This is a genomic window from Pelotomaculum isophthalicicum JI, from assembly GCF_029478095.1.
GTDB classification, from domain to species: domain Bacteria; phylum Bacillota; class Desulfotomaculia; order Desulfotomaculales; family Pelotomaculaceae; genus Pelotomaculum_D; species Pelotomaculum_D isophthalicicum.
In genome coordinates, this window is the sequence record NZ_JAKOAV010000001.1 from 173,014 (window position 1) to 230,684 (window position 57,671).

57 protein-coding genes and 1 riboswitch (1 of these 58 running past the window's edge) are annotated in these 57,671 nt (G+C 48.0%); of the genes, 35 read left to right on the top strand and 22 right to left on the bottom strand.

The features are described 5' to 3' along the window. Nucleotides 1-49 precede the first annotated feature (49 nt). Nucleotides 50-200: riboswitch (cyclic di-AMP (ydaO/yuaA leader) on the top strand. From L7E55_RS00810 to L7E55_RS00820, 3 genes are all read left to right on the top strand, one after another. Then, nucleotides 200-1,003 carry a LysM peptidoglycan-binding domain-containing protein gene (locus L7E55_RS00810; RefSeq protein WP_277442053.1) on the top strand — a complete coding sequence of 268 codons (804 nt, stop codon included), beginning with the start codon at nucleotides 200-202 and terminating at the stop codon, nucleotides 1,001-1,003. (Overlaps the previous riboswitch by 1 nt.) A 183-nt stretch (nucleotides 1,004-1,186) precedes the next feature. Continuing rightward, nucleotides 1,187-1,792, top strand: a complete 606-nt coding sequence (locus tag L7E55_RS00815) for a 5' nucleotidase, NT5C type (protein WP_277442054.1) — start codon at nucleotides 1,187-1,189, stop codon at nucleotides 1,790-1,792. 55 nt (nucleotides 1,793-1,847) lie between these two features. Continuing rightward, the gene (locus L7E55_RS00820) at nucleotides 1,848-2,855 is read left to right on the top strand and encodes a tetratricopeptide repeat protein (RefSeq protein ID WP_277442161.1); all 1,008 of its coding nucleotides are present in this window, start codon (nucleotides 1,848-1,850) and stop codon (nucleotides 2,853-2,855) included. Nucleotides 2,856-2,882: 27 nt separating this feature from the next. Here the strand turns inward: L7E55_RS00820 and L7E55_RS00825 are convergent, their stop codons facing one another. Continuing rightward, complete coding sequence (locus tag L7E55_RS00825; protein ID WP_277442055.1) at nucleotides 2,883-3,101, bottom strand: hypothetical protein; 219 nt, start codon at nucleotides 3,099-3,101, stop codon at nucleotides 2,883-2,885. A 94-nt stretch (nucleotides 3,102-3,195) separates the two neighbouring features. On the opposite strand from L7E55_RS00825, the gene L7E55_RS00830 reads away from it, so the two are divergent. The 4 genes from L7E55_RS00830 (at nucleotide 3,196) to L7E55_RS00845 (ending at nucleotide 5,151) form a co-directional block, all read left to right on the top strand. Continuing rightward, complete coding sequence (locus tag L7E55_RS00830) at nucleotides 3,196-3,465, top strand: TIGR04076 family protein (RefSeq protein ID WP_277442056.1); 270 nt, start codon at nucleotides 3,196-3,198, stop codon at nucleotides 3,463-3,465. Between the two features lie 115 nt (nucleotides 3,466-3,580). Next, a complete protein-coding gene (locus L7E55_RS00835; protein WP_277442057.1) occupies nucleotides 3,581-3,832 on the top strand; it encodes an FmdB family zinc ribbon protein in 252 nt (83 codons plus the stop codon). Between the two features lie 209 nt (nucleotides 3,833-4,041). Then, nucleotides 4,042-4,686, top strand: coding sequence for a redox-sensing transcriptional repressor Rex (locus L7E55_RS00840; RefSeq protein ID WP_277442058.1), 645 nt, complete (start codon nucleotides 4,042-4,044; stop codon nucleotides 4,684-4,686). A gap of 69 nt (nucleotides 4,687-4,755) precedes the next feature. Beyond that, the gene (locus tag L7E55_RS00845; protein WP_420851985.1) at nucleotides 4,756-5,151 is read left to right on the top strand and encodes a secondary thiamine-phosphate synthase enzyme YjbQ; all 396 of its coding nucleotides are present in this window, start codon (nucleotides 4,756-4,758) and stop codon (nucleotides 5,149-5,151) included. A 6-nt stretch (nucleotides 5,152-5,157) separates the two neighbouring features. On the opposite strand, the gene L7E55_RS00850 is transcribed toward L7E55_RS00845, so the two are convergent. From L7E55_RS00850 to L7E55_RS00920, 15 genes are all read right to left on the bottom strand, one after another. Continuing rightward, entirely contained in the window at nucleotides 5,158-6,123 is a 966-nt protein-coding gene (locus L7E55_RS00850; protein ID WP_277442062.1) for a patatin-like phospholipase family protein, read from the bottom strand. Nucleotides 6,124-6,259: 136 nt separating this feature from the next. Further along, nucleotides 6,260-7,939, bottom strand: coding sequence for a methyl-accepting chemotaxis protein (locus L7E55_RS00855; protein ID WP_277442063.1), 1,680 nt, complete (start codon nucleotides 7,937-7,939; stop codon nucleotides 6,260-6,262). Beyond that, nucleotides 7,936-8,295, bottom strand: a complete 360-nt coding sequence (locus tag L7E55_RS00860; RefSeq protein WP_277442064.1) for a DUF192 domain-containing protein — start codon at nucleotides 8,293-8,295, stop codon at nucleotides 7,936-7,938. Before L7E55_RS00860 ends, L7E55_RS00855 begins: the two co-directional genes overlap by 4 nt. A 58-nt stretch (nucleotides 8,296-8,353) precedes the next feature. Next, nucleotides 8,354-9,274, bottom strand: a complete 921-nt coding sequence (locus tag L7E55_RS00865; RefSeq protein WP_277442065.1) for a type II secretion system F family protein — start codon at nucleotides 9,272-9,274, stop codon at nucleotides 8,354-8,356. 11 nt (nucleotides 9,275-9,285) lie between these two features. Beyond that, nucleotides 9,286-10,260, bottom strand: a complete 975-nt coding sequence (locus L7E55_RS00870; protein ID WP_277442066.1) for a type II secretion system F family protein — start codon at nucleotides 10,258-10,260, stop codon at nucleotides 9,286-9,288. Nucleotides 10,261-10,360: 100 nt separating this feature from the next. Further along, a complete protein-coding gene (locus L7E55_RS00875; protein ID WP_277442067.1) occupies nucleotides 10,361-11,722 on the bottom strand; it encodes a TadA family conjugal transfer-associated ATPase in 1,362 nt (453 codons plus the stop codon). 62 nt (nucleotides 11,723-11,784) lie between these two features. Beyond that, a complete protein-coding gene (locus tag L7E55_RS00880) occupies nucleotides 11,785-13,011 on the bottom strand; it encodes a CpaE/TadZ family protein (protein ID WP_277442068.1) in 1,227 nt (408 codons plus the stop codon). A gap of 13 nt (nucleotides 13,012-13,024) precedes the next feature. Then, on the bottom strand, nucleotides 13,025-13,753 hold the full coding sequence (gene cpaB / locus L7E55_RS00885; RefSeq protein WP_277442069.1) for a Flp pilus assembly protein CpaB: 729 nt from the start codon (nucleotides 13,751-13,753) through the stop codon (nucleotides 13,025-13,027). A gap of 19 nt (nucleotides 13,754-13,772) precedes the next feature. After that, nucleotides 13,773-14,735 (bottom strand): TadE/TadG family type IV pilus assembly protein, encoded by a 963-nt coding sequence (locus L7E55_RS00890; RefSeq protein WP_277442070.1) that lies wholly within the window; start codon nucleotides 14,733-14,735, stop codon nucleotides 13,773-13,775. A gap of 3 nt (nucleotides 14,736-14,738) precedes the next feature. Next, nucleotides 14,739-15,140: a TadE/TadG family type IV pilus assembly protein gene (locus tag L7E55_RS00895; RefSeq protein WP_277442071.1), complete on the bottom strand. Its 402-nt coding sequence runs from the start codon at nucleotides 15,138-15,140 to the stop codon at nucleotides 14,739-14,741. A 5-nt stretch (nucleotides 15,141-15,145) separates the two neighbouring features. Beyond that, nucleotides 15,146-15,649, bottom strand: coding sequence for an A24 family peptidase (locus L7E55_RS00900; RefSeq protein ID WP_277442072.1), 504 nt, complete (start codon nucleotides 15,647-15,649; stop codon nucleotides 15,146-15,148). Nucleotides 15,650-15,765: 116 nt separating this feature from the next. Then, nucleotides 15,766-15,936: a Flp family type IVb pilin gene (locus L7E55_RS00905; RefSeq protein ID WP_277442073.1), complete on the bottom strand. Its 171-nt coding sequence runs from the start codon at nucleotides 15,934-15,936 to the stop codon at nucleotides 15,766-15,768. Between the two features lie 49 nt (nucleotides 15,937-15,985). Beyond that, nucleotides 15,986-16,153, bottom strand: coding sequence for a Flp family type IVb pilin (locus L7E55_RS00910; protein WP_277442074.1), 168 nt, complete (start codon nucleotides 16,151-16,153; stop codon nucleotides 15,986-15,988). A gap of 339 nt (nucleotides 16,154-16,492) precedes the next feature. Continuing rightward, a complete protein-coding gene (locus L7E55_RS00915) occupies nucleotides 16,493-17,146 on the bottom strand; it encodes a response regulator (RefSeq protein ID WP_277442075.1) in 654 nt (217 codons plus the stop codon). 32 nt (nucleotides 17,147-17,178) lie between these two features. Further along, complete coding sequence (locus L7E55_RS00920) at nucleotides 17,179-18,318, bottom strand: sensor histidine kinase (RefSeq protein ID WP_277442076.1); 1,140 nt, start codon at nucleotides 18,316-18,318, stop codon at nucleotides 17,179-17,181. Between the two features lie 157 nt (nucleotides 18,319-18,475). Between L7E55_RS00920 and L7E55_RS00925 the strand changes: the two genes are divergently transcribed. The 10 genes from L7E55_RS00925 (at nucleotide 18,476) to L7E55_RS00970 (ending at nucleotide 26,898) form a co-directional block, all read left to right on the top strand. Next, the gene (locus tag L7E55_RS00925) at nucleotides 18,476-18,664 is read left to right on the top strand and encodes a ferredoxin (RefSeq protein ID WP_277442077.1); all 189 of its coding nucleotides are present in this window, start codon (nucleotides 18,476-18,478) and stop codon (nucleotides 18,662-18,664) included. A gap of 416 nt (nucleotides 18,665-19,080) precedes the next feature. Beyond that, nucleotides 19,081-19,461, top strand: a complete 381-nt coding sequence (gene speD / locus L7E55_RS00930; protein WP_277442078.1) for an adenosylmethionine decarboxylase — start codon at nucleotides 19,081-19,083, stop codon at nucleotides 19,459-19,461. A gap of 182 nt (nucleotides 19,462-19,643) precedes the next feature. Then, the gene (locus tag L7E55_RS00935) at nucleotides 19,644-20,420 is read left to right on the top strand and encodes a polyprenyl synthetase family protein (RefSeq protein ID WP_277442079.1); all 777 of its coding nucleotides are present in this window, start codon (nucleotides 19,644-19,646) and stop codon (nucleotides 20,418-20,420) included. A 17-nt stretch (nucleotides 20,421-20,437) separates the two neighbouring features. After that, the gene (locus L7E55_RS00940; protein WP_277442080.1) at nucleotides 20,438-21,154 is read left to right on the top strand and encodes a demethylmenaquinone methyltransferase; all 717 of its coding nucleotides are present in this window, start codon (nucleotides 20,438-20,440) and stop codon (nucleotides 21,152-21,154) included. A 1-nt stretch (nucleotide 21,155) separates the two neighbouring features. Beyond that, on the top strand, nucleotides 21,156-22,592 hold the full coding sequence (locus tag L7E55_RS00945) for a menaquinone biosynthesis decarboxylase (protein ID WP_277442081.1): 1,437 nt from the start codon (nucleotides 21,156-21,158) through the stop codon (nucleotides 22,590-22,592). Beyond that, nucleotides 22,582-23,451: a UbiA-like polyprenyltransferase gene (locus L7E55_RS00950; protein ID WP_277442082.1), complete on the top strand. Its 870-nt coding sequence runs from the start codon at nucleotides 22,582-22,584 to the stop codon at nucleotides 23,449-23,451. The genes L7E55_RS00945 and L7E55_RS00950 overlap by 11 nt, the downstream gene beginning before the upstream one ends. A gap of 68 nt (nucleotides 23,452-23,519) precedes the next feature. Continuing rightward, nucleotides 23,520-24,620, top strand: coding sequence for an aminofutalosine synthase MqnE (mqnE, locus tag L7E55_RS00955; protein WP_277442084.1), 1,101 nt, complete (start codon nucleotides 23,520-23,522; stop codon nucleotides 24,618-24,620). Then, complete coding sequence (locus L7E55_RS00960) at nucleotides 24,620-25,468, top strand: menaquinone biosynthetic enzyme MqnA/MqnD family protein (protein WP_277442085.1); 849 nt, start codon at nucleotides 24,620-24,622, stop codon at nucleotides 25,466-25,468. The genes mqnE and L7E55_RS00960 overlap by 1 nt, the downstream gene beginning before the upstream one ends. Then, nucleotides 25,425-26,531 carry a cyclic dehypoxanthinyl futalosine synthase gene (mqnC, locus tag L7E55_RS00965; RefSeq protein WP_277442086.1) on the top strand — a complete coding sequence of 369 codons (1,107 nt, stop codon included), beginning with the start codon at nucleotides 25,425-25,427 and terminating at the stop codon, nucleotides 26,529-26,531. The genes L7E55_RS00960 and mqnC overlap by 44 nt, the downstream gene beginning before the upstream one ends. A 31-nt stretch (nucleotides 26,532-26,562) precedes the next feature. Further along, the gene (locus tag L7E55_RS00970; protein WP_277442087.1) at nucleotides 26,563-26,898 is read left to right on the top strand and encodes a hypothetical protein; all 336 of its coding nucleotides are present in this window, start codon (nucleotides 26,563-26,565) and stop codon (nucleotides 26,896-26,898) included. Nucleotides 26,899-26,999: 101 nt separating this feature from the next. Here the strand turns inward: L7E55_RS00970 and L7E55_RS00975 are convergent, their stop codons facing one another. Further along, nucleotides 27,000-27,575 (bottom strand): L,D-transpeptidase family protein, encoded by a 576-nt coding sequence (locus L7E55_RS00975; protein ID WP_277442088.1) that lies wholly within the window; start codon nucleotides 27,573-27,575, stop codon nucleotides 27,000-27,002. A gap of 401 nt (nucleotides 27,576-27,976) precedes the next feature. Here L7E55_RS00975 and L7E55_RS00980 point away from each other — a divergent pair, with 401 nt between their 5' ends. Next, nucleotides 27,977-29,344: a citrate/2-methylcitrate synthase gene (locus tag L7E55_RS00980; protein WP_277442089.1), complete on the top strand. Its 1,368-nt coding sequence runs from the start codon at nucleotides 27,977-27,979 to the stop codon at nucleotides 29,342-29,344. 108 nt (nucleotides 29,345-29,452) lie between these two features. On the opposite strand, the gene purQ is transcribed toward L7E55_RS00980, so the two are convergent. After that, nucleotides 29,453-30,235: a phosphoribosylformylglycinamidine synthase I gene (purQ, locus tag L7E55_RS00985; RefSeq protein ID WP_277442090.1), complete on the bottom strand. Its 783-nt coding sequence runs from the start codon at nucleotides 30,233-30,235 to the stop codon at nucleotides 29,453-29,455. Continuing rightward, nucleotides 30,232-33,072 carry a phosphoribosylformylglycinamidine synthase subunit PurS gene (locus L7E55_RS00990; RefSeq protein ID WP_277442091.1) on the bottom strand — a complete coding sequence of 947 codons (2,841 nt, stop codon included), beginning with the start codon at nucleotides 33,070-33,072 and terminating at the stop codon, nucleotides 30,232-30,234. Before L7E55_RS00990 ends, purQ begins: the two co-directional genes overlap by 4 nt. Before the next feature lie 524 nt (nucleotides 33,073-33,596). Between L7E55_RS00990 and selA the strand changes: the two genes are divergently transcribed. From selA to L7E55_RS01020, 6 genes are all read left to right on the top strand, one after another. Further along, nucleotides 33,597-35,012 (top strand): L-seryl-tRNA(Sec) selenium transferase, encoded by a 1,416-nt coding sequence (gene selA, locus L7E55_RS00995; RefSeq protein WP_277442092.1) that lies wholly within the window; start codon nucleotides 33,597-33,599, stop codon nucleotides 35,010-35,012. A 2-nt stretch (nucleotides 35,013-35,014) separates the two neighbouring features. Beyond that, nucleotides 35,015-36,931, top strand: a complete 1,917-nt coding sequence (gene selB / locus L7E55_RS01000) for a selenocysteine-specific translation elongation factor (RefSeq protein ID WP_277442093.1) — start codon at nucleotides 35,015-35,017, stop codon at nucleotides 36,929-36,931. A gap of 107 nt (nucleotides 36,932-37,038) precedes the next feature. After that, complete coding sequence (locus L7E55_RS01005; RefSeq protein ID WP_277442094.1) at nucleotides 37,039-37,776, top strand: WecB/TagA/CpsF family glycosyltransferase; 738 nt, start codon at nucleotides 37,039-37,041, stop codon at nucleotides 37,774-37,776. Between the two features lie 61 nt (nucleotides 37,777-37,837). Further along, entirely contained in the window at nucleotides 37,838-38,932 is a 1,095-nt protein-coding gene (csaB, locus tag L7E55_RS01010; RefSeq protein ID WP_277442095.1) for a polysaccharide pyruvyl transferase CsaB, read from the top strand. A gap of 95 nt (nucleotides 38,933-39,027) precedes the next feature. After that, nucleotides 39,028-39,435, top strand: a complete 408-nt coding sequence (locus tag L7E55_RS01015) for a hypothetical protein (RefSeq protein ID WP_277442096.1) — start codon at nucleotides 39,028-39,030, stop codon at nucleotides 39,433-39,435. Between the two features lie 106 nt (nucleotides 39,436-39,541). Further along, on the top strand, nucleotides 39,542-40,864 hold the full coding sequence (locus L7E55_RS01020) for an LCP family glycopolymer transferase (RefSeq protein WP_277442097.1): 1,323 nt from the start codon (nucleotides 39,542-39,544) through the stop codon (nucleotides 40,862-40,864). 124 nt (nucleotides 40,865-40,988) lie between these two features. On the opposite strand, the gene L7E55_RS01025 is transcribed toward L7E55_RS01020, so the two are convergent. The 3 genes from L7E55_RS01025 to L7E55_RS01035 all read right to left on the bottom strand — a co-directional run bounded on the left by L7E55_RS01025 (nucleotide 40,989) and on the right by L7E55_RS01035 (nucleotide 44,370). After that, on the bottom strand, nucleotides 40,989-41,465 hold the full coding sequence (locus tag L7E55_RS01025) for a DUF4330 domain-containing protein (protein WP_277442098.1): 477 nt from the start codon (nucleotides 41,463-41,465) through the stop codon (nucleotides 40,989-40,991). Beyond that, complete coding sequence (locus L7E55_RS01030; protein WP_277442099.1) at nucleotides 41,458-43,050, bottom strand: O-antigen ligase family protein; 1,593 nt, start codon at nucleotides 43,048-43,050, stop codon at nucleotides 41,458-41,460. The genes L7E55_RS01025 and L7E55_RS01030 overlap by 8 nt, the downstream gene beginning before the upstream one ends. 114 nt (nucleotides 43,051-43,164) lie before the next feature. After that, nucleotides 43,165-44,370 carry a glycosyltransferase gene (locus tag L7E55_RS01035; protein ID WP_277442100.1) on the bottom strand — a complete coding sequence of 402 codons (1,206 nt, stop codon included), beginning with the start codon at nucleotides 44,368-44,370 and terminating at the stop codon, nucleotides 43,165-43,167. Between the two features lie 198 nt (nucleotides 44,371-44,568). On the opposite strand from L7E55_RS01035, the gene L7E55_RS01040 reads away from it, so the two are divergent. The 11 genes from L7E55_RS01040 to L7E55_RS01090 form a co-directional block, all read left to right on the top strand. Then, nucleotides 44,569-46,554, top strand: a complete 1,986-nt coding sequence (locus tag L7E55_RS01040; RefSeq protein WP_277442101.1) for a stalk domain-containing protein — start codon at nucleotides 44,569-44,571, stop codon at nucleotides 46,552-46,554. Nucleotides 46,555-46,733: 179 nt separating this feature from the next. Further along, nucleotides 46,734-48,302 carry a murein biosynthesis integral membrane protein MurJ gene (murJ, locus tag L7E55_RS01045; RefSeq protein ID WP_277442103.1) on the top strand — a complete coding sequence of 523 codons (1,569 nt, stop codon included), beginning with the start codon at nucleotides 46,734-46,736 and terminating at the stop codon, nucleotides 48,300-48,302. Nucleotides 48,303-48,306: 4 nt separating this feature from the next. After that, nucleotides 48,307-49,257, top strand: coding sequence for a polysaccharide deacetylase family protein (locus tag L7E55_RS01050; protein ID WP_277442104.1), 951 nt, complete (start codon nucleotides 48,307-48,309; stop codon nucleotides 49,255-49,257). Between the two features lie 210 nt (nucleotides 49,258-49,467). Further along, on the top strand, nucleotides 49,468-51,696 hold the full coding sequence (locus L7E55_RS01055; RefSeq protein ID WP_277442105.1) for an S-layer homology domain-containing protein: 2,229 nt from the start codon (nucleotides 49,468-49,470) through the stop codon (nucleotides 51,694-51,696). A gap of 1 nt (nucleotide 51,697) precedes the next feature. After that, nucleotides 51,698-52,822 carry a glycosyltransferase gene (locus L7E55_RS01060; RefSeq protein ID WP_277442106.1) on the top strand — a complete coding sequence of 375 codons (1,125 nt, stop codon included), beginning with the start codon at nucleotides 51,698-51,700 and terminating at the stop codon, nucleotides 52,820-52,822. 120 nt (nucleotides 52,823-52,942) lie between these two features. Then, nucleotides 52,943-54,067, top strand: a complete 1,125-nt coding sequence (locus L7E55_RS01065; RefSeq protein ID WP_277442107.1) for a glycosyltransferase family 4 protein — start codon at nucleotides 52,943-52,945, stop codon at nucleotides 54,065-54,067. 83 nt (nucleotides 54,068-54,150) lie between these two features. Further along, nucleotides 54,151-54,285, top strand: coding sequence for a hypothetical protein (locus L7E55_RS01070; protein ID WP_277442108.1), 135 nt, complete (start codon nucleotides 54,151-54,153; stop codon nucleotides 54,283-54,285). Between the two features lie 287 nt (nucleotides 54,286-54,572). Continuing rightward, complete coding sequence (gene fabZ / locus L7E55_RS01075; RefSeq protein WP_277442109.1) at nucleotides 54,573-55,007, top strand: 3-hydroxyacyl-ACP dehydratase FabZ; 435 nt, start codon at nucleotides 54,573-54,575, stop codon at nucleotides 55,005-55,007. 193 nt (nucleotides 55,008-55,200) lie between these two features. Next, nucleotides 55,201-56,298 (top strand): MraY family glycosyltransferase, encoded by a 1,098-nt coding sequence (locus tag L7E55_RS01080; RefSeq protein WP_277442110.1) that lies wholly within the window; start codon nucleotides 55,201-55,203, stop codon nucleotides 56,296-56,298. A 32-nt stretch (nucleotides 56,299-56,330) separates the two neighbouring features. Then, on the top strand, nucleotides 56,331-57,200 hold the full coding sequence (galU, locus tag L7E55_RS01085; RefSeq protein WP_277442111.1) for a UTP--glucose-1-phosphate uridylyltransferase GalU: 870 nt from the start codon (nucleotides 56,331-56,333) through the stop codon (nucleotides 57,198-57,200). Between the two features lie 339 nt (nucleotides 57,201-57,539). Continuing rightward, nucleotides 57,540-57,671, top strand: partial view of a YetF domain-containing protein gene (locus L7E55_RS01090; protein ID WP_277442112.1) — the 5' portion only. The gene runs 606 nt beyond the window's last position; 132 of the gene's 738 nt are visible here — the first part of the coding sequence; it begins with the start codon at nucleotides 57,540-57,542; its stop codon lies beyond the right edge, outside the window.

Consider the following 57,671-nt stretch of genomic DNA (forward strand, 5'->3'; position numbering starts at 1 on the left):
GAATGTCAATATTTGTGATATGGCCAGGCATTCTAATGACTGATATAATTGTTAAATAAAGCCGAATCCCCGATATATTACGGGGTACGGGGGACAAAATTTTTTGGGGTGAATCCGGATTAACCGCGAGCGGTTATAAAGGTAGGGTGCCCTCTACCCGAACCCTTCAGCTAACCCCGAAGGCGGAGGAGGGATTTTATTGATTTTTGTTTTTCGTCTCTTGGTAGGTTTTTTATTATTGTTGGGGGTGTATGCAGTACCGGCTATCGCTGATGCCGCTGTTCACGATGTTTTGCCCGGGGAAAGTCTTTATTCTATCAGTTTGGATTACGGTATCTCGTTAGATTCCCTGAAGGAAGCCAATGGAATCCAGGACTCTCTTATTTACCCGGGGCAGCAGCTTAATATCCCGGAAAGCAACTATAGTGGTGAAGGCTCTTATTACACCGTCAGGGAGGGAGACAGCCTTTATTCGATTAGCCAGATGTTTGGTGTGGGCTATCAGAATATTATGCAGGCCAATGGCCTGAGAGACACCATGATCTACGCGGGCATGGTTCTGGCAATTCCCGGGGCTGGCGCTACTGTGAAAAAATCTGTTTCCGGGGTGAGCCGGGGAAGCAATTTCCGGAGGCCGTCACTCGCTGATGTTGACCTTTTGGCCCGTTTAATTACGGCTGAGGCGGACGGTGAACCGTATGCGGGGAAGGTGGCGGTTGGCGCTGTTGTTTTGAACCGGTTAAACAGCGATTGTTTTCCAAAATCTATTGAAGATGTTATCTATCAATACAATGATGGTACCTACCAGTTCGAGCCGGTCATGAACGGATGGATCGACAACCCCGCAAGTTTTCAATCCATCCAGGCGGCAAAGGATGCGTTGAGCGGGGTGGACCCGACCAACGGGGCGCTTTATTTCTTTGCCGGAAATAAGGTCAATAATAACTGGCTGTGGTCCAGACCTGTGAGCACGGTTATTGGAAATGTTGTTTTTACTTATTAATAGCTGTTTTTTAACTGCTTAGTACAATTACAGCGAACACCCATACCAACTAAAGTCCGGTTAGCCGGGCTTTATTTTTACTAAGGAATTGTGGATGGTGACACAATTGACAATCTGCGATAATTTGACATATACTGATCCCACCACTGATAAAATAAGCCCACAATTGAACGGGGGATATTAATGCGAGTCGGGGTAGATATTGACGGCGTTTTGGCAGACAGCCTGCCTTTATGGGTTCGGGAACTTAATCGTTATTTTAATAAAAACAAGCAGGTTGAAGAGATTCATCTGTATAATATTATTCAGACTTTTGAGATCACAGCAACTGAATTAAAAGCGTTTATTGAACAAAAGGGCCGGTTTTTAATGTCCGCCGCCTGCCCTGTAAAAGGCGCCGCGCATTATCTGAGTATGATCAAAAAATATCATCATATTTGTATCGTTACGGCTCGAAGAGAAGCGTATAAACAGGAAACACAGGCTTGGCTGCGGCGGCATGGTATGCTTTACGATGAGTTAGTGCTCCTCGGAAGTTACAAGAAAGATGAAACTTGCCTGGAAAAAGGGCTGGATGTAATGGTAGAGGACACGCTTGAGGTTGGCCTGGAGTTAAGCGCGGCGGGAATACCGGTCATATTGATGGACGCTCCATACAACCGGGGGAATTTACCGGGACTAATTTACCGCAAACACTCATGGTTTGAAATATACAGGGCTCTGGTGATAGAATCACAGCAGTTGATGACTTCGTGTAATAATAAATTTGATCTGACAGATTGCAAGTGATTTGATATTTTAACGTTGTAAGTACAAGTGACGGGAGGTTTTTCCGTTGAGCGAAATGTCTGACGCAATCAGACTGTATTACCGCGGGGAAATATTTGAGTCTGAAAAAATATTAAAATCAATTATAAAGGAAGATCCTGAAAATATTAACGCCTTAGTCAGGTATGCTACCGTCCTGGAGGAACTTGGGAAGGATGAAAAGGCCGGGGAGATCTACCTGAGGCTTGCCGCCCTCTATCAGAAAGAGACTTGCTATGAGGAATGTCTGGGAGTATTGGAAAAAGCTTCGTCCAAACTCCCGCAGGCTGAACTGGCGCCGTTAAAGGGTACATGCCTTTATCGTTTGGGCCGTTATGAGGATGCCTTAAGTTGTTTTACGGCCTCTACTAAAACAATCCAAAATTTATTTTATACCGGTAAGATTTATTTTGCTTTAAATCAATATGACAACGCATTAAAAATATTCCGTGAAATAATGTCCTTGGCAAACAACAACAACGATACTTTTCAGGCCTTTTATTGGGTGGGAAAATCTTTGTATGCTTCAGGAAACTTCAGTGAAGCGATTTCATGCTTTGAGAGTTATCTTTCCATTTATCAAGGTGAAACGCATGTTTTTCTCGATCTTGCTATTTGCTACCTTAATTCTGATCGTTTGGCAGAGGCTGAAAATAACATCCTTAAATATAAAGAACTAGACGGTAACATTAATTTAGCCAACTTGTATTTAGGTATTGTGAATTACCGCAAGGGGAATCACAAACAAGCAGTTGAATACCTGGGTGAAACATCATTAAGCGAGCAGTCCTTACATTGGAGAGGTCTTGCATATTATGAGCTTGGTATGTATGAAGATGCCCTGGCATGTTTTTCGGAAGCGACAAAAATAGTATCCAAACCACTCTATTTTAAAATGATGGGGAGTTCACACTTAAAACTGGGCAATTATTTTGAAGCGAAAATTTGTTTCGAAAGAGCCTTAAATGATGATCCCTCAGATGAGGAACTAGGTAAGCTGATTGCAATTACCGGGCATTACTTGGCGAAAGGTGAACTTATTTGAATAATTAAAGCTATAAATAATTACCGGTTATGATAGAGGTTTTTTTCTTCCTTTATTTTTATTATGATCATAGATCTCAAATTTCCCCGAAAAGTTTTCTAAATTATATTCAATTAATGGGGCAGCCTTATTTAAACGCTCCATCTGTTTAACGCGCATCTTGCTAACAGCGTTACCGTATTCATTTCTTCTTCTGTCGACGTGACTTTTATGTTTACTCATAAATTTATTATGTTCAACCGGCAAAAGTTCATTCATCCGGTATGTGTCACGGTTCGGAAATGGATTGGCGGGGTAAGAAATATAATTATTGATAGAATACCAATAGGAGGGAGCGGCCATGTACAAATATAAGATAATCGCGACTATTGTTGAAATACGGGGTGACGGTGTGTGCTCATACGGACATAAGGTAGGCGATAGCTTTGAGTTCTCGGCGATATCTCCGGCCGGGCTGTGCCAGTTTGCCTACGATTCGTTGCGTTCCGCTGTTGCCGCGCTGCTTTATGGCGGTCAGTTCCCCTGGGCTGACAACAGTGATGTCACTACCTGGGCATGTCCCGATCCGGAAAGGCCGGTAATTTTTGAACTGAGGAGGGTGCCGGTTTAAGGAAAGAAGCGATAATAACAACCCTGCCATTATCCAATTAACTGAAATGAGACGTAGGATTTTTTGCGGCAATTGTCGAATACTAGTATCTGATTAAAAAAAAGAGGTGGTTAATATGCCGATATTTGAGTACAAGTGCGGTGAATGTGAAAAAGTATTTGAGGTTCTCCAACTGGCCGGTCAGGAAAAGGGAATCAAGTGCCCTGATTGTGGCGGTTCCAATTTAAAGAAGCTCATCTCGGCTCCTTTTCTTCCTAGTTCTGTCGGGAGACCGGCTAATGATGATTTGGGAAGGTGCTGCAACGGCAATCCCGGTGAAAAAGGGTGCGCGGCTGCCGGTTCCTGCTGCGGACAGGAACTTCAATAATGTTTAAAGGGAAACACCCAGGCCGGCATGAACGGCCTGTTTTATTTATTATGAAAGGTTATTGTTTAAGAAAAAGTTGTTTGACAGATTAAGGATTAAGTGATATAAAAATATTAATTGTGAATTAAATAACTACCTAAATAATAGAACAATAGAAAAAGAATGATATTGTTTGGTTGTTGGTGAGGATGGAGGGGAGGAGTAACTGAGTGAAGACACTTAAGGTGCCGGAAGCAACTATAACAAGATTATCTGTATATTCAAGGTTTTTGGAATATTTAGATCAAAGGGGCATAGTAACCGTTTCGTCGGGGGAAATAGCCCAAGGTGTAGGTGTGAGTCCCGCTCAAGTACGGAAGGATCTGGCGTACTTCGGCGAATTCGGGACGCGTGGAGTGGGTTACAACGTCAAAGACCTGATGCGTTACGTTTTAAAGGTTCTCGGTCTTGACGAACTCTGGCCCCTTGTGCTGGTGGGCGCCGGGAATCTTGGTTTTGCCCTTTGTACGTATAAAGGTTTCAATGATCGTGGTTTCTCAATAGTCGGTGTGTTTGACAACAACCCTGACAAGATAGGTAAAAAAATTGCCGATCTTGAAGTCTATCATCTTGACAGAATGGCAGAGATAATCGCCTTGCACAACGTTAAAGTGGGCATTATCACAGTACCGTCCCACGCTGCGCAGGAAGTAACTGATTTAATGGTGAAAAACGGGTTGCAGGCTATATTAAATTATGCGCCGGTTGTGCTTAATGCCCCGGAAAATATTGAGATACGGAATGTCGATATGTCAACAAGGCTTGAGATCCTTACTTTTAATCTAAGTAAAAAAGATTACAACCCGGTTACATAAATTTTGGACTGTGACATAGTTCTTTTTTCTTAGACTTTCATAGCAGGCAGGTGGAAGACGAGTTTGGGAATTCAAAGTATAGAGGTTTATTCCAAAGAGAGAACACAAATGGTAGATATTACTGCAAAAGTTGAACAAATTATTAAGGGCATTGGGATCAAAGAAGGCATCTGCTATCTCTACACGCCGCATACTACCGCCGGACTTACAATAAATGAAAATGCCGACCCTACTGTGACGGCCGACATTCTAGCAGAATTAAATAAATTAATCCCTTTTTCCGATGGTTACAGGCACAGCGAGGGTAATTCGGCGGCGCATATAAAGTCATCTCTAACCGGCGCTTCACTGTTATTGTTCGTAAGCGGGGGGAGGCTGCTTCTGGGTACCTGGCAGGGTGTTTATTTTTGTGAATTTGACGGTCCGAGGCAAAGGAAAGTGTTGGTTAAAGTTGTCGAAGGATAAATTCAATTAGTCTTTTTTAAAGTAAAGCGTCCTGATTGTCTCAAAATCCCAGCCTTCAAAGAAGTTTACAGCGGCTTGAACTCCAACCCGGTAAAGTTTTTCCTTGAGTTGCGAACTCATTTCAAAATCAGTAGTTTTTATCCCAATAGACGGAATAGATATTGTCCGGACACGGCTTCTGGGATCTAGTTCGTGGATTAGATCATGCGCTTCCAGCATGGTCGATACAATAGCTTTGATCAGATCAAATGGGTTGTTCACCCGTGGGAATAAAGGTTCTTCAGACTCAACAATTTTGAAACCGAAAGTAGGCCAGGGAGGAGTCTCGTCGCTGTCAAAAATCCATACCGGAAAGTTGCTCAACACGCCTCCGTCAATAATGAAGCTTGATATGGTTTGTTTGCCGGGGCTGGTGTATGGCAGTGTGTATGGTTTGTAAAAGAAAGGTAAACCGGAACTCATCCTTACTGCCTTGCTGACTTCCAGATTATCAGGATCTATATTATATTCTTTAATGTCATGGGGTAATTTTAACAGCTTGCGCCTGGTGACGTCGGTAGCTATAATTACCAACTTGTAGCGGAATTTGGGATCGTTTTCATACTCCTTTATGACCAAATCTTTAAATGTGCGGACCCCTTTGGCGTCAAGCTTTTTCCTGACCCAATTTTCCAGGTAATTACCTGCGTACAGCCCGTTTTCAAACCACAAACTCAGCGCCGGCCCGATCAAGGGAATGCGGTTCAGCCAGTACTTGTCTTTTAACATGCCGAAATCAAGGCTGTTGATCAATGTTCTTATTTCATTGGCGGAATAACCCGCTGCCACTAAAGAGGCGACAATTGCGCCGGCGGAAGTGCCGGCCACGTTTACCCAGGTATAACCCCTGCGTTCAGCTTCGGTAAGGGCGCCGAGTATGCCGAACGCTTTAATTCCGCCGCCCTCGAAAACAGCGTCAGCGCGCATCGTCATGATTAATCACCTCCTGATAGAATCATTTTATGGAGAAAAGACAATAACTGACACACAAATAAGTTAACGCCAATCCGTCCACTGTACGGACAAAAAAAGGGCTACCCATTATGGGAGCCCTGATAACCACATCCCATTAAATTTTGAACTGCAGGGAAAGAACATTGAGCCGGTCCACCATGCGCATCAGTTTTTTGGCCAAAGAATCTATATCGTGCAGGCTTTCTGTTTGGAGTTTGGCGTCGCTGCCGGCGCCTGAACTTTTATTGATTGATTTAAGAAGTTCGTCTATAATCCCGCTCTGGCCTTGCCTGATGTCCGCTATGCTTGCGGATTGCCTTTGAGCTGCTGCTGCGATCTCTTCAATGATCTCTTTGCTCTGTAATAGTGATTGTAGAACCTGATCCAGCGTTTCACCGGCTTCCTTCACGGATTCTTGCCCGTCCGCCAGCCTTTTTGTATTTTCGCCCAGCGCGCTTTCCGCCGCTAACCAGCTATTCTGCACTTCCGCCAGTTCCCGGGACATTTGTTTAATCTGTTTTAGCGAGTCTTCAGAAATTCCGTGCAATTCCTCCGCGGCCTGGGTTAATTCACTGTTGCCGGAACGCGCGGCCTGAAGAGCCACCTGTAATGTAAAGGCGTTATTTTTATCAAGTAAATTGGAAAAGTAATCTATTGTTTTACTGAATTTGTTGCTTTTAACTTCCAGATGTTTCAACAAATTCCGGGCATCCATCAGTGACCGGCTTGATTCTGTAATGTTTACGGCAATTTTAGAAATTGCGGAAGCTCCATTTTCTCCAAGCCGGGCTGTTTGGTTCACTTCATGAAGGATTTGGAGAATGCTGTCCATAGCTTGTTTGGACTGTCCGGAAAGTTGTTCATAAAGACCAATCGATTGTTTTAGTATAGCTACTTGTTCTTCCGTGTTTTGTTTTAGTAAATCAAAAGTGTGAGACAGCCTGTTATTGGCGCGGTCGGAGGTTTGAAGCCGCCCGAGGATTTGCTCGGCTGAATTGTTGATATCGAAAGCGCTTGACTTAACTGATTGAATCAGATTGGCCAGGTGTATGCTCATGGTGTTAAATGAAGTTGCCAGATCCCCGAGTTCGTCTTGGTAATGGACCGGTACTTTATAAGAAAAATCACCGGTCGCTAATTTTTCAGTCGCCGCAGTCAGGTCTCTCAGCGGCTTTTTCAGGATACGTTTACTAATAAGCCCGGCCAGTGAAATACCTGCTGCAATCGCAGCCAGGCATATCAGGAGAATACTAAGAATTGTGTTATTTACATGCTTGGTTAGACCTGACATATCGATACCCAAGCGGAAATAGCCCACAGTGCCGGTCGATGTGTTAATCGGAGCGTAGAAGTCCATTATCAACGGTTTGCCGTATTCATTTTTACGTATCTCCATGACATTTGTTTTTGCGGCCAAAGCATTCCTGGTTACTTCGTCATTTAACTTGCCGCCGGTTTGTTTATCGTCGGTATGAGCGATAATTTTACCCCCGGTATCCATGACCATCGCATAGCTGATGTCTTGATATGTGCTTACTGTTTTAACCAGGTTATTGAGAGATTCGGTATTGCCGGCCTGTAGATAGCTTCCGGAGAATTGAAGCGCGCTATTAACGATATTCCATCCTTTGTCCTGGAGTTCCTTATTAAACATTGCATAGTCCCGCAAAAAGACTGTAGCTCCTACCGCAGCTATTAAAAACGTAACCAGCAGGCTTAAGGCTATTGCTATTTTAGTCATAACCGACAGTCTTAGCCTATGAATAAGTGATCCGGTTGCTTCTATTAGTTTCATAATACCGCCTCCTTGAATGTTAGTTGCAGTTGGTGTCCCGCTTTGGAGCCAGTGGCTGCAAGGTGCCCCACCGGTAGTTCAATCACCATGTGAGAACGGGTGATTAACGGGGAAAACCTGAACGGGCCAATGTTTTCTATGGTATGCAAAATAGTCATTTCTTTACTTGCAAAAATAACGTCGATGTTAAAAGACATAAAACACGTGTGGATCGATTTGCATGGTGAAAGGATTAAAGCTTCTCCATGTTTTAAACCAGGGTTGCCGATCAGTCCTTTCAAGCGTTTTTTAAAATTGTCCGCCAGCCAAACGCGATCGGCTAGGACAGTTCCATTGCTTAAATTAACCAGTTGCACTTTTTCACCCCAGTCTGTATTTAATAAATGTTGAGTGTTAAATTGGTTCAGTGATTAATTATTTAGTAAAAATATTAGTAATCTGTATCACCGCTGGTCCCAACAGGATAACGAATATTGCCGGGAAGATAAACAATACCATGGGAATTAATATCTTTACCGGGGCTTTCATAGCCATTTCCTCGGCGCGCTGGCGGCGCTTCAAGCGTATTTGCTCGGATTGTAAGCGTAAAATATTGCCTATGCTGATTCCTAACTGGTCCGCCAGGATCACTGAACCGGTAAAGGTCGACAGGTCGTCTACATCCGCACGTCTGGACATATCCCGCAGCGCTTCAATTCTAGGCCTGCCCATTTTAATTTCTTGGAGCATTACGGTAAATTCCCCGGAAAGCACCCCCTTAGTTTTTTCAACCACCTTCATTAGCGCCCCGTCGAAACCGAGACCGGCTTCCACACTGACAGTAAGCAGATCCAGAACGTCAGGAAGGGTTTTTTCTATTTCCTGCTTACGTGCCGCATCCTTTCTGTTTAAATAAAAATCCGGTAAAAGCCACCCAAGCCCAAGACCGGCACATCCCATTAAAATTACTTGAACCGGGTTTTTGCCAATGATTTCGCTGATCGTCCAGAATAATACGGCAGCACCGCCGGCTGCTAAATACTTGATTACCAGAAGCTCACGCGGCGCGATTTTTTCACTGATACCCGCACTTGTTATTTTTTTGACAAGCATAGCTTCTTTTTCGGCAGGCAGCATCTTTGCCACATGAGAGGATAACTTAACCAGTAATGGTTTTATCATCCTTTGATAAAAGGGTGCCTTTAACTCATACTCCCGTACGGTGGGAGTTCGTTGGCCAACTATTTCTGTTACTCTTTTTTCCACCTCCCGGCGTTCTTTTAAAGAGAAGTTATACAAGACCAGTATGAGCAGAAATGCTTCCACAAAAACAATAGCGATAATAAATGCTAGCAATGGCTACCCCCCTAAACCGGAATTTGTATAATTTTTTTGATTAAACTAAGCCCGAGGATTTGTGCCAGAACTGCGAAGGAAACCATCGTCAGGCCGGTTTTGCTGACAAACAGCGGCTTAATATAAGCAGGATTTAAAAAGTAAATTACAACAGTCAAGAGTATTGGGAGAAGCCCGATAATCAGGCCTGAAATCCTGCCCTGGGCGGTAAGGGTTTTAATTTCCCCTTTGATCCGGATTCTCTCCCTGATTGTGTTGGCGATATTGTCAAGCACCTCCGCCAGATTGCCCCCGACCTGGCGCTGAATCAAAACAGCGGTTACAACCAGTTCAAGGTCATCACTGTTAACCCGCGCGGCCATATTGAGAAGGGCTTCTTCGGTGGGAGTGCCCCAGTTCATTTCCTGAAGCGCAATACCGAATTCTTTGGCGATTGGATCGGGTAATTCGTTACGCACCATGTCCATTGCCTGCAGAAAACTAAATCCTGAGCGCAGGGAGTTTGCCATAATGATCAGGGCATCTCCAATCTGGTTGTTGAACTTACTGAACCTTCTTGTCTTTGCCGCGCGCAATACGAAGTGTGGTAAATAACCCCCTAATGATGCCGTTAAAAGCCCAATCATCAGGTTGCCGCCGGTAAGCAGGGTGAATAACAGACCGCCGCCAAGGGACAAGAGCAGCGTCAGGCCTAAAAACTCTTCACCTTTCAAGGGTATATCAGCTTTTGTCAGCTCGGCGTTTACTTTTTCCGTTATTTTGCGGGCGGTAAAGAGCTTGCCTGCCAACTCCAGAACCTTGCGGCCGGACCTGGATTTACCGTTTTTCTTTTTTACCCCGTCTAACACGCTGCGCATCCTGGCGCCAAATACCCGGTTGATTCGTACTGCTACGATTTCCTGCTCCTTTGCTTTTAACTGTTGAACACCGAGGAAAGACAAAAAAACGGCGAGAAAGGTAAGACACGCTATAGTTGAAAGGTTCAATTAAAAAACCTCCCGGTTAATTAATTTAGAGCATTTCGAGACAATAAAAAATCTTTTATTCTGACTACTGACTACTGACTACTGACTACTGACTACTGAATTAAAGTATAGATGGGTTGAATGTTTCAAAAGGCAGGACGATGCCATAAGCCTCCAACTGCTCAAGGAACTTGGGCCTGATCCCGGTTGCGATATACTTGCCCTTGAGCGCGCCGTCGGGGCCAATGCTCTCTTGTTTAAAAACGTAAACGTCCTGAAGGACGATGACATCCCCTTCCATCCCCTGGACTTCGGTAATATGGGTGATTTTCCGTGATCCATCCCGCATGCGGCTTTGTTGAATAATCAGATTTATGGCGGAAGAGATCTGTTCCCGGATGGCTTTAACCGGCAGTTCCATGCCGGCCATTAAAACCATGGTTTCCAGCCGGGAAAGCATATCCCTGGGCGAATTGGCGTGGCCTGTGGTGAGTGAGCCGTCATGGCCGGTATTCATTGCCTGGAGCATGTCCAACGCTTCTCCGCTGCGCACCTCGCCTACCACTATCCGGTCCGGGCGCATCCGCAGGGCGTTCCGCACCAGATCCCGGATGGTGATGGAACCTTTTCCTTCAATATTGGGCGGGCGGCTTTCCAGGGTAATCAAGTGCTCCTGCCTCAACTGAAGTTCTGCCGCGTCTTCAATCGTTACAATTCTTTCACTATCCGGAATGAACGATGAAAGGATGTTGAGAGTAGTGGTTTTGCCGCTGCCTGTCCCCCCCGAAACCACTATATTGAGTCTTGCCTTGACACAAGCTTCCAGGAATTCGGCGATTTGAGGGGTCAGGGTGCCGAATCGGACCAGATCGTCAATAGTAAGAGGATCCTTAAAAAATTTCCGGATGGTAATGGTCGGGCCGTTCAAAGCCAGGGGGGGGATGATCGCGTTAACTCTTGAACCATCCGGCAAGCGGGCGTCAACCATCGGCATGCTTTCATCTATGCGTCTGCCCAGGGGGGTCACAATTCTTTCAATCACATGCATGATGTGATTATTATTGCGGAAGAAAACATCAGTAAGTTCAATCCTTCCTTTTTTTTCAACGTAAACCTTGCTTGGACCGTTGACCATTACCTCGGTTATTTCGGGATCGTTCAAAAGAGGGGTGATTGGCCCGTAAGCAATAGCGTCGTCGGATATTTCTTTGGCGATGCGCATCCGGTCCAGACGGGGGATGCTTTCTTCTTCTTTATCTAAGATGGCCAGAACTGTCTCCTCAATTTTTACCGCCAGCGCGTCCGGGTTATTTCCATTGTCATTATCCTTATCTATTTCTTTTAATTCTTCGATAATCTTTTTATGAATGTTCATTTTAAGCTGCTCATAAGGATCTTTCGGTTTTAAGGGCTGCTGATCTCCTTGTTTTCCACCTTCCGGCTTGGATGTTTTTTGCTTTTCCAATCTGGCCAATAGTGACATTGCACGATCATCTCCATAAACTCTGGATTATCAAGTAAGAGTTTTGTTTTTTGGGGCTTTTCTTAGAAACTAAAGAATTTGCCGATAAATGACTTTTTAGCGGCGGCTTCAGTGTTGACCCCGGCGGCTGGCATTTCAAATTCCCTGGCAAAGGCCTTGATATTTTGAGTAATTTTGCTGTTAGCCTGAGTCAGCACAAACGGGTGTCCTTTATTGATTGATGACAGCACTGTTTTTTCATCATAAGGCAGAATTGCCACAGGGGATGTATTGAGGCTTTTTTCCAGGTCCGAAATTTTAATGCCATAGTCAAGGGTAGACTGGTTTAAAACCAGTTTGACCTTGCCGGACAAATTCAAAGTGTCCAAAACCTCCAGGTCAGTCTTAACATGCTTAATAGATGGAAGGTCCCGGGTAAAAATCAAAAGAATATCGCTGGCAATTTCTAAGACGCTCAGGTTTAGATCGTTAAAGAGCGGGGAAGTATCAACGATAACTATATCGAAATAGGTTTTTAACAAATTCAGTATTTCTTCCACATGGCCTGCTGTGACGACTTCGGCTTGCTCAGGCCGCGTTGGGGCTGGAAGAATCTTTAGCCCGGACATATGTGGCGCCAGATAGGAATTAACCAGGGAGAATTCCAGCCGGTCCTCTTCCTGCGCCAGTTCAGCAATAGTTCCCTTGGGGGAAAGGTTAAGCATTACCGTCACGTCGCCACCTTGCAGGTCGAAGTCCACCAGCGCCACCTTTTTTTGGGTCTCTTGGGCAAGGCATACGGCCAGATTGCAGGCAAGAGTTGTCCTGCCGACTCCTCCCTTGCTGGAAAAGAACACCACAACTTTTTTGGCCGGAGGGTCAGGTTCCGGCAGGGTTACGTTAACAGGCGGGGTGGCAGAGCGGGCCGCCCGCATTTTATAGGTGTTACTGACGCGCCGGATAGTATCGGCCAGATCACTGGAACTGAAGGGTTTTACCAGGTAGTCCCTGGCGCCCGCGGCCATAGCTTTTTTCAGATACTCCGGTTCACCTTGAATGGAAATGATCACAATAGCGGTATCAGGCATTTGGGTCGAAATCGCTTCGGACGCCATGATCCCGTCCATGCCCGGCATATTGATGTCCATTAATACAACGTCGGGGTGGAGAGTTGCGGCCATCTTCAGGGCTTCATCCCCGCTTTCCGCTTCTCCTACCACCGAGATGTCTTCTTCAAAATAAAGCAAGCGTTTAATATCCTCACGGGTGTTGGCAATGTCGTCGACAACTAGCACACTGGTTGTACTCATAATATGACCTCCTTTAATGAACTAGTTGATTCATTCTGAAAGACGGCAGGTTAATTGTTTCCTGGTCTGTCGCCGGGCGCAGGAGTAGCCGGATGGACCCTTTTTCAGAACAGAGAATCAGGGGTTGAGCCTGCTCGGGCGTTACTGAAAGAGTTATGGTGTGGGCTGGAGCGGCTTTTTTGCTGTCCTGGCTGTTCCCTGCCGCCTGGGTTGTCGACTGATCCGTGGACAGGACGCTGGCGTTTTGGATCAACAGGCTTGTCACGCTGGATTTTTCCTGGCCGACCGCGGCCTGCAGGTCGAATGTTCCCATAACGTCCACCCGGTCACCTGGCTTAACTAAACCAGCAATGCCGGACACTTCGTTAACCGCTATAGTTACTGCCCGCTTGCCTGATTGGAGCAGGAAAGGGAGGCCGTCTGACGCGTCTTTGTCGTTGGCCAACTGGTCCCGAAGGATTTGCTCTCCCGGCCAAATATCCGACTTTGCTGTTTTGCCCAGGACTTCCTTTGAATCAAACGCCGCTCGTTCGTTGATATATTTTACGGGCATATCTTTTAGATCGAACATTTGGGATGTTATTTGGGTTTTTGCCGGTATCCGCTGGCTGGCTACGGCGACTCTGGCAAAATCTCCACTTTCCTGGTAAGTTTTTTTCATGTCTGTCAGGTACATATATATTCCACCGGCTGCAATCAGGCCGGTGACCACGGCCAGAATCAAGATTAGTTTGTTTTTCATTTGGATCACCTCTGATTATTTACTCGATTAGTTTAGCTCCCTGAATACCATAATCTGCCTGACTTGATGACGAATCCCCCTCCACCACCATTTTTATAAAATAACCTTCAATATAGTTTTCATTGCCTTGCGCGGTTACTCTGTCCACCAGGAAAGCGGCGAAGCCGATAATCCTGATTTTTGCGACCTGACCATGATCAATAACGATGGGTTCGTAAACCGGAACAATCAAGATTCTGGGACATCCAGGGTCAAAATTGGAGGGAGTGCATGCGGGTGAGTGATTGCACAGGTCCATCCGGTAATCTATTGCCCGTTTGGTGGGGTTGGACATGTTTCCCGTTTCAGTGTCGATCTCTTCACCCACAGTTAATTTTCCATCATAGCCATATTTTAAGTTGTCCTCATAGTTGCTTGCACCGGTTCCGCCCAGGGAAAGGGCGCCGTATGTACCCGGACCGAGAGGGGATGGTTCGGGACTGTTGGATCCTTGCTTCAGTGTGTACCTGGTGTTGAAATCAAAGGTCTGGTTGGGTATCGCCAAGGGGGCTGCGCCTTTGTAGGAGCTTAATCCCGCCACTCTGGCGGATGCCTGCGCGCTTACTATACCGGAATACAGGCCAAGGACCCTGGCAAAAAAATAATTCACCTGTTTTGTGGCCGACACTGTTATCTGTGTGTCCTGACGGCCGTTATATGCTGAAACCGTTGGCTGGTCAGGGATATAACCGTTCGTAAGGACGTAATTTTCCGCGGTGTTTATCGCCTGGACCGGATTTACCGGCAGTTCCTGCGCCCCGGCCAAGACAGCCGCGTCAACAGCGTTGGAGAGTTTTTGTTTGTTGAGCAAAAGCATTCCGATGTCTGTGACCAGTGCCGTAAAACCCAACAAACCCACCATTCCTGCGGTGATTATAACCATGGCGAAGCCTTTTTGATCACATACAAGATCCCTAAGAAATTTAATAATTCTTATTTTCATTATTTATTCCATCCTCATTACGGTAGTTGCGCTCAGCGGAAAGGGGTTGGGGATGATAGTGTCCAGTACCGGTGTAATCAGGTTTACTGAATAGTCAACCTTTACCGTTAATGGGACACCCCTTGTCCGGGCGCTTTGATTTGGTGTGATGGTTATTTGAGCATCTGTTAAATTCAAAGTTGCCGCGACATCCTTCACTTTTGTGATAATTTCAGAATCAGTCTGACTGGTTATCCCGGCGCGCGCGCCCTCCCTGGAAGCATTTGTGATCAATAGATAGGAGTGAAATATTCTGCCAAATTCCATCGTTCCCATAAGTAATATAATCAGAAGCGGCAGTACCAGCGCCAACTCGACCAGCGCCTGTCCCCGCTTATCCCCGATTAACTCGCCTACCTGGCGCATGAAAATCACCTCACAAAATATGCGATGGCGCTACCTAAGGCAATAGCGGCGCCGTAAGGGATTGTGCTGCTTTGATCAACTTCTGAGTCCGTATGGTAGCTTTGAAAAAAACTAAATCCGACAGTAAACGGGAGAAAAAGTTTTTTTATGGTAAAGAGCAGTTTCTTGTTTCGGACCAGATAGAATATAGCCAGAATACCTCCTGCAATAGCGCCTGCCAGGAAAGTGATAAAGATAAAGGAAGGACCTTTCAACGCCCCGATGGCGGCCAGGAATTTTACGTCACCGGCGCCGATACCACCCATCAAGTGAGGGATGAGAAGTAATGCCAACCCTAGGGATAAACCTTCCAGGCTGAGAATAACTTGGGGCAGCCCACCGGTGTATAAATGGTAGCCTAAAGCCACAAGAACTGCCGGGAGCAGCACAAAGTTATAAATTTTTCGTTTGGCAAGGTCTGTACATAGGCAGGTGACCGTGAGCAGAAAGAAGACAGTGTCGATAAACATGATTAATACCTCTTAAAGTCTGACCCTACTCAAGTTGCCTTAAGTAGGGTCCAGGATATTGACGGAAATTAAGATTACATTTTAGTTGTGCTGCAATTATATAGGCGTAAAATAATTTACTGCGGATTTAGTGCGTTATTTACCTCGCCAAATTTTGTATTTATATTAGTACCTATTGCCGTCAGCGCAATGATTACAGCACATGCTACAAGCGCTAAGATCAACCCATATTCCGCCATGCCCTGCCCTGACTCTTCGAACAAGAAGTTTTTAAACATTTGAATCATTGAACTTTTCCACCTTTCATTTTTTATTTTATTAAAAAAAATAGTTGCATTATTCAGGGAATTTACTTGCTGTATTTTGGTATGATTTTATAATCCCATCCCCTAATAGACTTAACGCTACAACTACTGCCATTGCCACAAAAGCGAGAATCAACCCATACTCCGCCATGCCCTGTCCGGATTCTTCCATAAACAATTTTTTTGTTAATACTATCATCTACCAACCACCTTTCGGGTTGATTTTATTTAATTGGTGTTTCGTAGCGTAATTTTATCATTTGCTTACAAATAATGACATGATTCTGTAGTCTCAATTTATATAACGACAGTAGTCTGAAAAAAAATGGGACTTGTCCATATAGTTTCCCGGGATTAAAAAAAGCGCCTGCGAACAGCGCTTGAACGTATATAATAGTCTTTATCCCACAACTGGTAAACACTGGACCTCTCTGGAAGTGAATCATAAGATCAGTATTTTTCGGCGGAAAATGGTCCTGGGCCGGTGGCACTGAAAACTATGCTTGCGTTGTGATATGTTTTTATGAAAGAATTGATTTTATAAGTCCACAATTTTATTTTTTACCGCCAGGAGAGCGGCTTGGGTCCGGTCAATCACACCCAGCTTTTGAAAAATATTTGTCAGGTGATTCTTTACCGTTTTTTCGCTTATGTATAGCTTTTGGGCAATGCTTCGGTTGCTTTCTCCATGGGCAACCAACCGAAGCACGTCAACTTCCCGTCTGGTTAAACCCTGAGGCAGGTTGTCCTGGGCGTGGCGGGAAGACAGGCGGCTGAATTCGGCAAATATTTTAGTTGTCATGGATGGAGGAATAAAAGATTCACCCCGCGCAACCCCCAAAATGGTTTGCACCAGCAAATCTGAACTGATGTCTTTAAGTACATAGCCTGAGGCACCGGCTTTGATCAGTTCAAAGAGGTACTCTTCTTGGTCATGAATGGTTAGGGCGATTATGCCAATCTCGGGGCATTCGTTTTTAATTATCCGGGTAGCTTCGATACCGTTGACCTTTGGCATGGTGATATCCATGAGGATGATATCCGGCTTGATTTTCATAGCCTGTTCGATGGCTTGCTGACCGTCTTCCGCCTCACCTACCACCTCAATGGCCTCTTCAGTGGATAAGATTTTACGCAATCCTTCACGGACGAGTGTATGGTCATCGGTAATTAATATTTTTACTTTTTTCAAATTTCGTTTCCCTCCGTTTATGTTAAAGTTTTTCAATTATAGTCCACGGGAACCGAAATACCTATTGATGTGCCCCTGCCGGGAGCGGTAGTGATGTTAAATTCTCCTTTGAGAAGCTGAACTCTTTCCCGTATTCCGATTAAGCCGTATCCGTCGCGTTCCCCGTCTGCCATGACTTTATTCAGGTCAAAACCAGTACCGTCATCTTTAACGTAAATGTTAATCTTCTCGGGAAGCATTTCCATTTTAACTATTGCGCTTTTGGCTCGGGCATGTTTTCTTATATTGTTTACCGCTTCCTGGATAATTCTAAAAAGAGCAACTTCAACAGAACTCTCCAGCCGCTTTTGGGGCCCAATGAAAAGAAATTCAATTTGAACACCTAATTGATCATTGTAATCGGAAAGGTATCTCTTTATTGCGGGTGCAAGACCAAGGTCGTCCAGCACCATCGGTCTCAAATCAAATATTATTTTGCGGACATCGGTTAAACTCGAACGAACCAATTCCTGTAGCGCAACCAGTTCGCCGCGGACTTTATCGGGATGCAAGTCCAGCAGCTTCTGACAATAATCCGCTCTCATGACGATATTAGCCATGGATTGTGCCGGACCGTCGTGGATTTCCCGGGCGACTCGTTTGCGTTCTTCTTCCTGGGCTTTAATGATGCTCATAGCCATCTGTTGCGCCTGGTGGACCTCGCCGATTTTGGAGCCGAGGTCCTGCAGACCCCCACCCAGATAGTTCAAGACTACACCTACTTGGGAAACCAGTTTTTCAGCCCGATCAACTGTGGCGTTGAGCCTGCGCAGGCTTGTTTCCAGATGATCCCGCCTGAACCGCAGGAGTTTTTCTTTTTCTTGCATTTTGATTAGTTCAACTTGCAAATCATATGCCTGATCGTAAGCATCCTTAATATCCTTTTCGGTATATCTCTGAAAATCTTTACTTACTTCCATCAATCTGGCCCTGGCTCTTTTTTCGATAAGAGCCTTTTTGTCCACTTGCCTAATAATTTCCGACACTTCTTTTTTAACTTCGTTAAGTTCCTGACTCACCCTGATTAATTCCAAACGGGAATTTTCCGCTATGTCGTAGATCTGGTTTTTGCTTCGTTCTATGGCTTCTAGTGTTTCTTTGACAATACGGTCAAGGGCATTTATGTCAAACACAATGTTCACCTCGTTGCCCTTTTTTTTAAATGTTCTTTTTTGTTCCCCATTTTCCTCCCTACTTGAGAAAAATAATGAAAATTGAAAGCTTTTACATAATTTATGTGGTTTGTGCTAAACTATATCTGTTTGAGAAAATAACAAGGAGTGATTATGTTTGCGAGTTGATGTGGACCAGGAATTATGTATCAGCTGCGGTACGTGTATAGATCTCTGCCCGGAAGTCTTTAAATGGAATGATGATAATAAAGCCAGTTGCGCTACAGCAGAGATACCGGTTGATTTGGAGGAACAAGCGCACGAGGCCGCCGAAAGCTGTCCTACCGAAGCAATTACCGACATTTAATCAGTAGTCGGTAGTCAGGAGTCAGTAGTCAGAATGAGAGAACGAGAGAATGATTTATGTCTCGATTATTCTGGATTCTGACTACTGAATTCTGACTACTTGAATCATTTGACACTTTTTTATCACTTGGCCCGTATATTATTAAAGGTTGGGCCAGTAACGATTGGCAATACGGTTGAGGTTGAAATTGATGGAATCGGCAAGTTGATAAATACTGTAATTGGTTAAATATAGCCATATTTTACCTTAAACCGTTAGCGTGGGACATGAAATGTGATTATGATTGTAAAACTTAAAATTTTGTTGACAAGATAAGATATTATGCTAAAATTGAGTTTGATTGGAATTAGCCAATCCTTATGTTTGATAGGGGGTTAGTTAATTCCAAAATTATTGTCCAAAAGGGAGGCAGATAAATGAAACAATTGGGCCGCCATGTATTGGCTGAGATTTGTGGGTGCGATTTTAACATTCTCAATGACATTGACAAGGTTGAAGAAATCTTGGTAAACGCAGCGCTGGAAGCCGGCGCTGAAGTCAGGGAATGTGTGTTCCATAAGTTCAGCCCTCAGGGGGTAAGCGGTGTTGTGGTTATTTCCGAATCGCACCTCGCTATCCATACCTGGCCGGAACTGGGTTACGCGGCAGTGGACGTGTTCACATGCGGTGAAAAAGTAAATCCCTGGGATGCATGCAACTACCTTAATGATCACTTTTGTGCGAAACATATGACGGCAAAAGAAATAAAACGCGGTGTCATTCCGGAAGCTTACTTAAAGGAAGCTGTAAATCTTTAGGAGGGATATTTATTAGTACCCAGAGTAGTAAAAATTAGAAGGCCTTGCAATAAAGGATATTGCAGGGCCTTCTAATTTTTGCGGCGAATTTATGCCAATGAATGTGAATAGTTAACGCAAGGGAGGAAATTGTGAGACTATACCGAATATATACAAGACAAGTAAAGGAGGAGCCTCACTAAATGTTGAGAACCATTTTGGGGCCGATTGCAGCTGACCTGGAAAACGTATATTGCATACTTAGAAAAGAGTTTCCTCTAATTATCGGCCAAGCGGGGGATTTAACCCGCCTTGAGCATTTATCTGTAAATACGGCAATTAGACCGGCGCTGGTGATCCTTTCTTCCCGGATTTACGACGGTAATCCTGAAAAAACGGCTGTTCTGGCCGCTGTTTTTCAGTTTATTTATCTAGCTTCAAAAGTACAAGAGAATATTTCCAAAGCTGATCCGGTCGTGAGTAGTGAAATCAGCGACTACCGGGACAAAAAAGGTTTTTCTGTTTTGCTGGGAGATTACCTTTACAGCAAATCCACTTTTCTGTTGATCGAGTCAGGCATAACGGGGATGATTTGCGCTATGGCCGAGATTGTTTGTCAGGTTCACGAGGGTTTGCTTTTTAAAGAGAAACTGACAGGGTTTAACCCAGCCTCAAAAGCGTTTCACGATATCGTTCGCAAGGAAACCGCCGAGCTTTTTGCCGGTTGTTGTCTTCTCGGAGCCCGCCTGGCTGGCGCTGTTGTAGAAGACCAGGAAATCATGCGCCGCTTTGGCTTAAACTTGGGCATGGCTTTCGGACTGTCGGAGTTGGGTGTCGCTGTTGAACAAACGTCTTTTTATACGGAAAATGCCCTGGAATATCTCTTGCTGGCGCCGGCACGGCCGGAAAAGATTGTATTGGAACAACTGGTTAATATGTTGTCCGGCAGTGAAACAAAAATAAGGCGCATGGTGGGGTAAAGGCAACGGAGGGCTATATGCGGCCGGATCAGTATCAAAATAAAGAAGAGTATGTACATGCGGTTTTTTCATCTATCGCCCATCGGTATGATTTTCTTAATACCGCGCTGAGTTTCAACCAGGACAAGTATTGGCGGAAATTTGCGGTGAAGCTTACCGGTTTGGGAACGGGCGGCCAAGGGTTGGATGTTTGTTGCGGAACGGGAATGCTGACCCTGGAACTGGCAAAAGCAGCCGGCTTAAACGGTCATGTGACAGGCCTGGATTTTTGCGCCGACATGCTGGCGGTAGCCAGGGAAAATGTTGGGAAGTCCCCTTACCGGAAGGTTATTGAACTGGTTGAAGGCAATGCCGTTAACCTGCCGTTTCCGGATAATACCTTTGACTGCGCGACCATCGGTTTTGCCCTGCGTAATGTACCTGATATCAGAAAAACAATCGATGAGATGCGGCGGGTGGTAAAACCCGGGGGAAAGGTTGTGTCTCTTGAACTTGCCAAACCGGGCATGCCATTATTCAAACAACTCTATTATTTTTACTTTAACTGCGTTGTGCCGGTGCTGGGCAGACTGGGTGTAGGGCTTAACGGGCCTTACAACTGGCTCCCGGAATCGTTGAAAAAGTATCCTCACCAGTCGGAGATCAAGAATATCTTTGCCGACGCCGGTCTGACCGGAGCCTGCTATTATGAGCTAACCGGCGGTATTGTAGCTGTGCATGTGGGAGAGAAGTGACATGGCGTATAATGACTTGCGCGCTTTTATCGCGGACTTGGAAAAACGCGGCCTTTTAAAAAGAATAAAGACGGAAACAGACCCGGTGCTGGAGATTACCGAGATTAGTGACCGCATGGTCAAGTCCGGCGGACCGGCATTGTATTTTGAAAATGTCCGCGGATATAAGTTGCCGGTTGTCACCAATCTTTTCGGCACGCTGGAACGAATGAAGCTTGCCCTTGGGGTAGATGACCTGGAACAGATTGGTAAAGAGATAATGGATTTTATTCAACCGCCCGAGTTGCCGGTCACCTTTATGGACAGGTTGAAAGCGCTGCCCAAGTTGGCGCAGTTGGCGTCTTTTATCCCGAAAAAAGTAAACAGCGGTCCTTGTAAGGAAGTAGTGGTCAAAGATAACCCTTCATTGGCTGGATTGCCTGTTTTAAAGTGCTGGCCGGAAGACGGGGGGCCATATATCACGCTACCCTTGGTTTTTACCAAAGATCCCCGGACGGGACAGCGAAATGTCGGGATGTACCGGATGCAAATCTATGATGAACGCACTACCGGGATGCACTGGCACATTCACAAAGACGCTGCCGGGCATTGCCGTAATCAGGTTGAAAAAATGCCCGTAGCCGTCGCCCTAGGCGCTGATCCGGCGGTAATATACGCGGCTACCGCGCCTCTTCCCGCCGGTATCGATGAGATGTTGTTTGCCGGTTTTTTGCGCAAGGAACCGGTTCAGTTGGTGAAGTGTGAAACAGTTGATCTTGAAGTTCCGGCATATGCCGAAATTATTCTTGAAGGTTATGTCGACCCTCAGGAAAAGAGGCTGGAAGGTCCTTTCGGCGATCACACCGGCTATTATTCCCTGGCCGACCAGTACCCGGTATTTCACCTGACTTGTATTACCAGCCGGAAAGACCCTCTCTACCCGGCAACTATAGTCGGGCGGCCGCCGATGGAAGACGCCTTTATCGGCAAGGCTACCGAACGTATCTTTCTGCCCTTGCTCAGACTGCTGGTTCCTGAATTGGTGGATATGAACCTGCCGCCTGAGGGAGTTTTCCATAACTGTGTCATTGTATCTATTGAAAAAAGCTACCCGGGTCAGGCCAAAAAAGTGATGTCCGCATTATGGGGTTTTGGTTTAATGATGCTGGCCAAGCTGATTATTGTAGTTGACGCGGATGTGGATGTGCAAAACATTTCCGAAGTGATGTGGCGGGTGTTTAACAACATTGACGCTAAGCGCGATGTGGTGATCACTGAGGGGCCGTTGGATGCCCTGGACCATGCGTCTCCGCTGCCCCACCTGGGCGCCAAAATGGGCATTGACGCCACAACTAAATGGCCCTCGGAAGGGCATTTGCGCGAATGGCCGGGTGACGTGGTAATGAGTGAGGAAGTGAAAAATCTGGTCGACGGCAAATGGAGGGAGTATGGTTTTTAAGAAGCTGAAGATTTTTCTTGAAATGATTAAATTTGAACATACTTTGTTTGCTTTGCCTTTCGCTTATATCGGGGCTTTGTTGACAGAGAGAAGAATACCTGCCGCGCATGACCTGCTCTGGATCACCATGGCCATGGTTGGCGCCCGCACGGCGGCCATGTCTCTTAACCGGATTATCGACCGGCGCCTGGACGCGCGGAATCCCCGCACCGCCGGCAGGGCCTTGCCCAGGGGGCTTTTGAGAGAAGGTGAAGTTTGGTTTTATGTTTTGCTGTCTTTTTTAATTTTGTTATATTCATCCCATCAGTTAACCCCGCTGGCTTTCCGGCTTGCTCCGGCGGCTGTTCTGGTATTGTTTGCCTACTCGTACACCAAGCGCTTTACCTGGACATGCCATCTGGTGCTGGGGTCGGTGCTGGGGATGGCCCCGTTGGGAAGCTGGATCGCCATTACCGGCCAATTTCATCCGGCCCCGGTCCTATTAGCTGCGGGAGTGCTTTTTTGGGTCGCCGGTTTTGATATTATCTATGCCTGCGATGATTACGAGTTTGACCTTAAAGAAGGTCTTTATTCCATCCCGGCCCGGTTCGGCATTAAGCGGGCGCTTTATATTTCCACTGCTTTTCACACCATCGCGCCATTGTTTTTCCTGGCCGCCGGTTTGCTTCTAAACCTTGGCGCCCTTTATCTGGCTGGTGTTATGGTTTCAGTAGGGATACTTTTTTACCAGCATACTTTGGTGCGTCCCGATGATTTGTCTAGGGCAGGTGTGGCTTTTTTTAATTTAAATGGTACCTTAAGTGTTGTTATGTTTGTCTTTACCCTATTAGATGTCTTTTTCCCTTTACGGATCTTTTAACAACCGGTTGAAATTCAGCATTGTCGTGTTTATCACGGCGCTAGTAAAGAAAGAAGGGAATCGCGGTAATGGAACTTGTTCTTGACGGTGAATTGGCTGATCTGGGCAATAAAATTCTGACCGGTGAAAGGTTGAGCCGTGAAGACGGTATTCGTCTTTATCAAACCAAAGACCTCTTGGCAGTGGGTAGCCTGGCCGATCTCGTCCGGCGCAGGAAAAACGGAAACAAGGCCTATTTTATCGTTAACCGTCATATTAATCATACAAATGTCTGCGAAAATCTGTGCGAGTTATGCGCTTTTGGACTTGAAGCAGGCCATCCCAAGGCGTATACTCTCACCCTTGATGAAATCGAAGCTAAGGCGCTGGCTTCGGCCGGGGAGCGAATTTCTGAAATACATATTGTCGGCGGGCTCAATCCGGATTTAAAAATTGATTATTATGTTGAAATGTTGAGGCGCGTCCGGCGGGCGCTTCCCGGTGTGATAATCCAGGCGTTTACCGCTGTGGAAATTGATTATCTGGCACGGGTGCACAGTATACCGGTAGAGGAAGTGCTGGCTGTTTTACGTGAAGCCGGACTTGACTCACTGCCAGGCGGTGGGGCGGAGATTTTTTCGCCGCGGGTGCGTGAGTTGATCTGTTCTAAAAAAATTAGCGGCGAGCGCTGGCTGGAGGTGCACATGGCCGCGCATAAATTGGGAATGCGCACTAACGCCACTATGTTATACGGCCATGTGGAGACGATTGAGGAGAGGGTTGATCATTTGGTCGGATTGCGTGAGGCGCAAGACCGCACCGGTGGGTTTTTGACCTTCATTCCACTCGCCTTTCACCCTAAAAATACCGGCCTGGAGCCGCTGGCGGTCTCCGGGTCTACCGGGTATGATGACTTGAAGGCATTGGCTGTGGCCAGGCTGATGCTGGACAATTTTGATCATATCAAAGCTTTCTGGATAATGATTGGGCCCAAATTAGCCCAGGTTTCCCTTTCTTTCGGGGTTGACGACCTGGACGGCACCGTGGTGGAGGAGAAGATCGCCCATGACGCAGGCGCGGCAACCGGACAATTTATGTCTAAAACTGAGATTGTAAAAATGATTAAAGCGGCAGGGCGTTTGCCGGTAGAGCGTGATACCTTGTATAACGTTATTGAGGAGGGTTTTTAGTGTCCAGATTACGCCTCGGGCAGTTGGATTACATTAATTGCCTACCGGTTTACCATGCCCTTGAAGAGGGGTTGTTGCCGCTGGAAGCCGAACTGGTTAAGAAGCCCCCTAATGTCTTAAACCGTCTTTTTATGAGCGGCCAGTTGGATGTCAGCCCTTTGTCTTCAATTGAGTATGCCAGGAACAAGGATAGTTGCATTATCCTGCCCGGACTTTCCATTAGCGCAGACGGCCGGGTAATGAGCATACTGCTTTTCAGTAAAGTGCCGGTGACGGAACTAGAAGGAAAGAAAGTGTGTCTGACCGAGTCTTCCGCGACCGGGGTCGCGCTCTTAAAAGTGCTTTTTGACCACTATTATCATGTTGATGTGGATTATGAAACTACCGTTCCTGAACTTAGCGGCATGATGGAAAGGGCGGACGGCGCGCTATTGATTGGGGACAATGCCATGCAGGCTCACCAGTATGTAGAAGAACACCACATCCCCTACCATGTTACTGACCTTGGTGAAACGTGGAAGCAGTTTACCGGCGCGAAGATGGTTTACGCGGTTTGGGTAGTGCGCAAAGCCTACGCCAGCTCCAATGCGGCGGCGGTAAATTACCTCAGTAATATACTCATAAATTCAAAGGAAATCGGTCATAGACAAATAACCGCTGTTGCCGCTAAAGCCCAGCAACGGAGCGGACTGCCGTTATCCGTTACTGAGGATTATTTTAAAACGATCAAACATGATTTTGGCGATGACGAGAGGAAAGCACTGCTAACTTTTTATGATTATGCCTATAAAAGCGGATTAATTGATGAAAGAGTCAAACTGCGGGTGTGGGGTGAAGCCGGTGCCTGATCTGGATAATATTTTGGACAAAGCCGTCCGGGGAGGGCGGCTTTCTTTGAAAGAGGGTGTAGCTCTTCTCGCCTCGCCTGACTTGTTACCGGTGGGCCGCGCGGCTGATTTAGCACGTAAGCGAAAACATCCTGACAACATAGTTACGTTTATTATTGACCGGAATATTAACTATACAAATGTCTGTAGCAGCAGGTGCCGCTTCTGTGCCTTTTGGAAGGAAGAAACAGACCCGGAAGCTTATATCTTGGATAAGGAAACGCTTTTTAAAAAGATTGAAGAAACCATAGCCGCCAATGGTACGGCAGTAATGATCCAGGGTGGGCTTCATCCGAAGCTGGGACTGGATTACTACCTGGACATGCTCCAATCGGTTAAAGAGCGATACGATATTCACATTCACTCTTTCTCTCCGCCTGAAGTAGCGTATATGGCGCGGAACTCCGGATTGTCATTGCGAGAGGTCCTGTTAAAATTACAGAAAGCCGGCCTGGATTCTCTGCCAGGCGGTGGCGCCGAGATCCTGGATAACCGGGTGCGTGGTTTAATCAGTCCGGAAAAGATCACCTGGGAAGAGTGGATGGAAGTAATGGCACAGGCTCATCAAATTGGAATGAAATCCACAGCCACCATGATGTTCGGTCATGCGGAAACCTTGGAGGAACGGGTGCTGCATATGATCCGGGTGCGTGAGCAGCAGGACCGCACCGGCGGCTTCACCGCTTTTATTCCCTGGAGTTTCCAGCCAAAAAACACTAAGCTGGGCGGTGAAACTACCACCGGTGTGGATTATTTGAAAACCCTTGCTGTGTCCAGGTTGATGTTGGATAATATTCCTAACGTCCAGGTTTCGTGGCCGACACAGGGCGCCAAGCTGGCGCAGGTAGCCCTGGTCTTCGGGGCCAACGACTTCGGAGACGTCATGTTGGAAGAAAACGTCGTCCGGGCTGCCGGGGTGAACTACCGGGTTCCCGTGGAAGAAATAATTCGCTGTATTAGTGATGCCGGTTTTACGCCGGCCCAGCGGAATACAGGTTATAAGATAATAAAAGAGTTTTCCTGAGCTTGTGGGGGAGTGAAAGGAGATTTAAATTATGGATAATGAAAAATTTCAGGAACTAGTGTTAAAACAGCTACAGGTACTGACCGAAGGTCAAGTCAAATTGGACACTAAATTTGATAATTTAGACGCCAAGGTTGAAGGGCTGGAAGTCAAGGTGGACGGATTGGATACCAGACTTGGAGGTCTGGAAACCAAGGTGGACGGATTGGATACCAGACTTGGAGGTCTGGAAGTCAAGGTAGATGGATTGGATACCAGGGTTGGTAATATCGAAGTAGACATACGGTACTTAAAAGCAGGCCAGGATAGAATGCAAAAGGATATTGACGGTATCAAAAATGAACTAAGTTACGTTTGGGGCGATTGATAACCGGCTGTCCGCCCAGGAGGAAGAAGTGGTCATACTCAAGCGGTTAAAATAATTTTATCCGTCAGTGGGGACCTTGAGTTTTAAACAGCCGGTCTACGTTAAAATCCGAGTAATGTATATACCTTATCGTTCACAATATTATTCCCGGTAAGACCATTGTCTTCCCGGAATTGTTTAACTGCTTTTTCAGTTCCCTGGCCCCAGAAACCATCAGGTGTCCACTTGAGGTAACCAAGCCTTTTCAACGCCCGCTGCACTTCCAAAACATCCGGCCCCTTATCTCCGAATTTTAAAATGGAAGGGAGAGTGCCCGGCGCGCCGAATGGTGTTCCAATAATGGTTACAGGTGTACCAGGGATAACAAAAGGAAATATTTCCTCAACGTGAGCGTTATGCATCCTGATACAGCCGTGGCTGGCAAAACTGCCGATACTATGTGGAGCGTTGGTGCCGTGGATGCCGTACTGCCCATATGGTATATTGAGTCCAAGCCATCGCGTGCCCATGACGTCAGGCGGGTTGGTATCCTGAGAGGCGATCTTCCAGTTGCCGACCGGAGTGGGTGTTTCGTATTTCCCCATGGCAACTGGAAACTGGCGGAAAGGTTCCCCATTGTCGAAGAGGGTTAGGGTTAGCCTGTCCATGTCAATAATTATACTGATTCTTTCCGGCATTGGGTTTGCCGCCCAAGATGTTCTTATGCCCGACCCCATTAAAAAAACGGCTATTAAAACTGCGGCAGCGCAATAAAAGAATTTCATCACAAAAGCATTTCCCTCCGTTTGTTATATTACTTCTATTTTCTCTATATTTGTTCCTTACTATTCCGGATAGGCTTCTTAATTAATTCAGCATGGAAAAACGATGGTTGTCCGCTCACACGACCCAGTAGTATATTGTGATAATCATTTGAAGGAGCTTTTGTTAAGAAAGAACAGTTCGCCACCGGAATGTATAATGTATATGTTATTAGATAATATTGTGGTTCATTTCACAATTATGTATAATTAAGTGTGCCAGGCTTAAAATGGTTTAGTTGTGACTCTAGCACGATTATATTAGGGAGTATGATGTTATGAAAAATTATCAATTGGCAGAGTATGAAGAGAGATTTTTTAACCAGTTAAGTAATATTACTGAAAAAAACAACTTGATTAACCCCGAGTTATTTAATAAATACAACGTTAAACGCGGGCTCCGTGATAAGGACGGCAAGGGAGTACTTGTGGGTCTTACTGAAATCGGCGAGGTGCATGGCTATATTATTGATGAAAATGAGACTATCGCTGTTCCAGGCAGATTAATTTACAGGGGCATCGACATTACTGACATCACGGACGGTTTCTTTAAGGATGACCGCTTTGGTTTTGAAGAGACTTGTTACTTGTTGCTTTTTGGTGATCTCCCTGACCAAGACACTCTTATGAGTTTTGAGCGGCTTCTTTCAGAATACAGAAAGCTGCCTGAGGATTTTGTCCGCGACATGATTCTGAAAGCGCCAAGCAAGGACATGATGAATGTATTAGCAAGAAGCGTACTCGCTTTATATAGTTTTGACGATAACGCCGATGACACTTCCATCAAGAATGTATTAAGACAATGCATCAGGCTGATTGCCTGTTTTCCGTTGCTTGGGGTTTATGGTTACCAGGCTTATTCTCATTATCATGGAAATAATAGCCTGTTTATTCATAGCCCAATGCCTGAATACAGCACCGCTGAAAATATTCTACACATGCTTAGGCCGGACAGCAAATTTACAAACCTTGAGGCAAAACTGCTTGATCTTGCTCTAGTGCTTCACGCTGAGCATGGCGGGGGCAACAATTCGTCCTTCATCACGCACGTTGCGACATCGTCCGGTACTGACACATACTCTGTGATAGCCGCCGCGCTGGGGTCGTTAAAAGGACCAAAACATGGAGGAGCTAACATCAAAGTCATTCAGATGTTTGAAGATATGAAGCAAAACATAAGGAATTTAGACGACGATGAGGAAATTGAACATTATCTTGTTAAATTAATTAGCAAAGAAGCTTTTGACCGTCAGGGTCTCATTTATGGTATGGGTCACGCTGTTTATTCAGTTTCTGATCCAAGGACGCTTATTATAAAGGAACATGCTGCCCGGCTCGCTAAGGAAAAAGGTTTGGAGGACGAATATAATCTCTATTTAAAAGTTGAGAAAATGGCTCCTGAAATAATCGGGAAATCCCGGAATACGTTTAAAGGCGTGTGTTCAAATGTTGATTTTTATTCAGGCTTTGTTTACAAAATGCTGGATATTCCAGTTGAATTATTCACTCCTATATTTGCCATTTCCAGGATAGCTGGTTGGAGCGCACATCGTATTGAGGAAATTGTTAATTCGGGAAAAATTATCAGGCCGGCATACAAGAGTGTTTCGAAACGGCGCGAATACGTTTCGATGGACGGGCGATAAGGCGGCTAGATAACCTAATGATAAATAGTCTTCATTACTTAGAAGAGATTCGGGTAAATAAAAAAGCCCCGGCACAGTTCATAAAGCGTGCCGGGGTCTCTTTTTCTTTTACATCTGCCGGGCATACTCCACGGCATTTTTAAAGATAGCCAATCCGTGAGGCACCGTGTCTTCCGGCATCCTGCGCCAGTTCGGGTGTTGGGTTTTTTCAACGTACCGCTCCGGGTGAGGCATCATGCCCATGATTCTTCCGGTCGAGTCACAAATGCCTGCTATGAAGTTTAGAGAGCCATTTGGGTTGGCCGGGTATAGCGCGGTCGGCTTGCCGTCGGCTCCGGCGTAGCGGAATACCACCTGACCACCGTGTTCTATTTTTTCAATAACAGACGGGTCTGAATAAAACTTGCCTTCGCCATGGGCCACCTGGATGTCTATCAGCGAACCTTCCATACCGCGGGTGAAGACGCAGTGACTGGGTTCAACCAGCAGTCTGATCCAGCGGCATTCAAAGTGCCCGCTGTCATTAACAGTCAGGGTGGCTTCAATATTTCCCTGGTTCCGGTCAGGGAGCAGTCCGGTGCGCACCAGTACCTGAAATCCGTTGCATATGCCGAGCATCAGTTTGCCGGAGTCGACAAACTCGCTTAATTGTTCTTTCAGAAAGGAAGTTAGTTCCACCGCCAGGATTTTACCGGAGTGGACATCGTCACCGTAAGAAAAACCGCCCGGCAAAGCCAGTATTTGATAATCAGCCAACTGAACTTCTTTGCTTCTAAGCTGGTTGACATGCACCATTTGGCTTTCCGCCCCGGCCTTTTCAAAGGCATAAAACATTTCCTCGTCGCAGTTGATCCCGTCCGTTCTTAAAACACATACGCGCGGCTTTTTCACTGGCGAAACACCTCCTTCATCGGCTGCCGCCAGGCTGCTCTCAGCCTGTCCAGCCTAGTCTCGAAAAGGGTTTTTCCTGACTGCTCGGCTGCAATGACTTTTCTGTCTGTTGTTTTGCCGATTACCTGGCAGGGAATGTCGCCAAAAATATCAGACGGGTTGCTGTCAGCGGGGATTTCCGCCAGGAAGCAGCCGGCTGTTTCATTAAACAGGAAGTTTTCAGCTAATTCACCCTCCGGTATTATTACCTGAGCGCCCATGTCGCCGCCGAAGCACATCTCGGCCAGCGCCGCCGCCACGCCGCCTTCGCTGATATCGTGACAGGCCAGGAGCTTACCTGAGTTTATTGCGCCGTAAACTGCCTCAAAAACATGCATCAGCGCGGTGGGGCTGAGCTTCGGCAGGTTGTTTCCAATATGACCGAGCAAGTCATAGTAAACAGATCCGGCCATTTCAGCGGTATTCCGGTATCCTGCCAGGACGATTTTCGTGCCGGTTTTTTTGAAATCGGCCGACACTGTCCGGGATACGTCAGGAACCCGCCCGAACGCTGAAATACACAATATCGGAGGGATTTTAATCACCGTTCCGTCTTTCCCCCGGTAGGTGCTGGACAGGCTGTCCTTGCCCGAGATGAACGGCATCCCTGTTCCGCGGACGAAATCCACGCAAGCATCTACAGCCAGGTCCAGGGCGCCCAGCAGTTCTTCGTCGGGGAAGGGCCAGATGAAATTATCCATAAGCATTAGATCGCGCGGGTTAACCCCGGAGGCTATCGCGTTGGATACCGCCTCGGCGGCTGCCCACAGGCTTCCATGGTAAGGGTCAATCATGTTCAGCACTGGGTTCAGGCCGTGGGAGATCACCATCCCATACGGTTTTCCTAAAATGGGCGCCATGATGGCCGCGTCGTTCGGCCCGTCCCCGTTTATGCCGGAAAACGGGGGCAGGGCGCTGGTGCCCTGAACGCCGTGGTCATATAGTCTGACAATCGGTTCTTTGGAACAGACGTTAAGGTGTCCCATTACCCGGCAGTACAGGTCTTCCCAGTCTGCGGCCGGAACAGCCTCCGGCTCTGCGAAGCAAGCTGGACGCCAGGCGGCGTTCATTACCCGCTGGGGCAGCCCGTTGTGCAGAAATTCCATTTCCAGGTTCATTACTACCTGGCCTTCGTAGGTGGCGGAGAAACACTTGTCTCCGGTAAATTCTCCAAGGACGGTGGCTTCGACGTTGTAACCCCGGCATATTTCCATAAGACGCCCGGCATGTTCCGGGTCCACCGCCAGCACCATCCGTTCCTGGCTTTCCGATTCCATGATTTCCCACGGCGACAGGCCGGGGTATTTCAACGGCGCCCGGTCAAGGGCGATCCTGGCGCCTACTTCAGAGCCCATTTCCCCGACGGCGGAAGCGAACCCGCCGGCGCCGCAGTCGGTGATGGCCCTGATCAAGCCCTCGTCACGGGCTACCAGGATGGCGTCGAACGTGCGCTTTTCTTCGATGGGATGGCCGATTTGCACGGCGCTGGAGTTAACATCGATGGTCCGGTCGGTCATCTCACCGCTGGAGAAGGTTGCGCCGTGAATGCCGTCCCGCCCGGTACGGCCGCCCAGCGCAATCACCAGGTCCCCGGCCCGGGGCCGGCCTTTACGGCATAACTCCGCCGGCAGGATCCCGTAAGCTCCCACGATAACTGTCGGCTTGGCGCGGAAATCCCGGTGAAAGTGCACGGAGCCGTTGTTCGTAGGAATACCCATTCTGTTTCCGTAATCACGCACCCCGGCGACAACCCGGCGCAATAAGTAGTGCGGGTGGAGACAACCGGCTGGAATATCTTCGTCGGGCGTGTCGGGCCTGGCAAAGCAAAACATATCAGTCGAAGCCAGTGTTTTCGCGCCGCGTCCGGTGCCCACGATGTCACGGAATACGCCGCCGCTGCCGGTCATGGCGCCTCCGTAGGGCTCAATGGCCGAGGGGGAATTGTGAGTTTCTACCTTGCCGCAAATAGCCTGGCCGTCATAAAATTCCATTACACCGGAATTGTCGACGAATGCCGACAGCACCAGCGGGTGGTTGCTCTCTTCAGTGGCGTTTTTCAACCGTTTCAAGAGCGGGGTTTTCTCTTTACCGTCAACGATCAACCTGGCTTTGAATGTTTTGTGCCCGCAGTGTTCGGACCAGGTCTGAGCGATTGTTTCGATTTCGCAATCAGTGGGGTCCCTGCCGATGCGCCGGAAGTAGTCTTTGATAACCTGCATTTCCTCCAGGTTCAAGAATAATTTGTCGCGGCTCAATTCAATCAACTCGGTGTCGCTCATTTGTCTAACCGGAATCACTTCTGTGCGGCCTGGCTTGCCCTGAATGATCAGGGTTTTTGGTTTTTCTCGCACGACATACTCCACTGTGGCGTTAACCAGCAGGCTGGAGGTGATTCGTTCAATATCTGCACCGGTGATATTTTCACCGTAAAAACCGTACTCCCAACTGGAGTCGGCCGCCAATAACCCGGCTACGCCCAGGTCGGCCGCGGACTTCACGATGGAAGCGGCCTCCGGGTTCATCACTCCGGGCTTGTAAGCTACCTCCAGTACAATAGTGGCATCGTTAATCACCGGGCTGTTTACTGAAAAATCCTGGAAAACACTTTCTGCTAACAGTCTTTCCGCCAGCAAGGCGGCATCACTGGCGCCAATGCCTTCAAAACGGAAAACACGGGCGGTTCTGACTTTTTGCACCGTGTTAATACCTAAAGCGTGGCTAATTTCGTACAGGATTTCCTCTCCCTTGCTGTCGGGGATTCCAGCCTTGGTAATTACCCGCACCTCTTGAATCATCATTTTTTACCTCCTATCCAAGTGGTCGCAACTATTAATACGGCAATTTATCACAATCTCCTGCCCGGGAAGTAAAAATAAATAGAAACAACTTGGAATTCAGGAGTCAGAATTCAGGAGTCAGAATTCAGGAGTCAGAATAGAGAATGGTTTATCGTCTTTAATTATTCTGAACCCTAACTTCTGAATTTCTGAGTACCTGAACAGTAACAATAAATAAATAAAGCGATCACATAATTGGAGCGCTTTCTTTTATCATTATTGGGTTAAGATACAAGCATTCAGTAAGTAGACATTCAGAGTACCGGACGGATAACCGTTTTTATTCTGACTCCTGACTCCTGTCTACTGACTCCTAATCATTATAATATAACAACCTGAATCTTTACAGAGGTTGTTAATACCATAGAGATATGTGCTGTGCCATTTGTGGAAAGGAGCTCTGCGCGTCTGATACTTGCTTTTGGCGTATAGCTGCCATATAATTGTAAAGTTAAGAAAAATTTTTCTCGTTTTTTGGGGGTTTTATGAGTAAAAAATCATGGGAACGGGGCTTGCGGTTGTTGCCTTCGGTTGATGAAACGCTCAGGGACGACAGAGTGGCCGAACTGCTGGCCGTATATCCCAGGAGCATGGTGGTTGAGGCCGTGCGTGTTTCTCTGGCCGGCGAGCGCAGGCGGATCCTGGAGGGTGAACCGGTTGAAGAAGACATGGATGAAAACAGTTGCCTGGATTTGATCGTGTTAAAAACGGCTGAGGTTGTCCGTAACCAGGCATGTTCCAATCTGCGGCCGGTAATCAACGCTACCGGCGTTGTTCTGCATACAAACCTTGGACGGGCGCTTTTGAGCGAAAACGCCAGGCGGGCCGTTTGTGAGATAGCCTCCAGTTACTCCAACCTGGAGCTGGAACTGACTACCGGCCGGCGCGGCTCGCGCTATGCGCCGCTGGAGCCGGTTCTGACTTCCCTGACCGGGGCGGAAGCGGCTCTTGTGGTGAATAATAACGCCGCGGCTGTGCTTCTTGCGCTGGGCACTCTGGCTAAAGAGCGCGAGGTCGTGGTTTCCAGAGGACAGTTGGTAGAGATCGGGGGGTCTTTCCGTGTTCCCGAGGTTATGGCCCAGAGCGGCGCGAGACTGGTGGAGGTCGGCGCTACCAACAAAACCTATCCTGATGATTACCGGAAGGCAATTAACGAACATACGGCGCTTCTGCTTCATGTACATACCAGCAACTACCGGATCATTGGCTTTACCAGGGAAACCACGATAAAAGAGTTGGTGGAGATTGGCCGTGCCTTTTCCCTTCCGGTAATGTCCGATCTCGGCAGCGGTTCTCTGCTTGATTTGAGCCGCTATGGCCTGCCGGGGGAACCTACTGTTCAGGAAATGGTGGCTGCGGGAACCGATATAATTACCTTTAGTGGAGATAAATTGCTTGGCGGCCCGCAGGCCGGCATTATTGTGGGACGGCGCCGTTATATTGATAAAATGAAGAAGAACCCCTTGCTCAGGGCGGTCCGGGTCGACAAGATGACTGTAGCGGCTTTGGAGGCTACCTTGCGGGAATACCTTGATGAGGAGCGGGTTGTTGAAGGACTGCCTGTTTTGCAGATGCTTACAGCCAGCGCAAGCCGGCTGGAAGAAAAAGCGGAGAATTTGGCCCGCCTCGTTAGAGACGCCGTAGGGAACAAGGCGGGAGTTGAGGTCGGCAAAGGGTTTTCCGTAGTGGGCGGCGGCTCCTTGCCGGCGGCTGAACTGCCTACTGCGGTAGTAAAGATTGATTCCCGCACAACTTCAGCCGGCGACTTGCAGTCCGCTTTGATGCGGGGGGAGCCGGCGGTAATGAGCCGTGTGCAGGGCGGCAGTTTGCTCCTTGATGTCCGTACCGTGCGCGGCAGTGAATTGCCTGCGCTGGCGGCGGCTATAGGAAAGGTGATCTAAAAATGAAACACCTGATTATCGGGACTGCCGGTCACGTCGACCATGGGAAAACAGCCCTGGTAAAAGCTATGACCGGCGTAGATACGGACCGGTTGAAAGAAGAAAAAGAGCGGGGTATCTCGATTGAGCTTGGTTTTACCGCCCTTAAGCTGCCGGGTGGACGCAAGGCCGGCATCGTTGATGTGCCCGGGCATGAGCGTTTTATTAAAAATATGCTGGCCGGGGCCGGCGGCTTTGACTTGGTGCTTCTGGTAATTGCCGCGGACGAAGGAGTAATGCCCCAGACCCGTGAGCATCTGGACATAATCCAGTTGCTTCAAGTAAAAAAAGGTGTTGTTGTCCTGACCAAAGCCGACCTGGTGGATGAGGAATGGCTTGATTTGGTAAGGGCAGAAGTGCAGGATTTTTTAAAGGGCACTGTTTTAGAGAAAGCTCCCTTGGTAATAGTTTCAGCAGTGACCGGTCAAGGTATCGGCAGCTTGCTTGAGTTGCTGGACCGTGTGGCGGAGGATACTCCGGCCAAAACCGCCGCCGGCCCGCCGAGGTTGCCGGTGGACCGGGTATTTTCCGTCACGGGTTTCGGCACAGTGGTTACCGGGACGCTTGTAGCAGGTGAAATACGGGTTGGTGATTCGGTGGAAGTACAGCCGCAAGGACTGATTACACGGGTGCGGTCTCTGCAGTCACATGGCGAAAAAGTCAAATTTGCCGGGGCTGGGCAGCGTGTGGCAGCCAACCTGGCCGGTCTGGAGATGGAACAGATCAGCCGCGGGAGTGTGGTAGCTGGTGTAAACAGTATTACTCCTTCAAACCGGCTGGACGTGCACTTGTTATTACTGAAAAGCGCCGCCAGGCCACTGAAAAACCGGGCAAGGGTACGTTTTTACCTTGGTTCCGGCGAAACTCTGGGACGGGTTGTGTTGCTGGATCACGAGGAACTCGCACCAGGGGCGATGGCTTATGCGCAGATTGAGTTGGAAGAAAAAACGGTCGCAGTCAAGGGGGACCGGTTTGTGCTCCGGTCTTATTCACCCATGCAGACAATCGGCGGCGGGGTTGTCATTGACCCGGCGCCGGGACGCAAGCACAGGCGCTTTCGCAGCGAAGTTCTGAAGGCTCTGGAGACCAGGGAGAGAGGTACGCCAGCCGAGATTTTAGAACAATATTTGCAGGGCAATCCCGAATTGCCTGATATAGTGGATGTTGCAGCGGGGACAGGGCTTCAAGCAACTGAAATTGAAGAATTGGCCCATCAGCTTGCCCGGCAGGAGAAGGTTAAAATAGTACCCGGCGATGGGAAAGTCTACCTGTCGCTGACTGATGTTTACCGGCGCATGGCCGGTGAGTTGCAGCAAATGCTGGAATCCTACCACCGCGAGTTTCCCCTGCGGGAAGGGTATCCCAAAGAAGAACTTCGCTCCCGGAAATTCCCCGCCTTGAATAATAAAGTCTTTCAATTTCTGCTTGCCGCCCTGGAAAAAGATCAGTTGGTGCGCTGCACGGCCCAGGCAGTCGCCAGTCCGTCATTTACAGGACCAGGGCCGGAAATGAATTTAATAATCAATAAGATTAGGAAGGAATTGGCCGAAGCATGTTTTCAGCCCCCGGCATGGAGCGAACTGGCAGGCGCGGCGGGCTTGAGTGAGAACGCTAGTTTGGAACTGTTGCAGCATCTTTTGAGAACCGGTGAACTAAAAAAAGTGGGTGAAAATCTTTATTTTCTTGATGAAACACTCAGGATGGCCGGTCATGAGATCACCGGCTTTTTGCGAGAAAAAGGCGAGATTACAATAGGTGAGTTGCGCGATCTTTTACAGACTAGCCGCAAATATGCCCTGCCGTTGCTCGAGTACTTCGACAAAGAAAGGATCACCAGGCGGGTCGGCGACAAACGGCTGCCCGGCAAAGCCTTGGGCTGATACAGGGTATAGTATTAATACCTGGAGGTTAATTAAATACTATGGTAAAATAGTAAAAGAAACTTTGAAAATGTTGGGAAAGATCTAAAAAAGGATTAAAAAACAGTATGAAGGTAAACCTTCTTGGTGTAAATATAGACGCATTGGATCTTGAAGAGACGGTGAGGCAGGTTGCGGAATATGTTCGAAGCGGGCTGCCGCACCATGTTATTACGATTAATCCGGAGTTTTTGTATAATGCGCAAGCTGATCGAAAACTCAGCGATTTGGCCGGGCGCGCCGATTTGGTAACCCCGGATGGAGTAGGAATTGTTTGGGCTTGCCGGGTAGCAGGAAGTCCGGTTCCGGAACGGGTTACCGGCATTGACTTGATGACGCGGCTGGTGAAACAGGCGGCTGTGGAAGGGTGGAGTATTTTTTTGCTTGGCGCGGCTCCGGGAGTTGCGGAGGAAGCGGCCGCCAGATTCAGTCTGGATTACCCGGGCTTACGGGTCGCAGGTGTCCACCATGGGTATTTTAACGATAATGAAGAAGCCAAAGTCGCCGGTAAAGTAAGAGAAACCCACCCCGACCTGCTTTTTGTAGCCCTTGGGGCGCCGAAACAAGAGTGGTGGATAGATAGAAATCTCCGGGAAACGGGAGCCGCGGTAGCTGTTGGAGTGGGGGGGAGTTTTGATGTTGTGGCTGGGAAAGTGCGCCGCGCGCCGCGGTGGGTCCGCCGCTTGCATCTGGAGTGGCTGTTCCGGCTGATAAAGGAGCCTTCACGCTGGCGCCGTCAAGCCGTTCTGCCTTTGTTTGCCTGGCTTGTGGTCAAGGAATACATGTTTAGAAGGCGGGCGCGCTAGCAATTGCTAGACTTGTCTGATGTTTGAAGATTAATTAACTGATTTTACCGGGGGAGCATTTATGCCCAAGGTGGTTATTTCAGGGTATTACGGTTTTCACAACAGCGGTGACGAGGCGATTCTGCATGCTATGCTACAGGCTCTCAGAGACATAATACCCGGCCTTGAAGTCACCGTCTTATCCCGGGAACCGGGTTATACCACCCGGGAATTTGACGTCCGCTCCGTTCCACGCAACAATCCCTGGCGGGTTTTTAAAGCCCTTATGGCCGCCGATATGTTAATCAGCGGTGGGGGCGGGCTTTTGCAGGATGTTACCAGTCCCCGCAGCATAATTTATTATCTGGGTGTTGTCGCGATGGCCATACTTATCGGTAAGCCCGTTTTCTTTTACGCTCAGGGTATCGGGCCTGTGCGTACCGCCTTAGGCAGAACAGCGGTGCGACTCGTGGCTAATTACGTTAATGCTATTACCGTGCGGGATCCTGATTCAAAAAATGAGCTTGATTCCATGGGTGTTAAACGACCGTTTATAAATGTTACCGCCGACCCCGTACTTGGCCTGGAGCCGTTCCTGATAGACAGCAAAAAGGGGCGTGAAACCCTGGCCTCGCTGGGCATGGGCAGTGGTCCCGTGGCTGGTGTCTCTGTTATACCGTGGAAGGGACTGAGCCGTTATAAAGAAGTGGTGGCCAAAGTAGCCGACGATTTGGCGGCAGGGGGTTGGCAGGTGTTGCTAATTCCGATGTATAACCCCGTAGACATCCAGGCATGCCGGGAAGTGGCCGCCCTGATGCGTGAAAAACCTTTTATGCTTGGCGCTGAAACAAGATATAAGGAGTTGTTGTCTGTTGCCTCCAACCTTGATCTGGCCGTGGGTATGAGACTTCATTTTCTAATATTCAGCGCGATTTTCGGTGTGCCGGTGGTAGGAATTACCTACGATCCGAAGGTAAACCGTTTTTTGCAATCAATCGGGCTGCCCCCGGGTTTGAGCGCCGAAGATCTGGAATATAACGAGTTGTCCTTGAGAATAAAACATGTTATTGACGAACGTGAAAAAATAAGCGCAAATCTTAAAGAGAGAGTTGGGCTCTTGCGAGAGTTGGCTATAAAAAATGCCTTGCTGGCAGCCGAACTTCTTCAGCCAAAATAACGTCTAAATAGATGAATGATTTGCCAATTTCTTTGTGCTGGAGGAATTGGGCCTGGCGGTGTTGAATTCTATGATAGGGGAGGTATTTGGTGATTGTGAATAAGAGAAAGATAGTTTTTACCGTTACGCTTGCTGTTATAATAATTTCTATTTTAGGTTATTCAGCTTTCGCCGGCGTAGATAATGAGCCGGGCGGAAGCAATGATCCGTTGGTCACTCAGAGTTATGTGGACCAGTATATGCAATGGAAAGTAGCTGAGTTGAAAACAGGTCAGGTTTTGCAATGCCATGCCGGTACGGAGTTTATTCCCAGGCGTGGCCAGGCGGTTGTGGTGGATTCAACCGGCAACGGCATTCCCGATGTCACTGCGGGTGAGGATATACACGCAGGCAGCGCGACGCCCCTTAATCACCTGCTGATTGTCCCCAGAGACGACGGGCGCGGAGTTAAAGCCCAATCGCCGGCTGTGGTGATGTACCGGGGTGAAGCGACGATCCAGTAGTTGTACAGAAAAATGAATTAATTGTCAAAAATGATGAATCTTTGTCGGATTAACCGGTAAGCCGGATAATTGACTGGTGAAGCGTTATCGTAATGGGGTGGACTAAATGAGGACAACCAGGCGAAAATTGAAAAGAAAAACGCCTTTTGTTATCTGTTGCCTGTTATTACTTACAGTGCTGGCCGGCTGCGGTATGTTGTTAAAAGATATGTTGCCGGTTAAGACTACAGATATTACCAATATATTTGAACCGACTCCTGATAGGCTAAATGTGCTGCTGCTGGGTATTGACGCCAGGCAGGGCGAAACTATGGCCCGCACGGACACGATGATCCTGGCCAGCGTAGATCAGAAGAGCAAACAGGTGGCTTTGCTTTCCATTCCGCGGGATACCAGGGTAAACATCCCTGGATACGGTATGGATAAGATCAACAGCGCTTCCGCCTACGGCGGGCCGGAGCTTTCCACGAAGGTTGTTTCGCAGTTGCTTGGCACACAGATAAAATATTATGTGCTGGTCAATTTCAGCGGCTTTAAGGATATTGTGGACGCTTTGGGAGGCGTTACTTTTGATGTTGAACAAAGTATGTATCACTGGGACGAAGATCCCGCACTTGAGATTAACTTGAAGAAAGGCGTGCAGCGTCTTGACGGTGATAAGGCACTGCAGTATGTGCGTTACCGCGATTATCCGATGGGGGATATCGACCGTACCAAGTACCAGCAGAAGTTCTTGGTAGCGCTAGGGAAAGAAATGCTGCAGCCCGCTACCATTCCAAAGTTGCCCAGACTGGTCACCGAAATCAACCGTTATGTGAAAACAAACATGCCCGCGACGGATTTATATAAACTGGCTACGGCCTCGAAGAACATGGAGAATGGTAATTTTGTCGCCCAGACTCTACCCGGGCGGCCGTTGGATATCAATGGGGGGAGTTACTGGGGGGTGGATCCTACTGAAGCCAAGCAGGTGCTGGCCAAACTTTTTAAGGGGGAAACAGAGACCAATGTTGTGCTGACTACCCCGCTAAGCGGCCAGTACGCCGGCTCAAGTGATTCAAGCGCGGTTTCTCAGAAAACAAGCGAAACAGCAGCCGGTACCGCCCAGACGAACCAGCAGCCCGGCGCGCAAACGCAGCAAGGTCAGAACGGAACCAGACAACAGACCGGAAGTCAGAAGACTGACAAATCAGGCAAGACCGGCACACAAAACAGCGGTACCAGCGGCGCCTCCGGTAGTACGGTAACTATCACACCTGTGGGCGCTGGTACTGGAACGTCTACTAGCGGTTCCGGTAAAGCAACGGGTAATGATGCAGGCACTCAATCAGGCGCTGGTACGGGATCATCTGATAAATCAAGTACTTCTCCTGACGCTGTTCAAAGTGGAGCCAATCCCGGCATTCCGGGGGTAAAAGCAAAAACTTGAGTTTGCGGTAGCAGCTAAACCGCTCTAAAGAAAAAGGACTCTCTTTAAAGGAGATGTCCTTTTGTTTAATGACATGCGCTGTATTGTTTGTTCAGAGGAGCCGTCGACCATTTGTATGAATCACTTATTTTACTGTTGCGCCATAAATAGTTCCATTTACAGAAAAGACATTGCTTTTAACGGATATTTGCGCTCCGATCTTGATTTCTTTATTGCCGATCATAATACTGTTGTCTGTTACGATGGCGGGTGATTCTATGGTGATGATCACGTTGTATTTTTCCGGCACATCCGCTTGCACGACCCTGCCGTCAAGTGTGGGCACAGCTTGTTTATACGGGGATACCTCTTTGCTTTTCACAGTTCCCAACGGAATGTTGGTTTGAACGTCTTTAACCGCTTGTCCTTCTTTAATACTCTCTACTGTTGGAATACGCACGTTCTCAACAAAAACCTTAAATTCAATATGACTGTTTTGCAAAGCCAGCGCTCTATTAACAATTAGCAGCTTATACACGCCGGCTGCGAGCAGGGCAAGGATTAAGCCGATGATAATGATATCCACGAAATTAAATTTTACTTTTTCTTGTTTTTTATGCATTCTGCTCATTCCTTTCAGAGCTGATCTTTTGTGCCGCGAGTTTTTCCAGAACGAGAATGATCGCTATCAGCAACCAAAGTAAAATACCCAACTTGTAATACCAGAGAAAATAATCTACTACAGAGTGGAATAAAAATCCTGCCAGCGCTCCCATTATTCCCGCGTTCAGGTTTCTTATTAAGGCGTCCCTTGCCGTGCTTAGTTTCAGCCCGAGCCGGAATATACCCACGAACAGCCAGCAAAAAACCGCCAAGCCAAGTATACCAAACTCGCTGATTATCTGTAAATACAAGTTATGCGAGTGGGGAACCACGTTGGAATTAATCATGTAGGTATAATATACACGGGCAAAGGCTTTTCTCCCTAGTCCGACACCGGTCTCCCAGTGATTTTTGACGAGAGACAAGGTAGAATGCCAAGTATCCAGGCGGTACAAGTTCGATGTATCTTTAGTTGAAGTAATTGTGGACAGCCGGTGGGTAATCGTGGCTGGCAAAAAAGAGTACATGAATACCCCCGCCACAGCCAATAACTGAACCAGCAACTTGCTTTTAAACAGCGCAAAAACAACCAGGGCGCCTGCAAATGCCAGCCAACCGCCTCTGGAATAGGTTAAAAGCAGGCAAAAGGCGGCAATGACTACGGTTGCGATGAAGAAAATACGCAATCCGGCTTTGGAGGCGCTGAAAGCCGCCCCTAAAGATACTGTTGACAGCAGGATCAAATATTGGGCCAAGAGGTTCGGGTTTTCAAAAACAGCGTAAGCCCTGTTTTGTATTTCCGGGTTCTGGGTGATGTCGACCCATTCTTTACGTATCTCAACGGTATTAACCCCGGTATAAAACTGGTAGATGGCATAGCTTGCTGTGATCATGCCGGCAAAAGCCAAACAGATAATTAACTTGTCGAGCTTTTCCCGACTGTCAAAAGTATTCACTATCACAAATAAATAAATCAGACCGGTGACCGGAATAAAGAATTCACCCGCGCTGTCCCAAAATGATACCGAGGTGACCGTGGCATAAAACATTACCATGTAAAATAGCAGCAGGGGAATAAATAGCGATGATAGATGGAAACGGAAATGAGGGCGTTTGGCTGCTTTAAAAATAAGGGATGTTAGAGTTACCAACGCCAGTGCCAGGAGTGCTTTTAACGGCGCAATAGGCAGCAGCAGGGCGGCTGCGTACACACCGTGCTCTGTTCGATAAAAAGTGCCAATTGCAAGCAGCACGGCCATGAGCATGATTAGCGACTGCTGATACGGCATAAAGAAAAAAGACAGCGCAGTTAAAGCGGCCAGTATTAGCAAAGCGCCGTATGTGAGCTCACGCTGCCGTGCTTTATATCTCTCCGGTAATTTTAAGTGTTTTTCCAAAGAGCCAGATATTGTCCGCAGCAAAGTGTATGCGCAGCTTTCCCCCGTCATGTTGTGGTTCAGCAGCCGTCCGGTGTAACTGTTCTGGTAGGAGCTGCGCAGAAAGTTTGTTAAGCGGGCGGTCAGGCTGGCGCTAAATCCTTCCGTCCACTTGGCCGCGTTTTTATCCAGCGCCCTTTTTCCCAGGGTAATAATTAAGCTTGGCATAGGTGTAAACATCCGACCTTTTCGATAATGTAATAAAAAGAGTATTCAGTAGTCAGAATTCAGAACTCAGAATATTTTAAGACAGTTCTCTTATTCTGATTTCTAACTCCTCACTTATGACTCCTGAGTAGTCACAAAAGTAGTTCCGCAGTTTGCCAGTAAAATACCAGCCAGTTCATTTACCCGCGCCCGCCAGGAGTGTTTTTCCATCATTGCGACTTGGCGCCGGACTCTGGCCGGATCTTGTTCTTTAATTGCCCTGTCAATACTGGCTGCAAAATCCTCTCTGTCTGAAACATACACATATTCGCGAAAGTCGCCAACTGCCGGAAGCGCCGTGGATATTACCGGTTTGCCAGTGGACAAATATTCATACAGTTTTAGAGGGTCTGAAGCCAGCGAATGTTCATCTTTTGTCCGGGGCAACAATAGCGCCGCCGCGTGTTGCATATACGCGGGCAGCGTAGCGTAAGGTTTGCTCTGCAGCCAGTAGACATTAGCTTTACTGAGCAGTACTTGCCACAGGTTGGCGTCGGTTGAACCTTCATAATAATGTCCGATAAGCACCAGCGAGTATCCAGGCCGATCGTCTGCCAGTTTGATTAATAGCTTCAAGTCGACCCAGGAGTTGAACGAGCCGGTATACATTAAAACCGGCTGATGTATGCCTGCCATTTCCGGTACCGGTGTGAATTCGTTCCTCCTGAAATGTTCCACGTTTACACCATTTTTTATAATATGCACGTCCCGGTGATAAAGAGCGGAGTACTTGCCGGCCAGTTCCGGGGACACGGCGATTACCGCGCTGCTGTTGGCCATCATATATTGGTAAAATGACTTGTTTCCGGCCAGCACGCGTGGATTGTTTTTTATTTCCGGGAAGGCAAAAGAGTCGTCCAAAATATGAAAAATTAGGTATTTGGGCTTTAATCGTTTAATAAAATGAGTTTGAGTATAGCTCCAGGACGAAATATATACTAACGTTTGCTCACGCCAGGAGCGTCCGTAAAGTTCCTCCAGTATACGGTCAAACTTAGCGGCCGTATAATTGTCCGCATATTTTCTCAATCCGAAGAATACCGGCGCGAAGCCTAGAGGGGGCATGTATACCGTGACACCGTTGCGGTCTGTTTTTCGCCAGCGAATGTTGCTCAGCAGGTAAGCAGGATTATTGAGCGCCCCCCTGAGACCTCTGGGAGGTTCTATATATAGACTGTCCACCTTTGTGCAGGCGGCGGCCAAAAACCGCACCGAGTCATTTATTTCGCTGTAATCCCAGGGATTCATGCCTAAAAATACCACCGCCCGGATTTCCCCCAACTATTTTCCCCCCGTCATACCAGCGTTAAGAATTTTTAAAATATGGCCAAGCCTTAGATTATTTTATAACATGGAGGCGAAAGACTCAATGATCAACATTTGGAGGGGCAGAATTATTTGAAAGATAAAAATTTTTTCTTTTTATTGTGATAAAATGTTGTTGTATAATATGGTAAATAAATTACTGAGGGAGTTAGTATGAAACTGTTAGTAAGATTATTTATCACTTTCGGTATGATTTTTTTTATTGCAAGCGCTAATCCGGCTTTTGCCGGGCAGGAATGGCAGCTTTACAACGAGGCTGAATCGCTGGAAAAAGCGGGCAACCTGACAGAAGCCATGAAGATATGGGAGCCTTTGATCGATTCAATGGCGGCGATCGGTGAGGATGAGGCCGCGGGTTTTTGCGCCCAAAAGCTTGGGCGGGCTTACGACAAACTAGGGCGGTATGGCGACGCTGTGAAATATTATGGGATCGAAGCTGCTTTCTGGAATAAATTGCCCGGCCATGCTGAGTGGACTTTGTATGACTCCAAGCGTGCTGAAGAAATCCGTCCGGAATTATGTGTATACGCGCAGAAACCGGCTGCCGGGTCGCCGTCAAACTTGGCCAAGTGCGAGCCGGCCCAGGGAACGCTGCTGGGGGCCGCGGTGGCAGGCGACCCGGCAATCGGGCGTGATCATTTGGACCGGATATCCGAAGTTTACGGCCGGAACTATGCTGCCGTTCTGATTTATGTAAATGATTGGAACGGTTACCCGGATGATGATTTGTTGAAGTCGGCCAAAGAAGAAGGACTGGCTTTGCAAGTGGCCTGGGAGCCTTCCATGGGCCTGGCCGCGGTGGAAGATAATGATTACTTGCACGCCTTTGCCGCGAAGCTGAATGACTACGGGCTGCCGGTGTTCCTGCGCTTTGCCGCGGAGATGAACGGCGACTGGACGCCCTGGACCGGCAATCCCACCCAGTATATTGAGAAGTTCCGCCTGGTGGCCGGGGTTATGCGGCAGGAAGCGCCGAACGTGGCCATGGTCTGGTCCCCGGGCTATTACCCGGATGAGAAGGTTGACGCCTATTACCCTGGCGACCAATGGGTGGACTGGGTGGGCATCAACGCTTACACCGACTATTTTTTCAATGGGAGTCCGGATTCACCGGCGGAAACGGCCACTATGAACTACCAGGGGCGCAACGCCAACCCGCTGCATAAGTTCAAGGCTATCTACGAGCGCTATTCTTCCAGGAAACCGATTATGATCAGCGAAACCGGCGTGGCCTGGGCTAACCGCTACCCGTTTATCGACGTTTCCGACTGGGGGGCGGCCAATCTGAATCGTCTTTACAGCTACCTGCCTTTGCTTTACCCGCGCGTTAAGGCAGTCTATTATTTCAATTATGATATCAGCAACAAGGGGCCGGAATTTCCTTGCTTCAGTCATTATCTGATTTCAGGCAACGAGAAAATGCTGCGCGCCTACCGGCAGGCAACCGCCTCGCCTTGGTACCTGGACGACTGGCGGCAACAGGCGTCTGTTTGCTACCAGGCGCTGGACAAAGTTCTGCCCGAGGGGGCTGAAGAACTTGTCACATATGCCAGCACCGGCAATGGAGTATCCCGGGTGGAATATTATTTTAACGGCAATTTGATCGGGAGCGCTGCCGCGGCGCCATGGGCTTTACACTATAATTTCAGCCAGGCTGGACCGGGCACGCTGGAGGTTAGGGTCTATGACCAAAGCGGAAACCTGGGAGTGTCCAGTTCTCTCGTAGCAGGGACAAATGGCGGCGGCACTATCGTTTCTTCCGGCGGCGGGCGGGTGGCGCCTGAACCTTCGCTTATCCGTGTACAGCTTGACGGGAATTACCTGAATGTGAATGCCGTGGAAAGTGACGATAGAGTGCTGGTGCCTATGCGTGTAATCCTGGAGGCTCTTGGAGCGCAAGTTGATTGGGAAGATTCTACCCAGACTGTTGTTGCGCGAAAGGGGAGCGATTTTTTGCGGCTGCAGATTGACAACCCGGTACCGACGTTAAATGGCCGGTCTCTGCGGAAACTGGATGTGCCCGCCCGCTTGATTGACGACCATGCCATGGTTCCGGTGCGTTTTGTCTCCGAAAATTTTGGCGCTAAAGTTAATTGGGATGAAAATGCCAGGACAGTGATCATCCGGTCCAACCAATAGTTATAATATTATTTTCTGTCTAGCGCATCTTTGCAAAATATGTTATGATTATGTCGAATTTTTTCGAATAGACGGCGGTGTATCAATGCTGGCGTCTTTACTTTTATCCATAGCCCGACTGCATCAAAGGATTTGTACAAGCCTGTAATCAGCAAAATACTTAGAGGGGGCGGTTGGCGTTGTCATTCGTCACCGGGGCGGTAGCCCGGGCTGCCATTGTCCTCGTCCTGTTTAACGTCGCGTCCAAGTTAACGGCGCTGGTGCGTGAAATGGTTATTGCCAGGCAGTTTGGAGCAACTTCCGCCATGGACGCCTACCTGGTGGCCTTTTCACTTCCCTCTGTTTTGTTTTACCTATTTACCGGCGCGCTGTCAACAGTGGTTGTGCCCATCTATTCAGAATACGCCGCCGCTGGCCGGGAGCGCGAAGCTTGGGGCCTGTTCGGCACTTTTTTTAATGTGCTGCTGCTGCTCCTAGTAGTAGTTACCGCTTTGGGCTTACTCCTCGCTCCTTGGCTGGTTAAACTGCTGGCGCCCGGCTTTCCCGGGGACACACTCAGTCTGGCCATATCGTTAACCCGATGGATGTTTCCGCTCCTGATTTTTAGCGGCCTTACCGCCTTGTTCAGCGGACTGCTCAATGCCAGGAATGTATTCGCGATAACCGCCCTGAACGGGCCTTTGTCCAATATTGCGGTTATTATCGCGGTCCTGGCCCTGGGTAGTCTCTGGGGTGTATACGGGATGACTCTGGGAGTGCTGGTTGGCGGAGTGGCGGGGGCGGTCGTGCAACTGCCCGCTCTGCGGCGGGTGGGATTTAGCTTCCGGCCCGGTGTGGCTTTAAACCACCCGGACCTTAAAAAGATCTTCAAACTGATACTGCCGATAACCATTGGATTTTCAATCAGTGAAACATATATTTTAATTGACCGCTATTTGGCTTCCGGCTTAGCTGAAGGCAGTATTGCCGCTTTAAACTACGCCAACAGACTGATTCAAATGCCACTGGGCTTATTTGTAACTGCCGTGGGGACGGCGGTATTTCCTTCTCTTACCCGCAAGGCTGCCGAAAAAGACCTGCGGGGTTTGGGGGAGGGGGTGCTCCGCTCACTACGGCTGGTTGTACTGGCTTGTGTCCCGTCGGCAATTGTGCTGCTGGTGCTGCGGGAGCCGCTGGTAACTCTTTTTTTTAAACGGGGTGTTTTCGATGACAGGGCAGCCGGTATGACTGCTATCGCCCTGTTTTTTTACGCTTTTGGCCTGGTCGGTCAGGCAGGTGAGTTTATCTTGACGCGAGGCTTTTTTTCTTTGCAGGATACCCGCACTCCGATGGTCCTTAGCGCTATAGCCGTGCTGGTCAACCTAGGGTTTAGCCTGGCTTTGATTGGCTCCCTGCGGCACGGTGGCCTCGCCCTGGCTAACTCCATCGCCGCGCTGGTCGATATGATCCTGTTGACCTTTTTCTTGAACAGGCGGCTTGGCGGCATGTGGGCGCCGGGCATGTGGCGGTTTATATTGTTCGTCATGCTCGCTTCTCTAGCAATGGGCGGCGCCATTGAGGCTATGTCTAGTTGGTTAAACCTGCCTGCCGCGTCGGGAACGATCACACTGGCAGGGCAAGTTGGCTTGGTTGCGACAGCCGGTCTGGTAGTCTATCTAGCTGCGCTTACGGTTCTACGTATTGAGGAGGCCCGTCGGCTTTGGGATTTTGTTAAGCAAAAATTTACTAAAAGCAGCCGGGAGGCATAAAACATTGAGAAGGGAAGCGGTTGTAAAAAAACTGCGCTTGCTGACTGCCGGAATTGTGCTGATATGCTTAATATTTGCGGCCTGGATGGCGGTATTGGCTGGTTTGACCAAACAGAACCAGCGCATTCCAGTGTTGATTTACCATGATATATCAGCGGAAAATATCACGGACCGCAATAGGGATCTGACTTCCGGGGCCAGCTTCGCGGCGGAAATGGAGTTCCTGCACGACAACGGCTATCAGGTGATTCCTCTGAAACAGTTAATCAGTCATATGCAAACCAACGAAAAGTTGCCGGAAAAAGCACTCGTGATAACCTTTGATGACGGGTATGAAGGTGATTATAAAGTAGCTTACCCTATTTTAAAAAAATATAACATGCCGGCCACAATTTTTTTAATTGCCAACAGGGACCAGTATTTTGGACCGGATGCGCCGCCCATGCTCACCTGGGAAGAGATGAGGGAGATGGAAGGAAGCGGCTTGATCGATATCCAGGCGCATACGTATGATTTGCACTACCCGGTATATACCAACAAGGAGCGGACTTGCCTGAAGCCGGCGACGATTGCCAGGGCTTATCAACCGGAGTTGGGACGGCGGGAAACAGAGGAAGAATATGCCGGCAGGTTATATGAAGACTTTTTGCTGGCACGCACCACGATCGAAGCCAACTTGCATAACCAGGTTGACACTATGGCCTGGCCGTTCGGGGCTTATAATCTCACTTCTTTGCGTATAGCACGCGAAGCCGGCTTCAAGTATTTTGCCACGACCCGGAGAGGGACGAACGAATATGCCGACAGTGTTCAGGTTATACGCAGGATCAGTGAGGATGACAACATCTCCCCGGACCAGTTTGCGAAGTTCATTGAACCGGATTATTCTTATGTTAGACAACTTAGACAAGTGACTTTCAGGTACCTGAACCGTTTGATGGAGCTTTTTATTTAATAAAGCCGGGAAAAATTAGAGTACTGATAGCTTTTACCGGCGCCTAAATCGCGCTGTTCGCATTTACGACATCATACGTGGGCTGGCGTTGGTAAATGCTAACAGTTAAGGATATGTTGTCTGATGGCAGGAAATGCGGCGGTTTTATAGAATTTAGATATGTATGTAGTTTTTGGTCTAAAATGTTTAAACCCGGGGGGTTGCCGCAGCATGAGGATGATCATGAGAATAGTCTTGTCTATATTGACCGCTGCCATTTTGTTTTGCCTGGCGGCCGCGAGTGCCGTCGCCGGCGAGTTGCCGGCGCGGGGTTCTTTTTTTAGCGTGCAAAACCGGCAAAAGGAAACAATCAGTGAAGGTGTAACCTTGATTAATTATTCGCTGGACCTGCAAGGCGACCCGGTCAGACTGTCGGTTCTGCAGGTCGACTTAAGAAATCCTTACGTAAAGATAGATAGCTTGATCGGTTCGGACGGGACGCTGGGAAGTACCCAGCAGGTAGGTAAAATGGCCGAGCGCAGCGGGGCGGTGGCGGCGATAAACGCCGGCTTTTTCATCATCGCCCAGGGCAAGCCGCTAGGTATGATCGTCAGGAATGGAGAACTGGTGTCCAGCCCGATTATGCGCAGTGACATGCCGGTTTTTGCCCTAGGCATGGACGGGCGCCCGCTTATGGACTTTTTTAAATTTAGCGGGGAAGTAAAGGCCGCCAACGGGACCACTTTCGCTCTTTTTGGCGTGAATAAGCTGCTCTACAATCTGGAAAACGGCGGGCTCTCAGACACCGACCAGCTTACTTTGTACAACCGGAACTGGGGACAATACAGCCGGGGTGGCGATGATCAGTTGCCCGGCGCGGTGGAAACTGTGGTAGAAAACAATGTCGTGACGAAACAGGTTGTGGCGGGGGCGCCGCTGCCGATTCCCGCCAACGGTTATATACTATGGGGCCACGGTAAAGCCGCGGATTTCATGTCTAAAAATATGCCGGTCGGCTCGCAGGTTAAGGTTAGCTATCAAACGACCCCGGCTTTTGAAAAAATAAAACTTTCCACAGGCAGCAACAGCTTTTTGGTGCAGCAAGGGAAGGTAGCCGCGTTTCAGGAGGAACTGAAAGGCAATAATTCTCGCACGGCGGTAGCGTCATCTGATAACGGGAAGCTTCTCTATCTGGTCGCGGTAGAAAAAAGCGATCAAAGCAGAGGCCTGGAACAGGAAGAACTGGCCGAGCTGCTGGTGGCCATGGGCGTTGATACAGCTTTAAACCTGGACGGCGGCGGCTCTACCACCATGGTGGCGAAACACCTTGGTGACACAGGGATATCCGCTGTTATCCAGCCCAAAGAAGGATGGCAAAGACCGGTAACCGACGGCTTGGGGATATTTAACACGGCGCCGCCCGGGGAGCCGGCAGGATTGATTATTAGCGGCCCGGATATGGTCCTGGCCGGAACTGACAGCAGCTATACAGTGAAAGGTTATGACACACACTATTATCCCTGGCAGCCGCCAAATCTTAACTGGCGCGCCAGTGGCGGAGGGAATATTGCAAATGGCGTTTTCAGCGCCGGCAGCGGTGGAGATGTGGTGATTGAGGTTACTTCCGGCGCTGTGAAAGGAACTAAAAAAGTGCATGTGATCGGGGCTGGTGAGATCAAGGCTTTGCAAGTTGAGCCGAAAGTGATAAAAACCGGCAGCGGCCAACCGGTGGCTCTAACCTTTACCGTCGTGACCCGGGACGGTCAGGTGCTGCCGCTGGAGGCCCGTTATGTAACCGTCCGCGCAAGTACCGGTACGGTAAACAACGGTGTGTTTTCCCCGGGGAAAGACGGCGGAAAAGGTATACTGGAGGCGAGTTATCAGGGCCTGACCGTGCAGGTGCCTATCCGTTCGGCAAGTTTGTTTAAAGATACGGAAAACAACTGGGCCAATGATCAAATCAATGAATTGGCCGAGGCTGGTATTATCCAAGGCTACGAAGACGGTTTGTATCATCCGGCGGAGCCGGTTACCCGCGCTCAGGTTGTCACCTTGCTGGCGAGACTGTTGCATTGGACGCCGGTTGAAGGTCAGCTGAACTTTAAAGATGAAGTGCCTGACTGGGCGCAGAATGCCGTGGCTACAGCCGTGGCGCGCGGTGTGGTGAGTGGATACCCGGATCAGACCTTTCAGCCTGATCGGCCGGTAACCAGGGCTGAGGTCTCTGTCATTCTGGATCATGCCATTAAATTTACGGGTGACGATAAAGTATTGGATTTCAAGGATGCCGGAACTGTCCCCGATTGGGCGAAAGCGGCAATGGCCAAGGTTGTTTCAGCCGGAATCATAAGAGGTTACGAAGATGGCTCTTTAAAGTCCGAGGCTAATCTTACCAGGGCTGAAATAGCTGTTTTAATTACACGGCTGATTGGGTCAAACTATGTGAAGGTGGAAAAATAATGTGGCGCCGGTGACAGTATTAATAACGCTGATGAGCTTGGAAATAGGCGGCGCGGAAACCCATGCGGTTGTTTTGGCGCGTCATTTGAAAGAGCTCGGATACCGGGTAATAATGGCTTCCGCCGGGGGTGTTTTTGAAAAAACAATCGCCGGTTATGGGATTAAGCATTATAGATTGCCGCTTGATAATTCCAGGCTCCATTCCTTGTACCGTTCTGTGGTTGGAATAAGGTCAATTATCAAGTCTGAGAGCGTCAATTTGGTTCATGCTCATGCCCGCATTCCGGCTTTTGTTTCTGATTTGGCCAGCCGGCTAACCGGGATTCATATGATTACTACCGCCCACGCTATGTTCACGACAGGCTTTTTTTTAAGATATCTTTCCCGATGGGGAGAAAAGACCATTGTCGTCAGTTCAGATATAAAAGAACACATGATTAAATTCTTTGGCTTGGCGGAATCGAATATTATTTTAATTCCTAATGGAATTGATATTGAAAATTTTGATCCGGCATTACCGGTAGGTGGATTTGCAGATCTAAAGGGCGGTTCAGATAAAACCCTGATTTTTTATGTCAGCAGACTTGACGACTTGCTGGCTCCGGTGGTGATAAACCTTATCAAAGCTTGCGACAGGCTATATGACGAGTTTCCGTTTATTAGACTGCTGATCGCGGGCGACGGGAAATGCGCCTGGAAAGTGGCGGACAGAGCGAGGGTTGTAAATGCTAGAACTGGCGCAGATCTGATCAGGTTGTTAGGCGCCCGCACCGACATAAACAAGATCATGGCAACTGCCGACTTGATTGTCGGTGTCAGCAGGGTGGCGCTGGAAGCTATGGCCAGCGGCAGGAATGTTATTTTGGCTGGTGGGGAAGGTTACGGGGGGTTGATCCAGGAAGGCAGCCTGCCTTTGTTTGTCAACGATAATTTTACCGGGCGCCAGTTTAATAATAAAGCCACCGTCCAAGATTTTGAAAATACTATTAGAGAATTCTTATGCCTGCCTGTGGAATCCAAAAGGCACATGAGTTTATTATTACGGGAATTTATTGTTGAGAATTACAGCAGTGCGCGGATGGCGAAAGAAACAGCCGGAGTTTATGAGAAAGTGCTGAATACATAGATCAGGAGTCAGAATTCAGGAGTCAGTAATCAGAATATTTAAGGCCTTAAACTTTCTTTTATTCTGGCTCCTGACTTCTGACTCCTGATTACTGATTAATAAATTCAGGTGAGATGACTGTTGCTAAGAGTACTGCACATTATCAGTGATACCAATATTGGTGGGGCCGGTAGGCACTTGCTCACTTTCCTGGAACATTTTGACCGTACAAAGCTGGCGGTCTACGTGCTTTGTCCGCCTGCGTCTTTGTTGCTGGAGCAGTGCGTTGCAATGGGTATTAAGACATACACCAGCCCTTATTTGGCTGGAGACCGGTCTTTTGGCTGGCGCGGCCTGTCCGGCCTGATCCGTGAATTAGGTGTCATTGCGCGAGATTGCCGGATTGACATAGTACATACCCACGCTTCCTTTTCAGGACGGCTGGCGGCCAAGGCTGTCAGGGTTCCCCGCATCGTTTATACAAAGCACAGGATGGACTGGGGCGTCTCCAGGGGATGGTTTAAAAAAAAGGTTATAGCTTATTTGAATCGGTTGACCAGCCACAGGGTAATCGCTGTCAGTTTGGCTGTAAAAGAAGATCTTCTGTCGGATGGTGTTCCTGAAAAAAAAATAGCGTTGATTTACAATGGCGTGGATATTGAAAAGTTAAGGGAGCAAGCCCGGCCGGAGAAGCTGAAATCCATACCGTGTCTTGGAAACAGCCGTGTAGTAGGCATGGTAGCCCGCTTGGAACCGGAGAAGGGGCACCGTTATTTCCTGGAGGCATCTTCCATGGTGCTGGCTAAGCTGGAGAACGTTTTTTTTATCGTGGTGGGGACAGGTTCGCTTGCCGATGATTTGAGAGAAACTGCGAAAAATCTTGGGATTAGCGAACGTGTGCTTTTTACGGGTTATCAAGACGATATCGCCAAATTTATTGCTATGATGGACGTGATGGTAATACCATCGCTTACAGAGGCTTTCGGGATCAGTATGATTGAAGGCATGTGTCTAGGCAAGCCGTGTGTAGCCAGCGCGGTTGGCGGACTGGTGGAGATAGCCGGGCAGGACGGGCGGGTTGCTTTCCTTGTCCCGCCGGGGAATGCGGAAGCCATCGCTGAAAAAGTTATTTTTCTTTTAGAGAACCCTGGCTTTGCGGGGTCTATGGGGTCGCATGCCGCGGAAGAAGTGGAGATAAGATTTTCCGCTGAAAAAATGGCGGGTGAAATCGCCAGCCTCTATTACGAAATGATGAAATGTAATTAATCAGGAGGTAACTTTTCAGTGAACCCGGCCGTGGAGGCACAGCGTTATCACCGCTCACTCAGAGGAAAGGGGACACACCTTCCTTGGTTAAAATAAAAACGAAAGTTGTTTTGAAAATCAGGGAAGGAATGTCCCCAATTAATTCCGCTCCGGCAACACCACGGCTCGCTTCGGACCGAACTAGCGGCGCTGCAAAGGCGGCGGTAGACTGGTTATGATCAAGCCTATAAACCTCTAAGCTACTTATACTCATATTCGCTACTTGAGTTGCCCGCTGGTTTCGCGCCGCAGTTCGGTTACCCTCGCTTCGCTGGGTGTTGCTAACGGCGCTGCGCAAGTCGTTCGCTAACGATAACGCCGCGCCTCCACCTGGTTTACTGAATATATACGTCAGGAGTTAGGAGGGAAATAATCTTTGGTTTTAAGGTTTAAATACCCATAAAGAATGCAGTAATCCCTACTGAATTCTGACTACTGACTACTGATGTTTGAGGAGGTATGCACTTTGCTGGATATTAATCAGATTCAGGAAATATTGCCGCATCGCTACCCATTTTTATTGGTTGACCGGATCCTCTCAGTCGAAGGGGGCAAAAAAGCTGTAGGTATTAAAAATGTTACCGCTAACGAACCTTATTTCTGGGGGCATTACCCAGGTTATCCGGTTATGCCGGGAGTGCTGATTGTTGAGGCTATGGCGCAGGTGGGAGCGGTGGCAATATTAAAACTACCCGAATTTGCGGGTAAAATAGCTCTTTTTGCAGGAATAGACAAAGCCCGTTTCCGCCGCCAGGTTGTTCCGGGTGATCAACTGCGTATCGAGGTAGAAGTTTTAAAGCTGCGCAGCAAGGTTGGTAAAAGCTACGCGGTTGCTTATGTAGGGGAAGAGATTGCCGCAGAGGCTGAACTGATGTTTATGGTGCAAAAGAACAAGGATTAATTTAGCGAAATTAAATGTAATAAGGAGTTAGAGGAAATAATACAAAGTCATTTGTCAAGAATTATACATAAACGTATAATAATCATTTAATTAGCTTGTTTACTATTATTTTTTGTAATTGTCCTATCAAAGCTTAATCGGATAAAATATTTATGGTATTGTGTTTTGGACTTGCCTCACTGGAGGGATAAAAGTGCAGCTACCGGTAACGGCTATTCTTCTGGCTTTTGGAACAGCACTTTTGATTACACCATGGGTCAGGAAGTGGGCTTTTAAATGTGGGGCCTTAGACCGGCCAAATCGGAGGAAAGTGCATGAACGGCTAATGCCCAGGCTGGGCGGGCTGGCTATATATCTTAGCTTTGTGGCTTCAGTGATGATTACTTCCCAAGAGGTAGCCAGACAGGCCATTGGGTTGATTATCGGTGGTTCGTTAATTGTATTGCTTGGTGTAATTGACGATACCAGGGGGGTTTCACCACGGATAAAGCTGGCGGGGCAGGTGTTGGCAGCTTTCGCGGTAATACCTTTCGGTCTTAAAGTGGAATTTATAACGAACCCATTATCCGCTCAAATGATCACCCTGGGTTTGTTCAGTATCCCTGTTACTGTATTATGGCTGGTATCGGTCACTAATGCCGTTAACCTGATCGACGGTCTGGACGGGCTTGCCGGGGGTACCACTTTCATCGCCCTGCTGACTCTGGCGGCAACCGTATGGATTGAGGTCGCCCGGGCCGGCAGCAGTTCGCCTGGCCAGGAGGTGGCTGTGATACTGGCTCTGATCCTTGCCGGCGCGGTATTTGGTTTTTTACGCTACAATTTTTACCCGGCACGGATATTCCTGGGGGATTCGGGCTCAATGTTCCTGGGTTACAGCGTGGCCGTTTTAGCTATAATGGGGCTGGCCAAGGGTCCTACCTTCATCTCAGTAATTATCCCGGTGGTAATCCTGGGGATTCCTCTACTTGATACAGTTTTTGCCATTGTTAGGAGATATTGCGGGCATAGGCCTATTTTTCAGCCGGATAAGGAGCATTTGCACCATAGACTGATGGATATGGGACTTAGTCACCGCCAGACAGTATTGTGTATTTACGCGATTAATATTATTCTTAGCTTGAGTGCTATCATTATGACTATGATTACGCAAAAACAGGCTGTCCTGTTATTAGCGGTACTTTCTACCACTATCTTAATCGTAGCGAACAAAATAGGCGTCACCGGGATAGGCAAGCCAGGCTCATATTTGCCGCATTCTGGAAAACAACAACGGCCTTCGGGGATGTAAGCCGGACAAGTTATGAATGGGAAGGTATGCATATGAAAGTTAGAAAAGCTATTATACCTGCGGCGGGCTTGGGTGCCCGCTTTTTGCCTGCTACTAAGGCGCAACCAAAAGAGATGCTGCCCATCGTAGACAAGCCGACTATCCAGTACATTGTTGAGGAAGCGATTGAGTCCGGAATTGAAGATATATTAATTATTACAGGCAGGAATAAACGGGCTATCGAAGACCACTTTGACAAGTCGGTGGAATTAGAATATCAGTTAAAAGAAAAAGGGAAGTTCGATCTTCTGAAACTGGTGCAGGATATCAGCGAGCTTGTTGATATTTATTATGTGAGGCAAAAGGAGCCTTTGGGGCTCGGGCACGCGATTTATTGCGCCCGCCAGTTTGTCGGTGACGAGCCTTTCGCGGTGCTTTTAGGTGATGATATCATACGGAGTAAAGTACCTTGTCTCAAACAGATGATCAACTTGTACGAGGATTTACAATCTACTATTATTGCAGTCCATGAAGTACCCCGGGAAGATGTAAGTAAGTACGGTATTATTAACGCAATTCCGGAAAATGAAACGGTTTTCAGGCTAATCGATCTTGTTGAAAAACCTCCTGTTGAAAGCGCCCCGTCCCGGCTGGCGGTAATGGGCCGTTATATTATTAACCCGCGCATCTTCTCGATCCTGGCCGAAACCAAGCCGGGAGCCGGCGGGGAGATTCAGCTTACCGACGCGTTAAAGGTATTGTGCCGTGAGCAGCTAATGTACGGTTTGGCTTATGAAGGCCGCCGCTATGACGTGGGTGACAAGTTGGGTTATCTTCAGGCGACGGTGGAGTTTGCCCTGGCGCGGCCCGACTTGGCGGATGGGTTTAGGGAGTACTTGAAAACTGTGTGTACTGGGAAATAGAACAAATTTGCCTAATGTGACCTTTGAGCTGTCATTTGTGGCTCATGTTTGGCCCCAAAGCAAAAGTAAAAACCCGCAGGTTTACCTGACTGCGGGTTTTGTTTTACTTACTTCTTTTACCGAAGCCCCCCTTTTACAGGCGGGGCTTTTAATTTGGCTGAGGTATTCCTCGAACATCTTTTTTCTTGTATGAAGTTTTTTTAAGATTTTGTATTTCTCCATCAATCTCACCCGCTATTATTATTCCCAATAAACAGGACAACCAAACCCCGCATGTATAATCGCCGCTATTGCCGGTAAACTATTATCTGTAGATTATATTGGAAGGGGTGTTAAATTATGAATGTTTATCTAGAAATATTAATCAGGTCTCTGGGCGCTTTTGCCGGGGTTATTTTTATCACCAGACTGGTTGGCAAGTCACAGGTCGGAGGGTTGAATATAGCCGACTGGGTTAACGGTATTGTTATT

Excerpts from the sequence above, each read along its gene's own strand:
- L7E55_RS00815 (WP_277442054.1), top strand. The coding sequence starts at position 1,187 with ATGCGAGTCGGGGTAGATATTGACGGCGTTTTGGCAGACAGCCTGCCT.
- L7E55_RS00820 (WP_277442161.1), top strand. The coding sequence starts at position 1,848 with ATGTCTGACGCAATCAGACTGTATTACCGCGGGGAAATATTTGAGTCT.
- L7E55_RS00830 (WP_277442056.1), top strand. The coding sequence starts at position 3,196 with ATGTACAAATATAAGATAATCGCGACTATTGTTGAAATACGGGGTGAC.
- L7E55_RS00835 (WP_277442057.1), top strand. The coding sequence starts at position 3,581 with ATGCCGATATTTGAGTACAAGTGCGGTGAATGTGAAAAAGTATTTGAG.
- L7E55_RS00850 (WP_277442062.1), bottom strand. The coding sequence starts at position 6,123 with ATGACGATGCGCGCTGACGCTGTTTTCGAGGGCGGCGGAATTAAAGCG.
- L7E55_RS00855 (WP_277442063.1), bottom strand. The coding sequence starts at position 7,939 with ATGAAACTAATAGAAGCAACCGGATCACTTATTCATAGGCTAAGACTG.
- L7E55_RS00875 (WP_277442067.1), bottom strand. The coding sequence starts at position 11,722 with ATGTCACTATTGGCCAGATTGGAAAAGCAAAAAACATCCAAGCCGGAA.
- L7E55_RS00880 (WP_277442068.1), bottom strand. The coding sequence starts at position 13,011 with ATGAGTACAACCAGTGTGCTAGTTGTCGACGACATTGCCAACACCCGT.
- cpaB (WP_277442069.1), bottom strand. The coding sequence starts at position 13,753 with ATGAAAAACAAACTAATCTTGATTCTGGCCGTGGTCACCGGCCTGATT.
- L7E55_RS00890 (WP_277442070.1), bottom strand. The coding sequence starts at position 14,735 with ATGAAAATAAGAATTATTAAATTTCTTAGGGATCTTGTATGTGATCAA.
- L7E55_RS00895 (WP_277442071.1), bottom strand. The coding sequence starts at position 15,140 with ATGCGCCAGGTAGGCGAGTTAATCGGGGATAAGCGGGGACAGGCGCTG.
- L7E55_RS00900 (WP_277442072.1), bottom strand. The coding sequence starts at position 15,649 with ATGTTTATCGACACTGTCTTCTTTCTGCTCACGGTCACCTGCCTATGT.
- L7E55_RS00905 (WP_277442073.1), bottom strand. The coding sequence starts at position 15,936 with ATGATTCAAATGTTTAAAAACTTCTTGTTCGAAGAGTCAGGGCAGGGC.
- L7E55_RS00910 (WP_277442074.1), bottom strand. The coding sequence starts at position 16,153 with ATGATAGTATTAACAAAAAAATTGTTTATGGAAGAATCCGGACAGGGC.
- speD (WP_277442078.1), top strand. The coding sequence starts at position 19,081 with ATGAAACAATTGGGCCGCCATGTATTGGCTGAGATTTGTGGGTGCGAT.
- L7E55_RS00935 (WP_277442079.1), top strand. The coding sequence starts at position 19,644 with ATGTTGAGAACCATTTTGGGGCCGATTGCAGCTGACCTGGAAAACGTA.
- L7E55_RS00940 (WP_277442080.1), top strand. The coding sequence starts at position 20,438 with ATGCGGCCGGATCAGTATCAAAATAAAGAAGAGTATGTACATGCGGTT.
- L7E55_RS00945 (WP_277442081.1), top strand. The coding sequence starts at position 21,156 with ATGGCGTATAATGACTTGCGCGCTTTTATCGCGGACTTGGAAAAACGC.
- L7E55_RS00950 (WP_277442082.1), top strand. The coding sequence starts at position 22,582 with ATGGTTTTTAAGAAGCTGAAGATTTTTCTTGAAATGATTAAATTTGAA.
- mqnE (WP_277442084.1), top strand. The coding sequence starts at position 23,520 with ATGGAACTTGTTCTTGACGGTGAATTGGCTGATCTGGGCAATAAAATT.
- mqnC (WP_277442086.1), top strand. The coding sequence starts at position 25,425 with ATGAAAGAGTCAAACTGCGGGTGTGGGGTGAAGCCGGTGCCTGATCTG.
- L7E55_RS00970 (WP_277442087.1), top strand. The coding sequence starts at position 26,563 with ATGGATAATGAAAAATTTCAGGAACTAGTGTTAAAACAGCTACAGGTA.
- L7E55_RS00975 (WP_277442088.1), bottom strand. The coding sequence starts at position 27,575 with ATGCCGGAAAGAATCAGTATAATTATTGACATGGACAGGCTAACCCTA.
- L7E55_RS00980 (WP_277442089.1), top strand. The coding sequence starts at position 27,977 with ATGAAAAATTATCAATTGGCAGAGTATGAAGAGAGATTTTTTAACCAG.
- L7E55_RS00990 (WP_277442091.1), bottom strand. The coding sequence starts at position 33,072 with ATGATGATTCAAGAGGTGCGGGTAATTACCAAGGCTGGAATCCCCGAC.
- selA (WP_277442092.1), top strand. The coding sequence starts at position 33,597 with ATGAGTAAAAAATCATGGGAACGGGGCTTGCGGTTGTTGCCTTCGGTT.
- selB (WP_277442093.1), top strand. The coding sequence starts at position 35,015 with ATGAAACACCTGATTATCGGGACTGCCGGTCACGTCGACCATGGGAAA.
- L7E55_RS01005 (WP_277442094.1), top strand. The coding sequence starts at position 37,039 with ATGAAGGTAAACCTTCTTGGTGTAAATATAGACGCATTGGATCTTGAA.
- csaB (WP_277442095.1), top strand. The coding sequence starts at position 37,838 with ATGCCCAAGGTGGTTATTTCAGGGTATTACGGTTTTCACAACAGCGGT.
- L7E55_RS01020 (WP_277442097.1), top strand. The coding sequence starts at position 39,542 with ATGAGGACAACCAGGCGAAAATTGAAAAGAAAAACGCCTTTTGTTATC.
- L7E55_RS01025 (WP_277442098.1), bottom strand. The coding sequence starts at position 41,465 with ATGCATAAAAAACAAGAAAAAGTAAAATTTAATTTCGTGGATATCATT.
- L7E55_RS01030 (WP_277442099.1), bottom strand. The coding sequence starts at position 43,050 with ATGCCAAGCTTAATTATTACCCTGGGAAAAAGGGCGCTGGATAAAAAC.
- L7E55_RS01040 (WP_277442101.1), top strand. The coding sequence starts at position 44,569 with ATGAAACTGTTAGTAAGATTATTTATCACTTTCGGTATGATTTTTTTT.
- L7E55_RS01055 (WP_277442105.1), top strand. The coding sequence starts at position 49,468 with ATGAGGATGATCATGAGAATAGTCTTGTCTATATTGACCGCTGCCATT.
- galU (WP_277442111.1), top strand. The coding sequence starts at position 56,331 with ATGAAAGTTAGAAAAGCTATTATACCTGCGGCGGGCTTGGGTGCCCGC.